This window comes from Aggregatibacter sp. 2125159857 (genome assembly GCF_017798005.1).
Classification (GTDB): domain Bacteria; phylum Pseudomonadota; class Gammaproteobacteria; order Enterobacterales; family Pasteurellaceae; genus Aggregatibacter.
The window spans coordinates 1,727,579-1,785,249 of sequence record NZ_CP072548.1 but is presented as its reverse complement, the minus strand read 5'-3'; the positions used below and the strand labels follow the sequence as shown (position 1 = coordinate 1,785,249).

The following is a 57,671-nucleotide window of genomic DNA, read 5'->3' as shown; positions in this document are numbered from 1 at the left end:
TTCTTGTACGGTTAAAATGCCACTGAGGCTGAACGCCAACATCACCAAAATAGCGACGACGTCCATGCGAATGCGGTTACGAATGAAGAGAATCACGGAAGCAATGAGCAACAACAGCACCCATACCCAAGGTTCCGGACGGAAAGAATCAACTAAGCTGGTGAATTGGTTCATGGCGCCCTCCGTGCTCAAGTGTGCAAATACAGGTTAAATTATAGCGATTCTAATAATTTTTTAACAGGCGCAAAACTACGGCGATACTGTGGTAAAAGGCCAAATTCGGCGATTTTTTCCAAATGCAATTTCGTTGGGTAGCCTTTGTGTTGCGCAAAGGCATATTGCGGATATTGTTGATCCAATTCCAACATTTCCTGATCCCGTGCGACTTTTGCCAAAATAGACGCCGCGCTAATTTCCGCCACTAAAGCATCCCCTTTAACAACGGCTTGGGCCGGTATCGACAAATTCGGCGGAATCCGATTACCATCCACCAACACGAAGTGCGGTTGAATTTTCAAGTGTTTTACCGCCCGTTCCATAGCAAGCATGGAAGCATGCAAAATATTCAACTCGTCAATCTCATGTGGTTCCGCTCGCCCAAGCGCCCACGCCAGTGCTTTTTGCTTAATTTCTTCCGCCAACAATACACGTTTTTTTTCCGACAGTTTTTTAGAATCGGCAAGTCCCTCAATAGGCTTATTCGGATCCAAAATCACTGCTGCCGTCACCACGGCACCGACTAACGGCCCGCGTCCTACTTCATCTACACCGGCAATGAGTTCATAGCCCTGTGGGTACACAAACTTATCCATGAGATGGCTCCAATAAATCAATCACTGCTTGTGCGGCTTGCTGATCGGCATTGCATTGGATCCTTTGGTGTAACTCAGCAAAACGCTGTAATAAAACGTGGCGATTTTGCACCGCACTTTTATCCTCACTTAAATACAGGGACAATTTTTCTGCCAACTTCGTCGGATTGCAGTCTTCTTGAATCAATTCGGGCACTAACATTTCGTCTGCCAGCAAATTAGGTAAAGAAACGTACTTAGTTTTCACCAAGCGTTTGGCTAAGAAATAGGTGAAAGGCTTCATGCGATACCCCACTACCATCGGGGATTTACATAACATGGCCTCTAACGCTGCTGTGCCGGAAGCGAGCAAGGTTGCCTCGGCTGTAATCATTGCGGCACGCGCATTGCCATCCAATAAAATCATGTCCAATTCCGGCGCAACGCGTTGTTTGATTTGTTCAAATTGCTGACGACGTTTTTGATTAATTAACGGCACAAGAAATTTAACGTCCGGATAACGTTGATGTAGCAGTTGCGCAGTTTGTAAGAAAGGTTCACTCAGAAATTCCACCTCTGAACCACGACTCCCCACCAGCATCGCCACATAACGCTGCGCAGGCTCTAAATTCAATAATTGGCAGGCTTCATCACGATTCGGTTTCAACGGAATAGCATCTGCCATGGTGTGACCAATAAAACGACAAGGCACATTGAAACGATCATAAAAGGTTTTTTCAAAAGGCAAAAAGGCAAGCACCAAATTGGTTGCAGCAGCGATTTTATACACACGTTTCTGACGCCACGCCCACACGGATGGACTCACATAATGAATGGTCTTAATGCCCTGCTGTTTGAGTTTCAGTTCTACGTCTAAGTTAAAATCCGGCGCATCAATGCCAATGAAAACATCCGGTTTTAATGCCGATAATTGCTTGATGATGCTACGGCGGATTTTGAGTAAGCGCGGCAGATGTTTCAACACCTCCACCAAACCCATCACGGATAATTCATCCATATCAAACAGGGTTTCAAATCCTTCAGCAATCATGCGTTCGCCACCAATACCGATAAATTTGGCATGCGGATAACGCGCTTTAAGGGCGTGAATTAAACCTGCTCCGAGAATATCACCGGATACCTCGCCGGCGATGATCGCGATAGTGGGAGAATCCTTGATAGAAAGTGAATTTAGCATAGTAAAAACTCTGAAAAAAACGACCGCTCTTTTGGTCATGAAAAAGAGCGGTCGGCAATGGATGAATTGATTAAAAGAGTTAACGGATAATGCCGCGAGTAGAACGTTTAAAGAAATCCAAGAAGAAACTGATCGCCGATTCAGTTGCGGCAATTTGTTCAATTTCCGGCATCACTTCATCTAATGTTTTACCGCTACGATAAATCATTTTGTAAACGTTACGAATCGCATGCATTGTCGGTTTATCAAAACCGCGACGTTTTAACCCTTCGATGTTGACACCAAACGGTTGAGCATGGTTGCCTTGCGCCATGACATAGGGCGGCACATCTTGGCTGACCATGGAACCGCCGCCCAACATTACATGAGCACCTACGACAACGAATTGGTGAATCGCCGACATTCCGCCGACGATAACGAAATCGTCCAATTCCACGTGTCCGGCAAGGGTCGCGTTATTGGCTAAAATACAGCGGTTTTTAATCACGCAGTCATGTGCAATATGGACGTTAATCATGAATAAGTTGTCATCACCGATTTTCGTCACACCGCCACCTTGTACGGTACCACGATGAATGGTAACACTTTCACGAATACGGTTACGGTTACCGATCACAACGCGTGTCGGCTCACCCTGATATTTAAGATCTTGGTTCACCTCACCGATGCTGGCAAATTGATAAATTTCATTATCTTCGCCGATTCGTGTATGCCCATTAATCACAACATGGGAGTGGACGACGGTGCCTTTGCCGATCTCAACATCTTTGCCGATGATGGTAAACGGGCCGATAACCACGTTCTCACCAATTTTTGCACCTTCTTCAACAATGGCCTGCGGATGAACTTTGGCTGTTGGGTGAATCATATTTATCCCCTTGTCTGAATTATGCTGCGCGACGAGCACACATTAGTTTCGCTTCACAGGCCACTTCACCATCAACGGTTGCTGTAGCGGTAAAAGCGGTAATACCACGGCGTTCTTTAATCACTTCAACGTGCAATACCATTTGATCGCCCGGAACAATCGGACGCTTAAAGCGAGCTTCATCAACACCAGCGAAATAGAAAATCTCACCACCGGCTAACTCATGGGTTTTGAAAGCTAAGATGCCCATAGCCTGCGCCATGGCTTCAAGAATTAACACGCCCGGTAAAATGGGATTTCCCGGGAAATGACCGGTAAAACAAGGCTCATTCACACTGATATTTTTAATCGCAGTCAACCATTTGCCTTCTTCAAAATTAAGCACTCGATCCACTAACAAAAAAGGATAGCGGTGTGGCAATAATTGCATGATTTCATGAGATTCGATAATTCTTGAAGTTTGTTCAGTCACGGGATTACCTTTTAATATTAAATAAGAGACAAAAATACACGTTAGATTATACGTGATTTAACGCATCAACACAAAATGAACGAAACGTCACTCATCTGATTTAAGCTTTTTCTCAAGGGCCTTAATGCGTTTATTTAAACCATCAATGCCAAGCGTCAATGCCGCTGTTTTGCGCCATTCTTTATTGGTTTGGAGCGGAATACCGGAAGAATACACACCCGGTTCGGTAATCGGACGCATGACCATTCCCATGCCGGTGACTGTCACTTGATCACAGATTTCCATATGCCCGTTAATCACGCTCGCACCGCCAATTAAACAATAACGTCCCACGGTTAAGCTGCCTGCCATAATCACCCCGCCGGCAACCGCGGTCCCCGTGCCGATATGCACGTTATGGGCAATCTGACAAAGATTATCGATAATCACGTTATCTTCAATCACGGTTGCATCTAATGCGCCACGGTCAATACAGGTACAAGCGCCAATTTCCACGTGATTGCCGATAATCACTTGTCCTACTTGCGGGATCTTAATCCATTTACCGCGTTCATTGGCATAACCAAAGCCATCACTCCCAATGACTGCGCCGGATTGAATTAGGCAGTGTTCACCAATTTCGACCTCATGATATACGGACACATTCGCCCAAAGTTGGGTGTGCGCGCCAATTTTGGTATTTTTTCCAATGAAGCAATTTGCGCCAATTACCACGTTATCACCCAGCACAACGCCGGATTCAATGACACTGTTTGCACCGATAGAGACATTTTCACCTAACAAAACATCGTCAGAAATAACCGCACTTTTTGCGATTCCGCTTGCCGCTTTTGGGGTGGTATCCATATATTGCGCTAATTTTGCATAGGCAACATAAGGATCTTTCACGATCAACAAATTACTTTCCGATGAACAAAATTCCACATCTGCTTCGGATACCACCAAAATACCGGCCTTTGAATGTGCCAGTTTTTCACGGAATTTGGGATTAGAAATGAATGTTAGCTGATGTTCATCCGCTTTATCTAAGGGAGCGATATTACTCACAACAACATCGGCGTTACCATGAATGGTAGCGCCGATTTGTTGTGCTAATTCTGAAAGAGAATAGGATCTCATTATTTAGCCTTCGCAGCTGCTGCGGAAATCGCTTTTAGAACATCATCACTGATATTTTTACCGTCTGCCGCAAAGACAACGGAACGATCATCTAATACGATGGTGTAGTGTTTTTCTTTTGCCACGGTGTTAGTTGCGGCTTGAATGCTTTCAACCAATTTAGAGGTTTCTTGGTTTTCGCGTTTTGCATAGTTATCTTGATAGATACGAACTTGTTGATCGTGTTCTGCCACTAACTTATTGATTGTCGCTTGTTCGGTGCTGGCGAATTTATTAATTTCATCTTCACGTTTTTTGATGTCGGCAGCGCGCAATTTCGGTGCATCTTTTTGTAATGCAGCGACTTTTGCTTCTACTTTTTTCTGTACATCCGCAATTCTTGCATCGACCTTTTTCTTGTTTTCTGTCAATTGTTCCACAGTCGCTTTAAATTCTGTTTCTAATTTTGCTGCGATTGCTTTACGTTCAGGGTGATTTTGGAAGAGATAATCTGCACTCACAAATGCAATATTTTCTTCTGTCATGGCTAAACGAGAAGTGAAAATTAAGATGGCTGAAATAAGAACAAGTTTGATGACTTTTTTCATGAGTAAAATTTCCTTTTTTATAGATTAAAAAAATTAATTTGTGCCAATGCAACATTGGCACAAACAAGTGATTAGAGTTTATTAATTAACTTAAGTTCATTAAATTAGAATGAACCACCGACATTAAATTGGAATTGTTCAATGTCATCATTTTCGTATTTCTTAATCGGTTTAGCATAAGAGAAGATTAGCGGACCGATTGGTGATTGCCATTGGAAGGCAATACCGGCAGAAGAACGAATACGTGACGGATCGCCATAATCAGGTAGTTTGGTACTTAAGTGAGCAAATTGATTTTTCTCAGCTTTCCAATGCGTATCCCATACACTTGCGGCATCAATAAATAATGATGTGCGCACGGAGTTTTGGCTTTTTTCCGAAACAAAAGGTGTTGGCATGATCAATTCTACACTGGCAGATGTCATTGCATTACCTCCAACGATATCGCCGTTAAGTAGGCTATAACACTCGGATTTGGTGGTTACGCTAGCCGGGTTACAAGCGCGTGGATTGATATAAATCGCTTGTGGACCTACTGCACCGTAAGCAAAACCACGTAAACTACCGATACCACCTGCCGTATAGGTTTGATAGAACGGTAAACGTTTACCGCTTAAGCCATTAGCATAGGATGCCCCTAAACGACCGGATAATACCCAAGTTTGATCGCGATTTAGCGGATAGAATCCTTGAACGTCTGCATTGAGTTTATAGTATTTATTGTCAGCACCAGGAATGGTCACTCTTCCGCCAAAGGTGGCTTTGACCCCTTCGGTCGGCAAGAAACCACGATTTAAGCTGTTGTAGTTCCAACCGAAAGAAAAATCATAGTCATGGGAGCGGAATGCCCAGTTATCATAATTCATTGAGGCTAGGTAGAGCGCGCGGCTATATTCCGGCGTAATGTTTTTCAATTTATTATAAACATAGCCTAAACCCACATAATAGGAGTTATTTTCATTCACTGGGAAACCTAAGGTGACATTGCCACCGTAAGTTGTTCTTGTATAAGCAGCGGAATTACTATTTTTTGAGTTGTCATAGTTTTCAAAGAAGACATTTCCACCCAAGCTCACGCCGTCTTTCGTGAAATACGGTTCGGTATAACCTAAGTTAACACTGGTTCCGTAGTCATTGCGGGAACCGGCAAGACTTAAGGATGATCCCATACCAAGGAAGTTCTCTTGTTTAATGCTGGCTTGATAGCTTAAACCGCTTTCCGTACCATAACCAACCCCGAAGTTAATGCTACCGGTGTTACGCTCTTTGACTTTGTACACCACATCCACTTCATCACTGCTGCCTTCAACCGGTTCGGTACGGCTTTCTACGGTTTCAAAAAATCCGGTACGATCTAACCGCACTTTACCGAGTTCGATTAAGTCGGTGGATAACCAACTGCCTTCTTGTTGACGCATTTCTTGGCGTAATGTGCTATCGGCAGTGACAGTATTTCCTTCAAAACGGATTTGGCGCACAGAATAACGTTTGCCGGCATCAACAACGAAACTTAAATTAACGCTTTTATCTTGATCGTCAAAATCCGGCTGTACACTCACTTGGGCACTACCATAGCCTTTTTCACCTAAAATAGATTTAATGCTGTTTTCAACAGCGTGTACATCACTGCCACGGAAATATTGATCAAGGTGAATTTGATTTAATGTTGGTGCCAACTGATCTTTCATACCGCCTAAATCACCGAGAATACGCGCGTTTTTCACCGTGTATTTATCACCTTCAGAAATATTAATGGTGACACGGGCTTCTGTTTTCTTATCATTTAACTGTACGTCGGTGCCGGTGACTTTCGCTTTGGCATAGCCATGGTCAAAATAATAGTTTTGAATGGCTTCGAGATCTTTGTTGAATTGGCTCGGATCAAATTTATTACCGAAAAGCTTCCACCACGCATCCGGTTGTAATTCCATTTGATCTTGCAGTTTGCTTTTACTAAAAACGTGGTTGCCGACAAAATTGAGCTCTTTAAGCAACGCCACATCGTTTTCTTTAATTTGCAATTTAATTTCGGAACGATGATTCGGTAGCGGATTGACAATCGTATTCACTTGCGCATTATAACGACCAACACTGTGATAGTGATCTTCTAATGTTGCACGGAATGTTTCTAATTTTTCACGATTTAATAGCTCCCCTTTTTGGAAGCCGTTAGCATCTAAATTTTGTTTTAGTGCTTCATCCGGAATGGTTTTATTTCCTTCTAAAATTACATCGGAAATAATGGATTTCGGTATGACTGAAATGACAAGCGTATTGCCTTGTTGAGAAGCGCGAACATCATCATATTGACCACTTAAGAAAAGCGTACGTACGACATCGGCAATGTTGGCATCGTTGATTTTTTGCCCAACCTGTACCGGTAAACTGGCGATAATACTGTTTTCAGTAGTGGATTGAACGCCATCAACACGAATATCTTGTACGACAAAGGTGCCGGCTAAAACACTCGTCGAACCAAATAAGAGGCTTGCAATTAAGAGTTTTTTCATCGTAAATTTTATCCTGTATAAAATACGTAATTAGTTATAAACGTAAAAAATCATTAATTAGTCCAAGTCCCATTAACATCAATAACAAGACAGCACCAATTCGATAACTCACATTCTGCACATGCTCGGAAACTGGTTTTCCTTTCAACGCTTCCATCACCAAAAAGACAAGATGCCCCCCATCCAGGACTGGCAATGGAAATAAATTCATAATGCCCAAATTAACACTAATTAATGCCATAAAACTCAGGTAATAAATCAGGCCAATTTCAGAAGAGGCACCTGCCCCTTTGGCAATGGAAATTGGACCGCCTAAGTTATTCAAAGACAAATTGCCGGTGATTAATTTCCCAATGACTTTAATCGTTAACCAAGAGAGTTGAAAGGTCTTTTCTACCCCTTTTTGTAAGGCTTCAAGCATATCATACTTTAATTCAGTACGATATTCATTAGCCAAGGGATAAAAAGTCGGGGAAATTCCCACAAACCAGCGTTTTTTTTCATTGAGTTCTGGTGTAAGTGTTTTATCAAACCACACACCATCACGTTCTACTTTTAGAGTTAATGGCTTTCCTTCTTGAACCTTTTCTAGAAACGTATGCCACTCAATTTTACTGTTATCCGACCAGTAGAGTTTATCGCCTTTTCGCAATCCTTCTTTTTCTGCCGGTGAATTTTCAGTAATCTTAGAGAGTATCATATCCACTTTACTTCTCACCGGTACAATACCGAGGGATCCGAACGCACTTTGTTTCTCAGGATCAAACGTCCAGTTGGATAAATCTAACGTTCTATGCTGTTCAATGTTAGAACCAAATTCCACTAATGTCAGATCAACTTTGCTTTCCCCTAACTTGGTGGCTAACAACATATTAATGGTTTCCCAATCAGGGGTTGAAACGCCATCAATTTCCGTAATTTGAGTGTTCGGCTGTATTTTCGCCATTGCAGCAATCGATTGGGGGCGAACTTCATCGATTACCGGCTTAATACTCGGAATGCCAATGGAATAAACGAGAAAATAAGCAAAAATCGCAAACAAGAAATTCGCAAGCGGACCGGCGGCAATAATAAATGCGCGCTGAGCGACCGTTTTATAATCAAAGGCCTGTGATTTTAAGGTCTCAGGCACCTCCTCATTGCGTCCATCCAGCATTTTGACATAGCCCCCTAGAGGAATGGCCGACACGGCAAATTCTGTCCCTTGTTTATCGGTACGCGACCAAATGACTTTGCCAAAACCAATAGAAAAACGATGGACTTTTACACCGCACTTTCGTGCCGCCCAGAAATGGCCATATTCATGCACCGTCACTAAAACGGCAATCACAATCAAAAATGAAACGGTTGACCACAAAAATGACATATCGCCAATCCTATAAGACAAAGAAATAGAAGTAGGCAAAGAATGGAACGGCAGCGGTTAAGCTGTCAATGCGATCCAAAATGCCGCCATGCCCCGGAATTAAATGACTGCTATCTTTGATACCGCTTTGGCGTTTAAACATACTTTCCGTTAAATCGCCTAAAATAGAAATGGCAACGGTTGCCACTGACAAAGCAATAAAGGCTTCAGATGAGACATTCGCAGTCAAACGTTGTTGTGCTATATTCACAAAAATGGCTGCAACAATGCCTGCCATCACTAAACCGCCAATCGCCCCTTGCCAAGATTTTCCCGGAGAAACTTTTGGTGCCAGTTTGTGTTTACCAAATTTACGACCGACAAAATAAGCACCGGAATCTGCCACCCAAACCAAAACAAACACATACAACAACAGCATAATGCCGTGATAAGGCGCTGCCACATAATGATCTAAACGTAGTAATAATACGCCAATTAAAAATGGAATAAGGGTAAAGAAACAGAAAAAGAATTGTAAAACGGAATGCTTTCCCCAAACGGCACTACTTTTCGGGTAGGTCACTACAAAAAATAAGGCCACCAGCCACCAAATAACTGCGCCTAATAAAATCGGCTGCGCATACAGTTCAAATACCCGGCCGGCATCTAAATAATTGCCTTCCCCATAGATCCAGAGGAATAAAAAGGCAGCACTTAAACCTGTGATGGCATAGCGCCAAAAGGTTGGTTGTTTGAAATTAAAGAACTGGGTCCATTCCCAAACACCTAATACCACAACAACGCCCAAGGCGAGAGCAAAATAATAAGGTGAGAATAAAAATAACGCCGTAAAGACAAGGGCAATTAACACAATTGCCGAAATAACTCGTTGTTTAAGCACAATATATTCCTCAATTATTCGGTTCCGCCAAAACGGCGATGACGTTGTTGATAAGATAAAATCGCCTGATGAAACTCAGCTTCATTAAAATCCGGCCACAGTACATCAGAAAAATATAGCTCTGCGTAGGCTGTTTGCCACAATAAGAAATTGCTAATGCGTTGTTCACCGCTGGTACGAATCAATAAATCCACTTCAGGCTCATCTTTCGTCACCAAATGTTGTTGCAATAAAGCTTCATTAATGTCTGCGACGTTGAGCTGTTGCGCTTGAACCTGTTCTGCCAACTGCTGTGCCGCTTGAACGATATCCCAGCGCCCGCCATAATTCGCGGCAATATTTAACGTAAGTGCGGTGTTATTTTCCGTTAATTTTTCCGCTTTTTTGATTTTTTCCTGCAAGCCAGCACTAAAGCGGGAAATGTCGCCTAAAATTTTCAAACGAATGTCATTTTTATGCAGTTTTTTCACTTCAAAATCAAGCGCTTGCATAAATAAATTCATCAATGCGCTCACTTCCTGCTCGGGGCGGTTCCAGTTTTCGCTACTAAACGCATATAAGGTTAAATATTTCACCCCAATTTTGCGAGCATAAGACACAGCTTCACGTACTGCCGCCACGCCGTTTTTATGTCCAAAAACGCGCATTTTTCCTTGTTGCTTTGCCCAACGCCCGTTGCCGTCCATAATAATGGCAACGTGTTGCGGAATATTATTCCGATCTAATTCTGTCATTATCCCTTCTCAATGCAAAATATCAGTGTGACCAATGTGCCAATTGTTGTCGTGCATATTCACGAGCAGCACGATCCACCTCCAGCACATCATCAATCTGTTTGATTTGTTGCGACGGCATTTGTTCCACGACAGCCTGATTCAGTTTGGCAATATCCGTAAATTTAATTTGGCGATCTAAAAAGGCTTGTACGGCCACTTCATTCGCCGCATTCATGGCAGTAGTCGCATACTGTCCTGCCGCAAAAGCTTCTATCGCCAGTTTCAAACAAGGATAACGTTGGTAATCCGGTGCTAAAAAAGTCAGCCCGTTTAATTGGTAAAAATCTAACGGAGCTACGCCGGAAAAAGTGCGGTGCGGATATGCCATGGTTTCCGCAATCGGTGTGCGCATATCAGGATTCCCCATTTGCGCAATAACGCTACCATCAATGTAGCGTACCATGGAGTGAATAATGGATTGCGGGTGAATAATCACTTCCATTTCATCGGCGGTCGCATTAAACAACCAACGGGCTTCAATATATTCCAACCCCTTGTTCATCATCGTTGCGGAATCCACAGAGATCTTCTTGCCCATAGACCAGTTAGGATGCGCCACTGCCTGTTCCGGTGTAATACCGTCAAATTCGCTTAAATCCGTATAACGGAAAGGCCCGCCGGAACCCGTCAACACAATTTTGCTGATACCCAAGTCTGCCAACGGGCAAAATCCGATGTGTTGTTGGGCCTGCGGAGGCAAAGATTGGAAAATCGCATTATGTTCGCTATCTACCGGCAATAACTGCGCGCCATAGCGTTTCACCGCATCAATAAAAATCTGGCCGCAAGTGACCAACGCTTCCTTATTTGCCAACAGAACTTTTTTGCCAGCTTTCACTGCTGACAACGTTGGCAACAATCCGGCTGCACCAACAATCGCTGCCGTGACCATGTCTGCATCAGGATGTGCGCTTAATTCGCAAATCGCTTGTTGGCCGGCTAACACTTGCGTCGGAAGCTGATGCGCAGCCACTTTCTCACGCAAATGTTTTGCTGCGCTTTCATTTGCCAAAGCAACAAAGTGCGGTCGAAATTTCACGCATTTTTCAAACATCGCATCCACATTGGAACCCCCGACGAAAGCAAACGCCTCATATTTTTCCGGATTGTGTTCAATCACCGAAAGGGTGCTATTACCGATGGAACCTGTCGCGCCAAGAATCACGACCTTTTGTTTTTTTTGCATAAAATTTCGACCGCACTTTGTCAATTTTTCGGGCAACATGAAAACCTCATCCGCCCATATAAGAAAAGACGCAGTAAGGCACTGCGTCTGATGTTAACCTGTTCTTATGATTAGAAATCGAGTAATTCTTTTTCTTTTTCCGCTAACACTTCATCGACTTTTTTGATGAATTTATCGGTAATTTGTTGAATCTCGGTTTCAGCTTTGTGCTGATCGTTTTCACTGATTTCTTTGTCTTTTAGCAAGGCTTTGATTTTATCGTTCGCATCACGGCGAACGTTACGAATCGCGACTTTGCCTTGCTCGCCTTCTGATTTCACAATTTTAATCAAATCACGGCGACGTTCTTCTGTTAACGGTGGAAGTGGCACGCGAATCGTTGTACCTGCAGAAGATGGGTTCAAGCCTAAGTCAGAGGTTAAAATGGCTTTTTCTACCGCTTGAATCAATGAACGATCAAACACAGTTACCGCTAAAGTACGGGCATCTTCTGCCACCACATTGGCTAATTGACGCAATGGTGTCGCAGAACCGTAATAATCCACTTGAATCGCATCCAACAAACTTGGTTGCGCACGGCCGGTACGAATTTTTGCAATATGGCCTTTTAACGCTTCAAGGCTTTTTTCCATGCGGTCTTGCGCATCTTTTTTAATGTCGTTAATCACGATAATTCCTTCTCTATTAAATAAATCAAACCGTTAAACTAGTCTTTTGCACAAATGAGTGTGCCTTCTTGCTCGCCGGTAATCACGCGACGTAGCGCCCCCGGTTTCCCCATATTGAACACGCGGATCGGCATACCGTGATCGCGAGCTAGGGTAAAGGCCGCTAAGTCCATGACTTGTAATTCTTTATCAATCACTTCAGCATAAGTAAGGTGCGGATAAAGCATGGCATTTGCATTTTTTGCCGGATCACAATCATATACACCATCCACTTTCGTTGCTTTTAACACGACATCCGCTTCAATTTCGATGCCACGTAAGCATGCGGCGGAATCCGTGGTAAAAAACGGACTGCCTGTACCACCGGAGAAAATCACAACGCGTTTTTCACGCAACATTTTGATCGCTTCAGACCAGTTGTAAGTGTCACAAATGCCGTTTAATTGAAATGCCGACATTAATTTTGCATTCACATCCGCACGGAAAAGCGAATCACGCATTGCCAAACCGTTCATGACGGTGGCAAGCATCCCCATATGGTCGCCGACCACACGGTTCATCCCTGCTTTGGCCAATTTAGCACCGCGGAATAAGTTGCCCCCGCCTAAGACGACACCCACTTCAACACCCATTTCAACCAGTTCTTTGATTTCTAACGCAACTCTATCAAGAATAGACGCATCAATGCCGAAACCCTCATCGCCTTGTAAGGCTTCTCCGCTGAGTTTTAACAAAATTCTTTTATAAATAGGTAGGCTCATCTTTTTTCCTTTTGTATTAGCAAAAAATCGGCTTATTTTACTGGATCTTACCTGTTCTGTGAAGTGAACGACCCAAAATCACCTAAAAAAACAACCGCACTTTTGCTCCGATAAAATCTTGTGAAACAAAGTGCGGTCATAAAAATGCGCGTTTCTCGTTATGTGAAACTCCACAGTAACAAGGCCAATAACTGCGGAGAAATGATCCGCAAGAACATCGCCAGCGGATACACGGTGGCATAAGATAACGCTGCGGCACCGCTATCTTCTTTAATCGCATTCGCGAATGCTAATGCCGGAGGATCAGTCATGGCGCCGGCAAGCACGCCACACAAAGAAAGGTAGTTCAATTTGCTGTATAAACGAGCGATAACCGCAGTAATGAGTAATGGCGCTAACGTAATAATGATGCCGTAGCCCATCCATTCCAACCCGCTTCCGTTTAATAAGGTGTCCATAAAACTGCCACCGGATTTCAACCCAACCACGGCCAAGAACAAGACAATCCCTAACTCACGTAACGCCAAGTTAGCGCTTGGTGGCATAAACCAATATAGCTTACCAATCGTCCCGATACGCGCCAAAATCAGGGCAATCACTAACGGCCCGCCGGCTAAGCCCAATTTTAACGCCACCGGAAAACCGGGAATATAAAAAGGAATAGAGCCGAAAAGCACACCCAAGCCAATACCGATAAATACCGGTAACATTTGGACTTGTTGTAATTTTTGTGCCGCATTGCCGATCACCGAAATGGCATTGTTCATCACATCGGTGCGTCCGACCATGTGTAATACGTCACCGAACTGCAAAGTCGTATTGGCGGTCGGCACCAATTCCACACCGGCACGGTTTAAACGAGAAATGACGACACCGTATTTTTGATGAATGCCCAGTGATTTGATTTTTTTCCCTAAGACTTTTTCGCTGGTTACTACCACCCGCTCGGAACGAATATCGCCACCGGCGGTCGTCATTTTAACGGAAAGCTCATCGCCAATAATTAATCGCATTTTTTGTAAGGCTTCATTTTCCCCCACCAAATGCAATACGTCATCCAAATGAATTTCCGTATCTGCTTTCGGGACGCACATACTGTCCCCACGTTTTAAACGGGAACAAACCACATCGCCGGCGCCAAATCCCGGCACGGCAATTAAACGCAAGCCATCCAAATTTTTATTTGTGACTTTAATGTCCATCGTGGTCAAGGTTTCTTTGTCTTGTCCGCTTTCACGTTGAAAATGTTGTTCCTCTTCATCAATTTTCACATGGAAACACAAACGCACTAACCACATGGTCAGCAAAATGCCGCAAATACCGAAAGGGTACGCCATGGCATAGGCCATCCCCATAGTTGCCGTGGTGCTGTTGACCCCAAGTTCCGACAAAATTTGCTGTCCAGCACCAAGAGAAGGCGTGTTAGTTACCGCACCGGAGTAAATCCCTAAAATAATGTCTAACGGCACATTGGCGAATTTGTGGATACCAATCACGGTCAGCCCACCCAGCAAGACAATCAAAAATGCAAAACCGTTCAGTTTCAACCCTGAACGGCGCAACGAGGAAAAAAATCCGGGGCCGACTTGAATCCCGATGGTGTAAACAAACAGGATCAAGCCGAATTCTTGCACGAAATGTAATGTATGCGTATCTAATGCCAATCCATATTGATTGGTAAAATGCGCCACAATGATCCCACCAAAGAGCACCCCGCCTACACCAAAACCAACACCTTTGATCTTCCAATGACCGATCCATAAACCGATCACGGCAACCAAGGCGAGTAGGCTAATGGTAATCGCAATATCGCTCATAACGACCTCAATGTAATATTAACTAGAAAGGATTATAGCAAGTCAGTTTTCGGGTTGCTGAGAAAAAGCTAAAAAATGTCGCCTCAATCACATTTTCCCTTGCCTAATAAGAAAATCTTTTTAAAATGAACCGCACTTTCATTTCGATAAATTTAAATACCATGGCCAAAAAATCCCCTCCTCAAGATCCGAATTATGCAAAAGAATTAGCCAAATACGACAACCCTATTCCCAGTCGGGAATTTATTTTGCAGATTATCCGTACGCATAATGCGCCCATGACGAAAGAAGAAATTTTTGTCGCGTTGGGCATCACGGATGAAACACAACAAGAAGCCATGCGCCGTCGTTTACGCGCCATGGAAAATGACGGTCAGTTAGTTTTCACCAAACGTAAATGCTATGCCTTACCGGAAAAACTGGATTTACTTAAAGGCATGGTGATTGGACATCGAGAAGGTTTCGGTTTTTTACAAGTCGAAGGAAAAAAAGACGACTTTTTTATTCCCAACGTGCAAATGCAGAAAGTCATGCACGGCGATTATGTGTTGGCGCAACCTAACGGATTTGACCGCAAAGGTCGTCCGGAAGTGCGCATTGTGCGTGTATTGGAAGCGAATAAAAAGCAAATTGTCGGTCGTTTTTTTATCGAACAAGGCATTGGTTATGTGATGCCGGACGACAGTCGTATTACACGTGATATTTTAATCCCCGATAACGCCCGTCTTGGTGCCCGCATGGGGCAAGTCGTGGTCGTAGAACTCCACCCGCGCACAGCGCCGTTCTTCCAGCCTATCGGCAAAATCACCGAAGTACTGGGTGATAATATGGCGAAGGGCATGGAAGTGGAAATTGCCATTCGTAAACATGATATTCCCCACAGTTTCCCAAGTGCGGTAGAAAAACAACTTAAAAAATGGGCTGAAGACGTGCCTGAAGAGGCTAAACGTGGCCGTGTAGATTTGCGTGACTTGCCGTTAGTGACCATTGACGGCGAAGATGCACGTGATTTTGACGATGCGGTATTTTGCCAAAAACAAGGCAAAGGCTGGAAACTTTGGGTGGCCATTGCTGATGTAAGCTATTACGTTCGACCGAAAAGCGCATTGGACACGGAAGCCTATAATCGAGGCAATTCCGTCTATTTCCCCAATCGCGTCGTGCCGATGCTACCGGAAAAACTCTCCAACGGTCTATGCTCGTTAAATCCACAAGTGGATCGCTTATGCATGGTGTGTGAAATAACGCTCTCTGCTAAAGGCAAAATGACAGATTATCGATTTTACGAAGCGGTGATGAATTCCCACGCCCGTTTAACTTATAACAAAGTGGCAAAAATACTGGAAAAAGATACCGCACTTTGTGAACGTTACGCCTCGTTAGTGCCTCATTTGCAAGATCTGCATGACATGTATCAGGCGTTGGTAAAAGCACGCCAACAGCGTGGTGCCATTGAATTTGAAACCATTGAAAGCAAATTTATTTTCAATGCGTTGGGACGTATTGAACGTATTGAGCCGGTTGTGCGTAACGATGCCCATAAAATCATTGAAGAATGTATGATTTTGGCAAACATTGCGTCTGCCAACTTCATGGAGAAACATCAAGAACCGGCGCTGTATCGTATTCATGCCGTGCCCGGTGAAGAAAAACTCACGGCATTTCGCAGTTTCTTGGCAGAATGCGGCTTGAGTCTATCCGGTGGGAATAAACCGACACCGACCGATTATGCGCAGTTGCTTGAACAGATTAAACCACGCCCAGATCACGAATTAATTCAAACCATGTTGCTACGTTCTATGAGCCAAGCGGTTTACAGCGCCGACAACATCGGTCACTTCGGGTTGGCATTAGAAGAATATGCCCATTTCACCTCGCCGATTCGTCGTTATCCCGATTTGACGTTACATCGTGGCATCAAATATTTATTGGCGAAACAAAAGGGTTCTAAACGTAAAACGACCGACACCGGCGGATATCATTATCAACTTGATGAAATGGATGTCTTTGGCGCGCATTGTTCTTCGACGGAGCGCCGTGCCGATGATGCCACCCGTGAAGTGGCGGATTGGCTAAAATGCGAATATATGCAAGATCATGTGGGCGAAGAATTTGAAGGCGTCATTTCTTCCGTCACCGGTTTCGGCTTCTTTGTTCGTTTGAATGATCTGTTTATCGATGGCTTAGTGCATATTTCCGGTTTGGCAAATGACTACTACTTATTCGATATGCCTAAACAACGTCTGATCGGCGAAAACAGCGGCATGATTTTCCGTCTCGGTGATGCGGTCAAAGTGCGTGTAGAAGCCGTGAGTTTAGAACAAAAACAAATTGATTTTTCCTTAATTTCAAGTGAACGCAAGCCGAAACGTAATGGTAAAACGGCACGAACAAAAGCCAAGAAAGCGGAAGTCAAAGCGCCTAAGAAAACAACAAACCAAAAGGCAAAAATAAACAAAAGTGCGGTCAAAAAAAGTCACGTTTCTAAAATGAAACCGAAAGCCGCCAAAACGAAAAAGGTAAAGAAAAAACATGAGTGAAACAATTTATGGCATCCACGCAGTCAAAGCGTTTGTCTCTAACCATCCGGAACGTTTAATTGAAGTTTTGGCGTTAAAAGGCCGAGACGACCAACGTTTACAGCCTTTGATTAATGAAATTCAACGACTTGGTATTTCCGTTCAATTTTTAAATCGTCAAACCTTGGATAAAAAAGCAGAAGGCGAAGTGCATCAAGGCATTATTGCGCGAGTACACTCATTACCGGAATTAAATGAGCATGATTTGGATCGCTTATTAGAAACTCAAAACGCACCTTTATTGTTAGTTTTGGATGGTGTGACAGATCCACATAACTTAGGCGCTTGTTTGCGTACTGCCGATGCGGCGGGCGTAACTGCGGTGATTGTGCCAAAAGATAAATCTGCGCAACTCAATTCTACTGCACGAAAAGTGGCGTGTGGCGCAGCAGAAAATGTACCGCTTATTCGAGTGACTAACCTTGCCCGCACGTTACGTGATCTACAAGAACGACACAATGTATGGGTTGTAGGCACCGCCGGTGAAGCCACCGAAACCCTCTATCAAACCAAACTCACTGGTGCCTTGGCATTGGTCATGGGGGCAGAAGGCGAAGGCATGCGCCGCTTAACCCGAGAGCATTGCGATCAACTCATCAGCATTCCAATGGCCGGTTCGGTGTCTTCGCTCAATGTCTCCGTGGCGACTGGTGTTTGTTTGTTTGAAATCGTCCGTCAACGGTTAGCAGTGTGAACAAGCGGAAGAGATTAATCGCCTCAATTTTGGGTTAGTCTTCCCAGTATCGAGGCGTTTCATGCCGACTAAGTGCCTGTCAAGGTAAAGCGCGAAAAGTGCGGTCATTTTGACGGGAGTTTTTCAGATTGTCTCAGCAACGTTTCGTAGCGTTCATCTGTTAAGGTTTTTAAAAAGGATTCAAGGTCGTCTAGTTGTTCATCGCTTAACGCTGGCGCCTTAAGATCGTCCTGATTCATTGTCGCAGCATATTCCGGTGCGTCCCAAGGTTGCTGAGTTTCAGGATTCAGTTTACGTGCCGGGTTGTTGAAATGATCGAAATATTCCAACACGGTACGTAAATGTTTAAACACGGCGTTGTGCATATAAGGTGCGGTGACGGCAATGTTGCGCAGGGTTGGCACTTTGAATTTGCCTTTTTGGCGTTGATCTCCGTTGACCATTGGGTTATCCAACAAACCGTTATCGATAAAATCCTGGCTGAGCTGATTATGTGCAATTAAACGCTGATTTTTCGGTACACCCATGTTGTAGTAGCGATAGTTGGTGAAGGTTTCCTCTTTGTGTTCGGCATGCTGCGCTTGGTGGCAGTTGCTGCAGTTGGTTTTGGTGTTATCAAAGAATAACTGCTGACCGCGCTTTTCTTGCGCAGTCATCGCATATTTGCCCTGCAACGATTTATCGTATTTGCTATCAAAAGGGTGTAATAAGCGTTTTTCTTTTTGGAATACGGCAAGAGCATCTTCCATCGCGGCATAAACGCTATCTACGCTGTCCCACGTGGCTTCGCCATAATGTTGGGTTAAGAGCATGAAATACATCGGTGTATTGTAGATCCGTTTAGCCACAGAAAGTTTGTCCGGCATCCCCATTTCTACCGGATTGATTGGGGGGCCTCCGGCTTGTTCGGCGACGTTCTTGGCACGCCCGTCCCAGAATTGACCGCCTACATAATCTTGAATTTTTTCATCATAATGAAATTCGGGCGCGTAGCTGGCATAAAGCATGGTTGGTGCATTGCGTGTGCCGAACAGTTTTGGATCATCGCCTTGGGAGACCATTTTGTCTGCACTGTTTTCCCGTAAGTCAACAAAAGCGGTATCCGGGCTGTGGCAACTGGAGCAGCTTTGATTACCATGAAAAGAAAGGTTATTGTCAAAAAATAAAATTTGTCCCAATAGGGCTTTATCAATTCCGCCTTTCGGCATTTCACGAGCTTCTTTTTCTAAGGCAAGGGTTGAAAGAGGTAGCCAGACGGCAAATAGCGTGGTCAATAAACGGTTCATGGTGTGTCCTTGTAAAGTGATGTTATTTAGGATACCGCTTTTCGACTTTTTCCGTCTTCCCATTTTAAGGTATGACCTTTGACCTGAATCATATAAAACAAATTTTTTTAAAAAAGCCCTTTATCTTTTTAGAGGATAGTTTACTATTTTACTAGGTTTTTTGTTATTAACACATTATGGGGGAAATTAGAATGTCTTTTGCCGATAAAAAATTAAGTGAAATTGCGATTTCAATTCCGGGATCTACCGCACTTTTACGTGAATATGATTTAGATTTTTGTTGTGGTGGTGCGGATACCTTGGGTGCTGCGGTTGCCGAGAAAAATTTAAATTTAGCAGAAATCGAAGCGCGTTTAACCGAACTACAAGAGAGCAAACAGCAAGATGATGAGCAACGTTGGTTGACTGCACCTTATGCCGAGATCATCGATCATATTATTCATCGTTATCATGAGCGTCATCGTGCTCAGCTACAAGAGCTTATTGTACTGGCTGAACGCGTAGAATCTGTACATGGCGATCGTGATGATTGCCCGGTCGGTGTGGCAGCTGAATTACACAATGTTTATGCCGATTTAAGCAGCCATATGATGAAAGAAGAGCAAATTTTATTTCCAATGATCAAAATGGGCAATTACGCCATGGCAAGAATGCCGATTCAGGTAATGGAACATGAACACGCTGAACATGGCGAACATTTAGAGGTGCTAAAAGCCTTGACTAATAACTTAACGCCACCGGCAGATGCTTGCAACACTTGGCGCGCACTCTATAGCGGCATTAAAGAATTTATGGATGACTTAATGATGCATATTCATACAGAAAATAATATTCTATTTCCACGTGTGATTGAAGAAGGCAGCCGATAAGCGCAAACTCAAAAATTCAACATTAATAAGCCATTAATACTGTATTAATGGCTTTTTTATTGTTCCTTGACTTAAAATCTGTCAGAAATCGACCGCACTTTTTCCTTTTCCTTGTTTCCCTTTTCCCAAAAAAGAAAAAACCGCTATCCAATTTCTGAATAGCGGGGAGGTCTTAAATATAAGAAAACGTTAAAAGACGACTGCATTTGCAGCGCACTAGCATTTGTTAAGACTGAACATCTGAAAAATAGTTCAACGAAAAGCGAAAATTTCTTTACTTTTTTCAATAACGACCAAAAAGAAAAACGACAGAGGGTTGAATCCTCTGTCGTTTTTGATTGGGAGTGCTATTTCTCAGCCAGAAAATCCACGATTTGGTGTTCAATGCCTGCAGCATCCAATTTTAAATCAGTGAGCGTTTCTGCTTGTGAACCCTGCGGGATAAAGAAATCCGGTAAGCCTAATTGCAACAATTTCACTTGGCGTTGTTGCTGATTCAATACTTCCGCCACTGCACTTCCTGCGCCGCCTTGAATCGCATTTTCTTCTAATGTCACCATGAGTTCATGGCTGTTGGCAATCTCGTTAATACGGGCGACATCCAACGGTTTGACAAACCGCATATCAATCACGGTGGCATCCAGTTTTTCCGCGGCAACCAAGGCATTTGGTAAAAGCGTACCAAAATTTAAAATGGCGATTTTTTTCCCTTCACGAACAGGCTTTGATTTCCCTAATTCCAAGGGGTGTAACGGTTCTAAGGTAACGCCCATGGCATTTCCGCGTGGATAACGCACGGCAGCAGGTTTGCCACAATGATAGCCGGTATAAAGCATTTGGCGGCATTCATTTTCATCGCTTGGGGCCATGATGATAAGGTTTGGAATACAGCGCATGAAACTGATATCAAATGCACCTTGGTGGGTTTGCCCATCAGCGCCGACAATGCCTGCACGGTCAATGGCGAAGAGAACCGGCAGATCTTGAATGGCGACATCATGAATGAGTTGGTCATAAGCGCGTTGCAAGAAAGTTGAATAAATAGCAACTACAGGCTTGTATCCACCAATTGCCAAACCGGCTGCAAAGGTTACCGCGTGTTGTTCAGCAATCGCCACATCAAAATACTGTTGTGGGAAACGTTGAGAAAATTCCACCATGCCGGAACCTTCGCGCATTGCCGGGGTGATGCCGATAAGTTTTGGATCTCGTTCTGCCATTTCACACAACCAATCGCCGAAAATTTTGGAATAGGTTGGGGTTGCATTGGATTTAGGTAACTGACCGCTTAAATGGTCGAATTTTGGCACGCCATGGAAACCGATAGGATCGTTTTCTGCCGGTGTATAGCCTTTGCCTTTCTTGGTTTTTATGTGGAGTAATTGAGGGCCTTTTAGATCGCGCATATTGCTCAATGTCGCGATTAATTCATCAATATTGTGTCCGTCGATAGGGCCAATATAGTTGAAACCCAATTCTTCGAATAAGGTACTTTCCGGTGAGAACATCACGCCTTTCATATGTTCTTCGGTTTTTTTCATAAAGTTTTTCACTGTTGGCACTTTATCGAGAATTTTTTTGCTACCGTCGCGCACGGTAGAGTAGAACGAACCGGAGAAAATTCGGGCAAGATGGTTGTTTAATGCGCCGACATTTTCCGAAATAGACATTTCGTTATCATTCAAAATCACCAACATATTGGTGTGTAATGCACCGGCGTGGTTTAATGCCTCAAATGCCATACCTGCCGTAATGGCGCCGTCACCGATGACACAAACCGTTTGTCTTCCGGCATTTTCTCGTTCTGCGGCAATGGCAATGCCTAACCCTGCACTGATCGAGGTGGAAGAGTGTCCTACGCTTAACACGTCAAATTCGCTTTCACCACGCCAAGGGAAGGGATGTAACCCGCCTTTTTGTCGAATAGTCGACATTTGGTCACGACGACCGGTTAAGATTTTATGAGGGTAGGCTTGATGACCAACGTCCCAGATTAACTGATCGAAAGGCGTTTTAAAGACATAATGCAGTGCAACGGTAAGTTCCACCGTGCCTAAACCGGACGCTAAATGTCCGCTACTTTGACTCACCGATTCCAGCAAATATTCGCGTAGCTCTTGACACACTTGAGGGAGTTGTTCTCTGTTTAATAAGCGTAAATCTTCAGGCGAATTAATCAATGATAAAAGGGGGTAGTTTTGCATAAGGGTCAATCAATTCCAACGTTAAAATTTATATATCACTACGTTTAAAACAGCGCTAATTTCCACCGCACTTTGGGGGCGCATTAGCTTTTTCGTTTAATGATAAATTCCGCCAACGCATAAAGTGCGGTGGTATCAAAAGGTAAATCTTTGAGTTCGGCTAATGCCATTTCGTAAAGTTCTTGTGCTTTTTGTTTGGCACCTTCCAGCCCCAATAATTTCGGATAAGTGCTTTTATCTGCCGTCAAGTCGGAGCCGACCGTTTTGCCGATGGTTTCGCTGTCGCCCTCAATGTCTAAAATATCATCTTGCACTTGGAAGGCGAGACCAATTGCCGTGGCGTAGCGTTCCAGCTGTTGTGCTAAAGCCTTGTCTGCAAAATGAGGCGAGCAAATAAAGCCCATCGTGAGCGCTGCAGTGAGCAAGGCACCGGTTTTATTTAAATGGATGTGTTCTAATTCTTGCAGGCTGATGACTTTTTGTTCTGCCATTAAGTCCAAACTTTGTCCCAAGCACATGCCTTTGACTCCGGAGGCGGTACTTAAGGTTTTAATGAGTGCTAGCTTTTGTTCCGCCGATAGCGTTGGAATATCCGTTAAGATTTCAAAGGCAAAGGCTTGCAACGCATCACCGGCTAAAATCGCGGTGGCTTCGTCAAACGCAATGTGACAAGTTTTGTGGCCACGACGTAATTCGTCGTTGTCCATGGCAGGCAAATCATCATGAATCAATGAATAAGCATGAATGGCTTCAATGGCGGCTGCCGCATAATCAAGCTGTGCTAAATCGGCACCGAGCATTCTGCCGGTGGCATAAACTAAAAAGGGGCGAATGCGTTTTCCACCCAACAATAAGCCATATTTCATGGCGTCAGCTAAAGGCGCCGGCGAGCTATCAAGGTGGGCAAATTGCTCTGCTAAAAAATGATTAATTCGCTGCTGAACTTGCTGTAAATCTTCTGAGAACTGATACATTGCCGCCCCGTTATTCTTCCGCTTGATAATCGCTAAGTTTGGCACTTTCGTTTTTTTGTAACAAAATTTGGATGTGCTGTTCCGCTTGCTGTAAGCGTTCTTGACCTAACTGAGCCAGCTTGATGCCTTGTTCAAAATCTTTTAATGCCTCTTCAAGAGAAAGGTCGTTATTTTCCAAACGGGAGACGATTTCTTCCAGTTGTTTTAAGGTATTTTCAAAATCCGGTTCGTTTTTTTCAGCCGGTTTGCGCGCCATGGTCTTATCCTTTTTTGCAGCAACATAGAATTGCCGTATTGTACTTGATTTTTCGTGCTTTTGTTAGGAAGAATTGCGTGCTGCTGGCAGAAAAATGCGGTCGAAATATACGGTGTTTTTTGACCGCACTTTCGTGCTGTAAGAAAACTTTTCCGCGCAAATGGCGCAATTCAGGTACAATGCGCATTATTTGAGGGAACGGGATCTTATGAAAAAAATCAAACATTTTGGTAGTTTTGCCCATCGCTATGTGGAGTGGGTCGTTCGTTTAGGGAAAATCCGTTTCTCGCTGTTAGGCGTGATGATTTTGGCAATTTTGGCGTTGTGTACCCAAATGGTGCTCAGCCTGATTTTTGTGGGAAAAATCTACTGGCAGGATTTGCTCCGCTCGATCGTATTCGGAATGATTTCAGCGCCCTTTGTAATTTATTTTTTCACGTTATTGGTGGAAAAACTGGAATATTCCCGGCAGGCACTTTCCCATTCTGTTGCAGAACTGAAAAGCGAAGTAAAAGAGCGACTTTTAGTCGAAAGTCGTTTGTCGGCAGCGTTAGACAAAGTGGAAAAAATTAGCCGCGACAAAACCACCTTGATGACGACGATCAGTCACGAATTACGCACCCCGTTAAACGGCATTATTGGGTTAAGCCGCATTTTGTTGGAAGAGCATCCTACCGAACGCCAACGCAATTATTTAAAAACCATCAATAGCAGTGCGATTTCTTTGTCGCATATTTTCAGCGATATTATTGATTTGGAAAAAATTGACGCTCGCCGAATCGAATTGCATCGCAAAGAAACGGATTTTTATGCCTTGCTCAATGACATTAGCAATTTCGCTGTATTAATGGCGGAAGAAAAACGTCTTGAATTTCACTTAGATTGCCCACCAACTTTGCCAAACTGGTTGATGTTGGACGGTGTGCGGTTAAATCAAATTTTATGGAACTTGATTACCAATGCGGTGAAATTTACCCAACAAGGCAGCGTAACCTTATCGGTTGAACAAATTGCCAATAATGAATTTGCGATTCGCGTGACGGATACGGGCATTGGCATTGGTGAAGCCGATTTAGAAAAAATCTTTGAGCTATATTATCAAGTGAGTTCTAACCGTAATAAATCCTTGGGGAGCGGCATTGGGTTATCGGTGTCCAAAGCCATAGCTCAATTAATGGGAGGTGATTTAACCGTTACCAGCAAAATGGGTCAGGGTTCCACCTTTTTGTTAACGTTTAAGGCAGAAGAGGCTTTTCGTCCGTCAGAAAACGACAGCAAGTTGCCATTAAAGCTTAATATCTTGTTGGTGGAAGATATTGAAGTGAATGTGGTGGTCGCGAAATCCTTGCTGGAAAAATTGGGTTACCAAATTGATGTCGCGATGACCGGTGCGCAGGCGATCTCAAAATTTGAGCAAAATTATTATGATTTGGTGTTTTTGGATATTCAGTTGCCGGATATGTCAGGCTTTGATATTGCCCATCACTTACGCCAAAACTATGAAAATGGCACTTATGATTTCCTGCCACCGCTCATTGCCTTGACGGCAAATGTCGTGCAGAAAAAAGAAGAATATGTCGCGCAAGGCATGGATGATGTGATTCACAAACCGCTGTCGTTGGATGAGTTGAATCAGTGTCTGTTCGATTATTTCGGCGAAGAAATCACGCAATTTGAACTCACCGACACCAAGCAACCCCAAGCCTCTGCCGATTTTGACACGAAAATGTTGGGCGAATTGGTGGAAATGCTGGGGGTGAAATTTGTGCAAGATAATCTCACCCTATTTGAACAAACCATGGCAGGATACGCCATTGAATTACAGCAGGCCTATCAAGCCTATTTACAGGATCCGGCACGGCAAGCCAATGTGCTTTCCTCGGCGCATAAAATTAAAGGTGCGTTGGCTTCTGTTGGGTTAAAACGCTTGCAGGAAATTGCATCACTCTCACAAAATGCTGAGACAGCACAATGGCAGGAGAATATTGCCCTTTGGTGCCAACAACTGAGCGAAGAATGGCAAGAGGATGTGGAAAAACTGAGGGCGTGGCTAAAACAGTATGCATAATATTATCGTTATGTGATCTTGCCCATAGAAATATAAAAACGTTCAAGCTATGATAATAGCGGTTTTTTTCTATTCAATGATAAAGGAGTGATGTATGCAATCTTGGACACCGGAGATGTGGCGAGCCGCGTTACTTGGTTTGGTTGTGGGATTCGCGATAGGGTATTTTTTATTGCGTTTTACCAAAGGTTCTGTGAAAAAACAGGTGAAAACCGAAACGGAATTACGCCAATTAAAAGCACAATTAGAGAATCAAAAGCAGCAACTTGAAAAACATTTTGCGGAAAGCGCAAATCTCTTAAAAACGTTAGCGCAGGATTATCAACATTTATATCAGCATTTTGCCGGCGCTTCTGTTCAATTATTGCCTGAATTAGATGAGAAGGCGTTGTTCCAAGCGCAGAATGTGGGTGGCGCAGATGAGACTTCGACAGCCGTATCGGATGATCAGCCGAAAGATTATTCGGAAGGTTCTTCCGGATTATTAAAGGCAGAAAGATAAAGACTTCTCCCTTAAAGTGCGGTGAATTTTTGGGCTGTTTTAAAACAGAATGAAAAACTACCGCACTTTTCAAATCATCACATTACATATGGTGTACAACCAGCCTTTTCCCCTGATGGCTTAACACTTCCGCTTCCAAATTAAATACCGTTTTTAAATTTTCTTGGGTAATGATTTCTTCCGGTGTGCCGATCATGGCAATTTCACCGTTTTTCATGGCGACAATGGTGTCGGCGTAGGCGGCAGCCATATTAATATCATGTACCACCATAACGGTTGTTAGCGCGAGTTCATCAGTGAGTTGACGTAATAGACGCATGAGTTCGCGTGCATGGAACATATCCAGATTATTGAGCGGCTCATCAAGTAGCACATGATCGGTTTTTTGACAGAACGTCATGGCAATTAAGGCGCGTTGACGTTGACCGCCGGAAAGTTCGCTAAGAAAACGATTAGCTAAGGGGGCTAATTCAAAACGTTGTAAGGCATCGCGGATGATGGCATTGTCTTCTTCCGTTGGACGCCCTTGATGGTGTGGGTAACGGCCGAAAATCAACAGATCTTTTACCGTAATGCGACTATGAATCACGTTATCTTGGGTCAGAATTGCCAGGTTTTGCGCAATTGTGCGTGATGGCGTGGTGCCAATATCCATATCATTTAGCCAAATTTGCCCTTGTTGAATCGGATTTAAGCGCGCAACCAAAGAGAGTAGCGTGGATTTACCGGCACCATTAGCGCCGATCAATGCGGTAATGCCACCGTTTGGGATGGTGAGATTAATGTTATTTAAAATCGTCGCCTGATTAATTTTATAGGTTATATTTTCAATTTTTATCACAAGAAATTCCCTTATTTTGCCCGTCTTAACATCAGGTAGATAAAGACTAACCCACCGACAAACTCGATAACCACGCTAAGCACACCCTGCATCTTCATTACCTGTTCGAACACGGCTTGACCGCTTACTAATGTGATGGCCGACACCATAAACGTCATTGGGATGCGAATGCTGTGGTGCATGGTCGGGCTGATGGCATTGACGATGGCACACACCAATAAGCCTAAAAACAGAATCGGTCCCACAAGTGCGGTGGAAATTGACACTAAAAATGCGCAGCAAATGAGTAATTGGCGGCTGAATTGATGATATTCCAAGCCTAATCCGATAGCGCGTTCACGCCCCAGTAGGAGTACATCTAATTTAAAACGTTGTTGCCAAATCCACAGGGCGCTGACCAACGTAATGACAGTACCAATCCATAATAAGGTTGGGTTCACCGTGTTAAAACTGGCAAAGGAAGATCCTTGTGCAACGGCGAATTCATTAGGATCGATCATGCGCTGTAGCAGGTTATTTACACTGCGGAAAAGCACCCCGAAAATAATCCCCACCAAAATCATGCGGGCGAGATCGCTATTGTTTTTGCTGAGTGTACGGAATAACAGGAGTGCGCCAAGCAACATAAGCAAAGTTTCAAAAGCAAATTTGCCGGCCACATTGAGTTGTGTAAATCCAATCCCGCCGAAGAGAAACACTAAAATGCTTTGTACCAATAAATATAAGGAATCAAAGCCTAAAATGCTGGGGGTTAGAATCGGGTTATTGGTTAGGGTTTGGAACAGTAGTGTAGATATGCCAATGGTGTAAGCCATTATCAGCAATAACAACAGTTTCTTTCCACGAAACGGCAAAATGAAATCCCAGTTACCATTGGCGTGATAGGTCATAAAAAAGGCGCAGGCAAGCGTGAGTAAGGCACCGAGTAATAACATGACACGATTATTTTGCATTGGGTTTCCCCTTAAATAACAAATAGAGGAAAATCAATGTGCCGACAATGCCGAAAATGGTCGAAATTGGTACTTCATAAGGTGCGTTAATGACTCGACCTATAATGTCACAAATCAAGACCAAATTGGCGCCGAGCAATACAACCGAAGGCAGATTTTGGCGTAATCGGTCACCGGCTAAGCGGGAAATAATATTTGGTACAACCAGGCCGATAAAGGGAATTTGCCCGACGGTGACTACGACTACTGCAGTAATCATCGCCACCACAATTAACGCAAACCACGTCATTTGACGATAATTAATCCCTAAGCCGGTACTGATATTTTTCCCCAGTCCGGTAATGCTCAGACGATCGGCCATAATATAAACCACCACAGCAAGGGCGGCGGTAAGCCATAATAATTCATAACGTCCTGCCAAGATGCCGGAAAAATCGCCGGAAAACCAAATGGACAAGGTTTGTAAGCTGTCTGTTTCGTAGGCAAGAAAGGTGGTCATCGCCTCAATAATATTGCCGAACACAATCCCCACCAACGGCACCATGAGACGTTGATGTGGCGGCAATTGCTGTAACAATAAGGTGAAAATGCCCATGCCAATGAGTGCGGAGACGGTGGCGAAGGACATTTTGATAAGCAAGGCGGCGCTTGGAAATAACAGGCTGGTTAATAAAATCCCCAATGCTGCGCTTTGACTGGCGCCGATCATGCCCGGCTCAATAAAGCGATTTTTTAAGACAATTTGTAATACCATGCCTGCTACACCAAGGGTCGCTCCCACTAAAATCACGGCGAAGGTACGAGGTAATCGACTGACTAGCAGGACTTGCATTTGTTCCGGCTGAGAAAAAAATTGAGACCAATGGAAATCGGCTACGCCCACGGTAATGCTTAATGCGGCGAGTAATACAAGAATGAAAAAATTTATCCGATTTAGGGTAAAAATATTCGACATGGCGTTTTTTTAGGCAATAAAAAGTTCTCTTCATTATTGCCTTAGTTTGACACAATGAAGAGAACGATAAGCGTGATTATTTTTTCTCGAAAGCGGTTTTAATCGCGTTTAAGTCCGTTTTTAATTGTTCCGCACCGCCCGGGGCTAGGTAGGAAGCGCTACTGAGATAAACGACGTGCCCGTTTTTCCAGGCTTTAGTGCGACGAACCAATTCATTATCCAACACGTCTTTGGCGGTTTTACCTTCTTCGCCAATAGCAGAAATGCGATCTAACACAAACAACCAGTCAGGATTAGTTTTTTCAATAAACTCAAAGCTCGCCGGCTGGCCATGGCCGGTACCTTTAATGCTCGGATCTGCCATTGGTACGCCAAGTTCATCATGAATAAAACTTAAACGATAACCGCTACCGAATGCGGAAATTTTGCTACCGTTGACTAAAATAATTAAACCGTTGCCTTTGTCTTTCACGGCGGCTTTAGTGTCTTTTAATAAGGTTTCCAATTCACCTTTTAACTTGTCTGCTGCCGCTTGTTTATCAAATAAACGACCGAAACTGTCAATGCGTTGAATGCCGCTTTCCACTAATTTATCGCCGTTATCGGTTAAATCGATCGTTTTTGCAATAGCGCTGACATCATCAAATTTTTTCGCCGTGCGGGTGCCGACAATAATTAAGTCTGGTTTTAATTCATTTAAAGCCTCTAAATTGGGCTCAAAAATAGTACCGACATTTTTTGCCGAATCTAAGGTTGGTTTCAGATACGGAAGGAGTTTTGCCACATCTGCTGCGCCATCCACTTTCACACCTAAGGCTTGCAATGTATCCAAACTGCCGGTATCAAACACTGCTATTTTGGCGGGCGGCGCACTTAACGTGACATCACCGCGTGCCGTGGGAATCGTAACCTCTTTTGCCAATGCGGACGTTGCCATCGCAATACAGGTGAGTGTTAACAATGCTTTTTTTAACATCATAAGCCTCCTTGGTATATGTGATTGAAAACAATTCTCAACTATTTTAACGGAAGTGAGACAAAAAATGAATGGGGTTTTATAGCGAAATGACATAATAGAATGTGATTACAGAATATGATTTTAGAAAGTGCGAATAGGGGCAACTTATCATACTTGCCCCCAGATTATGACCGCACTTTTGTTTACTTCAAAATAAACATGGGTGTTTGGCTAATTGGATCGCGGTGAATCACTACTTCTAAATCAAACACCTCTTTTAACAGCCCCTCTGTCATCACTTCGTCAGGCGTCCCTTGGGCCATAAGGTTGCCGTCTTTGAGAACGATTAAATAATCACAATAACGACAAGCCTGATTTAAATCGTGGAGTACCGTAATGACGGTTTTGCCGTTTTGTTGCATTTGACGCATCATGCCCATGAGTTCTGCCTGGCGGTTGAGATCCAAATAAGTGGTGGGTTCATCCAACAGAACAAGCTCTGCATCTTGCGCTAATGTCATGGCTAAGAAAACCCGTTGTTGTTGCCCGCCGGATAAATCCGATACCAAATGTTCCGCCAATTCTGTAGTGTGGGTTTGCTCCATAGCCCAAGCCACTAATTGCTCATCTTTATCACTCAATTTGCCCCATAAATTCAAATAAGGCGAACGGCCGTAAGCAATTAATTCACGTACTTTAATGCCTTCCGGCACCAAATGTTGTTGTGGCAAGAACGCTAATTGTTTGGCATATTCTTTCGGTGTGCTTTGCCAAATATCTTTGCCTTTGTGAGTAATTGTGCCTAGACGTGGCTTGAGTAAACGGGCCACCGCTTTTAGTGTTGTGGATTTGCCGCACCCGTTCGGGCCAATTAAGGCAATGATTTGGTTGCTAGGAAAGGTGAGAGATAAATCTCGTACGATAGTTTTATCTTGATAGCCTAATTGTAACTTATTGATCTCAATGCTCATTATTTCGTTCTCATCAATAAATAGAAGAAGTAAGGGGCGCCGATAATAGCGGTGAGAATACCGGCGGGCAGTTCTGTCGGTGGATCGATAACCCGCGCTAAAATATCGGAAATTTGTAACAACAACGTGCCGATTAGCATGGCCGCCGGCAATAATGTGCGGTGACGTCCACCGACCAATTTGCGTGCTAAGTGCGGTGCAACTAAGCCGAGAAATGCGATGGGGCCGCAAATGGCGACGGCTGTGGTGGAAAGTGCAACAGCCAGCACTAATACCAAGATTTGCGTTTTATTTACGCTTACTCCCAAGGTGGCCGCTTTGTTTTCACCTAAACCTAAAGTGTCCAAATCTCGGCAGAAAATAAACGGTAACGGCAATAACACCAACAACCAAGGCAAAACGACATTGACATAAGCCCAGCTTCTGCCCCACAAACTTCCGGTTAGCCAAAGCATAGCCGTGTTGATTTCTACCGGATTGGTTAGCATTAAATAATGGCTGATTGCCGCCCATAGGGCAGAAAGCGCTACGCCGATAATGGCCATTTTGATCGGGCGGAAGTTAAAAGCACATATCATCCATAACAAAATGAAAGACAGGACACCGCCGATAAAGGCAAAAATCGGTAGCCAGTAAAAGGCCAAATTCGGTAGGAAGATTAATACGGTGACGGCGACTAAACCGGCGGCGTTATTGATTCCTAAAATATCAGGAGAGGCTAACGGATTACGCACGACACTTTGCACCAATACCCCGGAAATAGCCAATGCACCGCCGATAATAATGGCGAGTAGTGCGCGTGGCAGACGGTATTCCATTAACGTGAAATAGTTTTTATCGTCAGGGTGAAAGGCCTGGCTAATTTCATCAAAGGATAGCGTGTAAGTGCCATAGCGAATGCTTAATACAAATAATAGCGCGACCGTACAGAGTGCCGATAAGTAAAAGCCGATTGCACGGAATCCTGAATGAGAACGGCGCATTAGTGTTTTCCTCTGGCAAATAATACAAAGATTGGCGCACCGATTAAGGCCAAAATGGCACCGGCAGGCACTTCACTTGGGAAATCAACAGCACGGGCAACGGTATCCGCCGCCAACATTAAAATAGCGCCTAATAACATGGACATGGGTAATGATTTTCGTAGATCATAGCCTATCCAATAACGCGCTAAGTGTGGAATTAACAAACCGATAAAGGCGACAGGGCCTGCTACGCTAACGGCTGAACCCACAATTAATAATGCTATGATATTGGCATACCAACGCAGACGGAACAGGTTAATTCCCAAGGATTGAGCGGATTCGTCGCTCAAATTGAGTAAATTTAAGCGGCTGGCAAAAAAGAGGCAAAAGAGAGCGCTCGATAGCAGAAACGGCCAAATAGCGTGCCATTCGTTCCAACGGGCGTGAGAAATGCCGCCGGCAAGCCAACTCATTACGCCAAAGGCATGATCTTCCGACATAATTAACACTAATTTGGTGAGGGCAGTACATAATAACGACACGGCAATCCCTGCCAAAATCACGCGACTGCGATCGCCACTACTGTCTTTCCACGCGTTGCTGATCAACATTACAACCAACCAGCTGATTCCACCGCCGATACTTGCCACCAAGGCAATGCTATAGCCTGATAATAAGGCAGGGCTAATGGCACTCGCCGTTACCATGGCCAAACTTGCGCCGGAGTTGACGCTTAATAGCGTTGGTGAGGCTAGTGGGTTGCGGGTGATGGTTTGTAATAATGCCCCGGCTACCGCCAAATTGGCTCCTAATGCGATCGCCACTAACGCCCGAGGGAAACGTAAATCGACCACGGTGATCTTGGCCAATTCATCGCCATTGGGGAAAAAGGCGTTTAGCGCATCTAATGGTGAAATTTCAATAGGGTAGTATAAAAACAGGCTTCCCCATAACAGGAAAGCCAGTCCTAGCAGGGGAAAGCCCCAACGAAAAGCCGTACCAAACATTATTTTTGATTAACGAATTGTTCAACTTGTTTTGCCATGATCTCACTGGCTGTAATGCCGCGTCCGCGCGCCCACATATCGGCATTGACGCTAAATACATGTTTGGCTTTTACGGCAGGAATGGCTTGCCATAATGGTTCTGCTTCCCATTTGCGGGCGATACTTTCTTGGCGATAGTGGGCGATAAACATATAGTCCGGTTTTTCCATCACTAATTGCTCAAGATTGATTTCAGCAAAGGCTTGAGTGGCGTTTGGTAATTTTGGCGAGTTAAAACCTAGAACACCAAGGAAGCTGGCGACATAACCACTGTCATTTTGTAAATTGAATTTGTCTTCGCGTGAGGTGCCGAAAATTGCTTTTTTGCCTTTCACATTGATATTTTGCGCAATGCTTTCGATAATTTTATTGTGTTTATCAATTTGCAATTTCATTTCACCGCCTTTGCCGACAACATCGCCGATTTTTTGTGCCGTATCAAGATTCTCCTGATAGCTCTCATGACGGGAATCAAACATCATGGTCGGGGCGATTTTTTTCAATTCTTCATACACTGCGGTGTGACGGGAAGGATCGGCGATAATTAAATCAGGTTTTAATGCGGCAATGGCTTCAAGACTTGGTTGCGAACGGGTACCGACAGATTGCCAAGGTTGAATCTTATCGCGCACTTCCTGCAAAATGCGGGTTTTATCGTTGTCATCGGCAACGCCGACCGGGCTAACACCGACTTGAGCAAGGGCATCAACGAAAGAATATTCTAACGCGACAATGCGACTTGGGGTTTTATCTATAGTGAATTCACCTTTAGCATCGGTGACGGTCACAGCACTTGCCGTCACAGATGCCATAAGGAAAAGAGAAGTAAGGGTTGCGTTGACGAATTTTTTCATTTTCGAGTCCTCTGTCATCATAAAAACATAAGTATAATGGGTTAAATTATACACATTGTTCGGTATTGAGAATAGTTCTTTTTTAATGTCCGACCAGGTCGATAATCATCACTTCTGATTGCGACCCTAATCGCATCGGTACGCCCCAAAAGCCATAACCTGACGTGACAAAAAAGTGTCCTTGATTGATTTTTTCATAGCCGTAACTTAAGCGATAAATCAGTTTTACAATAAAATTTGCCGGGAAAATTTGTCCATTATGGGCGTGGCCGGAAAGCTGAATATCAATTGGCAAATTGGCGTGTTGTTCAATCTCTGTTGGACGATGATCCATTAAAATCACCGGTAATGCCGTATTGACATCTTTTAGTAATTGCGCCGCTGTTGGTCTGTTTTTAACGAGGTCGTCATTGCGCCCAATGAGGGTAAAACGTCCATCAATCACGATACTTTCATCCATCACGGGAGTGATCCCCGCTTTGCGCATTTCTGCTTCAATGCGTTGTTGATCGCCAAAGAAATCATGGTTTCCCAGGGTGGCATACACGCCAAGTGGGGCTTGCAGGTTGGCTAAGTGCGGTTGCATTTTTTCTGCTAAATAGGCGTTGACGTTATCATCCATAATGTCGCCGGGGAGCAAAATAATATCTACTTTTTCCTGCCGCATGATGTCAGCCAAGGTATCTAACTGCGTTGAACCGAACAAACGCCCTAAATGTAAATCGCTTGCCATACCAATGCGTAAAGGTTGCATGGGTTTATCCAGCTTGACTTGATAATGACGTATCACCGGTGTGTAAGCGTTATATAAACCCAGTCCAATAAACCCTAAAAAGAGTATCGGATAGAGTAATTTTAGCGCGTTATCCCACGGTTTAAAAAAGCGATGCAGTATGCCCACGATGGCACTGCTAAACGTGGAAAAGAGCAACAAGGTGAGAAGCAAGGCACTGACGCGAAAACTTTCGGCATACAGACGCAAGGGGGCGGTTGCAATCAGAGCATTAAAGAGCAAAAAGAGGATGATAGTCAGCTTGGTGCGTGTTTTTGGGTTGAGATTAAACAGCCAGCCGAGGGTACGGCTAAAACCGAACAGCATGAATTGTAAGACCAGTATGGCGACAGCCGTGGTGATGTAGTGTCGGATTTCCATAATTTTCCTTATGTTCCTTGAGAGTGGAAAGTGCGGTTGTTTTTTCGTGTATTTTTAAGGCAACGGATAATAATATGAATCACCGTGGGGCGCAATTTAATCCGAAATTGATCGTTTTCAAGTCAGAAATTTTTCGCTAAAATGCGACCACTTTTTTGTGTAAATAAGGGAAGAAAATTTATGTTCGGAAAAGGCGGTTTGGGCGGTTTAATGAAACAAGCTCAACAAATGCAAGAAAAAATGCAAAAAATGCAAGAAGAAATTGCACAATTAGAAGTGACCGGCGAGTCAGGCGCAGGGCTGGTGAAAATCACGATTAACGGTGCGCATAACTGCCGTCGTATTGACATTGATCCTTCTTTAATGGAAGACGACAAAGAAATGTTGGAAGATTTAATCGCTGCGGCATTTAATGATGCAGTACGCCGTGCGGAAGAGTTACAAAAAGAAAAAATGGCGTCTGTTACCGCCGGTATGCCATTGCCACCGGGCTTCAAAATGCCATTCTAAAAACACTTCTAAAATTGACCGCACTTTGGGTTTATTGATCCTAAAAGTGCGGTTTCTTTTTTTATCAAATCGATTGAGAACGCAATGCAAACCAGTCCATTATTAGAAAATTTGATCGAAAGCTTACGTGTATTACCGGGCGTCGGCCCGAAATCCGCACAACGTATGGCGTATCATTTATTGCAACGTAATCGTAGTGGCGGTATGCGTTTGGCACAAGGACTAACTGAAGCTATGTCAAAAATCGGGCATTGTGAGCATTGTCGTACTTTCACGGAAGAAGAGGTTTGCCATATTTGCAACAACCCTCGTCGTCAAAATTCGGGGTTGCTTTGTGTGGTGGAAATGCCGGCAGATATTCTTGCCATTGAGCAAACCGGGCAATTTTCCGGGCGTTATTTTGTGCTTATGGGGCATTTATCGCCATTGGACGGCATTGGCCCACGAGAGATCGGCTTGGATTTATTGCAAAAACGTTTACAAACAGAGTCCTTCAAGGAAGTGATTTTGGCGACAAATCCTACAGTTGAAGGCGATGCCACGGCGAATTACATTGCAGAATTGTGTTTGCAACAAAACGTCAAAGTCAGCCGCATTGCCCACGGCATTCCGGTAGGCGGTGAATTGGAAATGGTGGATGGCACCACATTGACCCATTCTTTCTTAGGTCGCCGTGAAATCGGCTAATCTTTTCTCTCCTCTGCGTTTTCTTGTTTATGCGACTTTTTATAGCAGAAAAACCGAGCCTTGGACGCGCGATTGCGGATGTTTTGCCGAAACCGCATCAACGCGGTGACGGCTTTATCAAATGTGGTGATAACGACTGTGTGACCTGGTGTGTAGGGCATTTGCTGGAACAGGCAGAACCCGATGCCTATGATGCGCATTTCAAACAATGGCGCTTAGAGGATTTGCCGATTGTGCCTCAAAAGTGGCAGTTAATTCCGAAAAAAGAAACCTATAAGCAGCTAAAGACTGTTGAAAAGTTGGTGCAGCAAGCAGACATCCTCGTCAACGCAGGCGACCCGGATCGTGAAGGGCAGTTGCTGGTGGACGAAGTATTCAGTTATCTCAATTTACCGCCTGAAAAACGCAATGCCATTCAGCGTTGTTTAATCAGCGACTTGAACCCAAGTGCGGTAGAAAAAGCCATTAAAAAATTACAACCGAATCGTGATTTTGTGCCCCTTGCCACCTCCGCGTTGGCACGTGCGCGCGCCGATTGGCTCTATGGCATTAACATGACACGGGCTTATACCATTCGAGGCAGACAGGCAGGTTATAATGGAGTGCTTTCCGTTGGGCGAGTGCAAACGCCTGTACTTGGCCTTATCGTACGCCGTGATTTGGAAATTGAACATTTTCAACCAAAAGATTTTTTTGAAGTGTTGGCTTGGTTGCGTGACCCAAAAGAGGAAGAAACACCGAAGAAAGCTACCGCACTTTTTTCTGCGTTGTGGCAGCCGAGCAAAGCCTGTGAAGATTATCAGGATGAGGATGGGCGCGTGTTATCTCATGCGTTGGCAGAAAATGTGGTGAAACGCATTACCGAGCAACCAGCGGAAGTAACGGATTATTCGGATAAACGGGAAAAAGAAACGGCACCGTTGCCATACTCCTTATCCGCGTTGCAAATTGATGCCGCCAAGCGTTTTGGCATGTCCGCACAGGAAGTGCTGGACACCTGTCAACGTTTGTATGAAACCCATAAATTAATTACGTACCCGCGTTCCGATTGTCGTTATTTGCCAAAAGAACATTTTGCGGATCGCATGACGGTGATGAATGCTATTTCTACCCATTTAACCCCATTTCAGCCCTTGCCTGAAATTATCGATCCTGAGCAAAAAAATCGTTGTTGGAATGATAAAAAAGTCGAAGCGCACCATGCCATCATCCCGACGGCAAAGAACCGCCCGGTGAGTTTGAGTCCGGCGGAACAACATATTTATTTTCTGATTGCTCGACAATACCTCATGCAGTTCTGCCCGGATGCAGAATACCGTAAATGTAAAATTACTTTGAATATTGCCGGTGGGACTTTTGTGGCGCATGCTCGCAATTTGCAAATTGCCGGTTGGAAACAGCTTTGGGGCAAAGAAGACAGCGACGATGAACAGCAAGATACGCTGCTGCCGGTCGTCAAAAAAGGGCAAATGTTGCATTGTGAAAAGGGTGAAATTATCAGTAAAAAAACGCAACCGCCGAAACCCTTTACCGATGCCACCTTGCTTTCCGCCATGACAGGCATTGCCCGCTTCGTGCAAGACAAAGTGTTGAAAAAAATCTTGCGGGAAACCGATGGTTTAGGCACGGAAGCGACGCGTGCGGGCATTATTGAATTGTTGTTTAAGCGTGGTTTTCTCTATAAAAAAGGGCGTAATATTCACAGCACCGAGGCGGGACGAATCTTAATTAATGCGTTGCCGGATGTGGCAACACAGCCTGACATGACGGCACATTGGGAGTCACAGCTTGATGGTATTAGCCGTAAACAGGCGAGTTATCAGCAATTTATGCAAAACCTCACACAGCTTTTGCCGGAATTATTGCATTATATTAATTTTTCTGCGTTACGCGAGTTAAGCCGGCATAATCAAGATATGAAAAAGCGAGCGCCGAGATCCCAGAAAAGTTAACGAAGTTAAAAGTGCGGTCGTTTTTCAAAATGTTTTTACTGAGTGAATTTGCACCAAATAGCGTAAAAATACATAAAACAGCTTGCGAAGTGCTAAGATATTCGCTAATATCTGCGCCGTTATTTTTCATTAGAATTTGCTAAATTAGAGAAGATAAAATGTATTCAGCGTTGTTAATCCTTTATTTGGTTGTTTCCATTGCCCTTATTGCGTTTATCTTGTTACAACAAGGTAAAGGCGCAGATGCCGGTGCATCTTTTGGTGGTGGCGCATCCGGTACCGTGTTCGGTGCAGCCGGTGCAGGTAACTTCCTTTCTAGAACAACGGCAGTTTTAGCAACAATTTTCTTTATTATTAGTATCGTTATCGGCAACATCAATTCACACAAAAACAATGTAAAGCAAGGTGCATTTGATGATTTATCCGGTACAGCTGAACAAATTCAGCAACAACAGCAAAAAGCACCGGCTGTGTTAGATACAAAAAATAGCGATATTCCTCAGTAATAAAATTTATCGAATTAAGCTCTGGTGGTGGAATTGGTAGACACGCTATCTTGAGGGGGTAGTGACCGTAGGTCGTGCGAGTTCAAGTCTCGCCCAGAGCACCAACTTAGAAAGACCGCAAAATTGCGGTCTTTTTTATTAACTTCGATCCGTAACGATTTCGTACGTAGAGTGCATCTTAATGCACAACCAACCACGCACGGAACATTATTTAACCCTTTCGGACATTCACGATTTCGTGTGTAGCGTGCATCTTGATGCACGACCAAACCACCCACAAAATGTTATTTAACCTTTTGAGTATTCATGATTTCGTGCAACAAGTTGCACGCTACGATTCACTAAAATAGAAATATGAAAATAGATATTTCCGGGCGGAAGGATTTTTTTGCCAACACAGTGGGTTATATTGTTACGCATAGAGAATAGATAAAAAAATCTGCGCATTAAGACGAGTGAATTAATGCGCAGATTTATTTTATTTATTAAATGGGGACGTTACTTCACCAATCCACCACTGGCTTGCAAGTCGGCATGGTAGGAAGAACGGACGAACGGGCCGCAAGCAGCGTGTTCAAAGCCCATGGCTTGTGCTTTTTCGCGGAACATATCAAATTCTGCTGGAGGCACATAACGGGCAACCGGTAAATGGTGTCGGCTTGGTTGTAAATATTGACCGATCGTGAGCATAGTAACGCCATGATCACGTAAATCCTGCATGACTTCTAAAATTTCTTCGTTGGTTTCGCCTAAGCCCACCATTAATCCTGATTTGGTCGGAATATTCGGGAACATGGCTTTAAATTCTTTCAGCAAACGTAACGACCATTGATAATCCGCACCCGGACGAATTTCACGATATAAACGTGGCACATTTTCCAAATTGTGGTTAAACACATCCGGCGGATTGTCTTTTAATTTTTCTAATGCCAATTCAATGCGTCCACGGAAATCCGGCACCAAAATCTCAATTTTAATGTTTGGATTTAAAGCGCGAATTTCGCGTACGCAATCGGCAAAGTGACCGGCACCGCGATCAGGTAAGTCGTCACGGTCAACGGAAGTGATCACCACATAACGTAACTTCATATCCTGAATAGTTTCCGCTAATTGACGCGGCTCATCGGGATTCGGGGCTAGCGGTTTGCCGTGTGCCACATCACAGAACGGACAGCGACGAGTACAAATCGCGCCAAGAATCATAAAGGTTGCCGTACCATGATTAAAACATTCATGCAGGTTCGGGCAAGAGGCCTCTTCACAGACGGAATGCAATCCGTGACGGCGCATACCGGATTTAATACTTTGAATTCGCGCGCCATTGGCGGGAATTTTGATTTTCATCCATTCCGGTTTTTTCAGTAATTCCTGATTAGGATCGATATTTTTTACCGGAATAATAGAGGTTTTGGCGGCATCACGATATTTAACGCCGCGCTCCATCTTAAAAGGTGTTCCCATTGAAATTCCTTATATTGCGAGTAAATGGCAAGGGTAACGAGATTAAACGGTAATTCACTAAGACTGTTAATGATTTGTTACATTATACCCTAACAGCGTGGAAAAATGCTTAACTAATTGGAGGGAAACTTGGTGGCAATCTGCCCGCTCACTGCCAATGAAATCCGCCAGTTGACACATTTCTAATCCGGCATAACCACAAGGATTAATTTGATGGAAAGGCGTTAAATCCATATTGATATTAAACGCTAAGCCGTGAAAAGAACGACCATGGCGAATGCGCAAACCGAGAGAACAAATTTTCTTACCATCAATATACACACCGGGTGCATCCGGTTTCGGATAGCCTTCAATGCCATAATCTGCCAATGTTTTCACCACCGATTGTTCAAGTGCGGTCACTAATTGACGCACATTTAAATTCTCATGGCGCTTAATATCAATCAGCACATACATAATTTGTTGCCCTAAGCCGTGATAAGTGATTTGCCCGCCGCGATCTGATTGTACCACCGGAATTTCCGTACGTTGCAATAAATGCTCCGGTTTGCCGGCTTGACCTTGAGTGAATACCGACGGATGTTGCACTAACCAAATTTCGTCAGGCGTATCTGCCGTGCGATTATCGGTAAACGCCTGCATGTTATGCCATACATGTTGATAATCTTGGATACCGAGATTTCTTACAATTAAAGTAGGTTGCATAATTTTTCCTTTGCGTGAGGAATGAAGGTAAATAAAAATCCGATTTATTCATTTTTAAACGTGCTTTATGCCTCTCTGTGGTGTTGGCAAGCGGACAAGTCAAAATATCATTCTTTTTCTTCTAATCGGATGACTTGGCTGATGATATCGCCATCGGGCAGTCGGGTTTTGATTTGTTCACCGACATTCACGTCTTTCATCGAACGAATCGTGAAATTTTGTTGATTTTGTGTAATAGAGTAGCCACGCGCCAATACTTTTAACGGACTTAAACTATCCAGCTTGCCACACAAATGTGCTAACTGTTTTTGCTGAAGACTGAGTGTTAAATTCATGTGAGAATTTAACCGCACTTTTAGTTGCGCAAGCTGCTGTTCATATTGTTGTAGGCGTAATGGAAGCGGGTTTTTATACAATCGTATCGAAAGTGCGGTCAGATTTTCCGCCTTTTTTTGCCAACGATGACGTAAGCTTTGTTGCAATCGATGGCTTAACTGCGTGATGAGCTGTTGTTGAATACGCAGTTGCGTCTGAGGATGTTGATTATGTAATCGCAAAGACAGATGTTTTAGCTTTTGTTGCTTTTCTGCAAAGAGGCGATCTAGGGCAATTTCAAGACGCTGCCGGCGATATTGAAGTTGTTGTAATAATTCCGTTTGATTTCGACTGACCAATTCTGCGGCGGCAGAAGGCGTTGGTGCGCGGACATCAGCGACAAAATCCGCAATAGTGACATCGGTTTCATGCCCTACCGCACTAATCACCGGAAGATGAGAATGAAAAATGGCACGCGCCACAATTTCTTCGTTAAAACACCATAAATCTTCTAAGGAACCGCCACCACGGCCGACAATTAGGACATCCACTTCTTGCCGTCGATTCGCCAGTTCAATCATTTGTGCAATGTCAGTGGCGGCATCTTTGCCTTGAACGGCGGTCGGATAAATGATGATTTTTAAGCTGGGATCGCGGCGTTGCAAAATGTGTAATATATCCTGCAATGCCGCGCCGGTTTTTGACGTGATAATCCCTACCGCCTTGCTAAAGTGCGGTAGGTTTTTTTTGAGATGTTGGGCAAATAACCCTTCTGCCGCTAACTTCAGTTTTAATGCTTCAAATTGCTGCATTAATAACCCTTCACCGGCTAAATGCATGCTTTCAATAATGAGTTGATAATCGCCACGAGGCTCATACAAACTCACATTAGCACGCACCAACACTTGCATTCCATTGGTCGGACGAAAGCTTACACGCAGATTTTTCATGCGGAACATCGCGCAACGCACCTGAGCGTTTTCGTCTTTCAAACTTAAATACCAGTGACCGGAAACCGGTTGGCTAAAGTTAGAAATTTCACCGGTAAGCCAAACGGTACCCAGCTGATTTTCCAACATCAATCGCACAGATTGATTGAGTTGGCTGACAGAATAAATGTTATCGGCCATAAGTGATTATTCGTATAACAACGCCCAGCCGTCATCCAACCAGTTGCAGATGCTGTCAAATAATACGTCAAGCGACACAGCATTATCGGCGTCGGTTAATTGACACAAGAAAGCATAATCAACGGCTTTACCATCGGCGAGATGTTTTAAAATTGCCGCTTCGGCAGGGCTTAATTCATCTAACCATTCGCCATTGGCATAAAGACGAAGAGGGCTTGTGGTATAAACTAACTTACAGTTATTGTCTTGCAGCAATTTTCCGCCTTGCTCAAAGGTTTCTCGAACATCATCAAGATCGGCAATGTCTTCCGTGGCAAGCAATTCATAACGTCTGCGGCTGACGGTGGTCGCCAAGGCGTGTTGGAATAAGTGATCGAATTGTGTTGACTGTGCAAGTTGTTGCAAGAATTGCTGTTTTAATTCTTTTACGGAATCAGCGGTTAATTCGCCGGTGTTTTGCACAGGTGGCGCAAGTCGGAACGGAATGGCTAATTCGCTGACATCCAAATCTGTATGGCAAAGGCTTTGTTCAAGGTTGTCAAATAAATCGGCACTATTCGGATAGCGTAAACCAAAAGAAACGGTTAAGCAGTCATCTTGTGCAACGCCATAATGAGATAAGCGAGAAGGCACATAAAGCACATCACCCGGTGCTAAAACTTCATCAAAAATGATATCGCCCATATCATCGAAAATACGGATCGGTTGATCGGCTTTGAATTCGGTAGTTGGGTCACACCATTTACCTAACTGCCAGCGTCGGTGACCATAGGCCTGAACGAGGAAAACATCATATTCGTCATAGTGTTTTCCAACAGAACCGCCTTGTGGCGCGAAAGACACCATAATATCATCACGTTGCCATTGTGGAATAAAGCTAAATTTATTCCAAAGACCACCTAAAGTTGGCGACCATTGTTCTAAATTTTGCACTAAAACAGACCATTTCTCAGGCAAATTTTCAAAATCTTGTGCGGATAATGGGGCTTTATGCAGTTCCCAGTGATCTTCAGCGTGTTGTTTTACTAAACGCGCAACAACTTCATCTGTTTGGGCAAGTTCCAAAATATCATCGGGCAGAAGTTGACCGATAATTTCCGGTAGTCCGTTACGAATTAAGAGCGGTTTTTTTTGCCAGTAATCACGTAAAAAGATTTCTGGCGTAATATCGAATGGAAGGCAGTTCTTGTTCATTTTGAATCCCTTATTAAGCTGTGAAATAACAGGTTTGATTCACTGGCTCATCGGCTAATCATCGGCGAATCGTTGACAAGCGTGGATAAGCAAGAATTGAATCAAGGTTGCGGTCAAATCGTTTGCCCGAATAATTATGGGTTGGGCTTGCGACTTGAACCTTATAGGATGGCACCCAAATAACTCGCTTAAAATTGGGGGAGATTTGCGATCTTTCCCAATCAGGATGATTTATTTTTCTTTCCTTGTTCTTCAGCGCGTTTACGCCGAATTTCTTTCGGATCGGCAAGGAGTGGGCGATAAATCTCAATACGATCGCCTTCTTTGAGCAAATCCGTCAATTTCACGGGGCGACTAAAAATACCCACCTTATTGTTGCGTAAATCAATGTCGGTGAATTGTGTTAGGATTCCCGATTGCAAAATTGCTGTTTGAACCATTGTGCCGTCATCTACCGTAAAGGCTTTTAAATAATAATGATTTGGCAGGGCATAAGCAATTTGAATTTTAATTTTGTGATTCATGAATCCGTTTATCCGTGGTGAATACGGCGTGATCAATTCCTGTTTACATCACAAGAAAGGATCAATGCCGTACAACATTGTGTGATAAAATGCCTAGGCTATAGGTTAAAAGCCTGGTTAAAAAGGCGGGCACATTATACTGGAAAATAGGCAGAAACTTTAGAGGAAAAACATGAATTGGGTAGGGTTTGCGATCGGTTCCGCATTTTTTGCCGGTTTAACGGCAATTTTAGGCAAGTTAGGCGTAGAAGGGTTAAACAGTAATCTTGCAACATTTATCCGCACTATCGTCATTTTATTTGTTGTGATAGCGATTATTACAATGCGAAATGAATGGCAACTGCCGCAGCATATTGCCGCCAAACCGGTCGTTTTTTTGGTTCTGTCCGGTGTGGCAACAGGGCTTTCATGGTTATGTTACTACCGCGCCTTACAATTAGCACCTGCTTCTTGGGTGGCGCCGATTGATAAGCTCAGTGTGGTGATTGCGATTATTCTTGGGGTGGTTGTTTTAGGCGAACCTATCAGTATGAAATTAATTCTAGGCGCAGGGTTAATTTTATCGGGAGTCCTTGTTTTAGCCCTATAATATTGCCATAGGCTGCGTTTTGCGCAACCTACCCATTACGAATGTTGAATATCATGCGGTTTCTTTTCCGGCTTCTTTTCTGGTTTCTCGGGATCTTCATCAAACTTCACCACAGGCACACAGCCACGGCAAGTGCCTTGATCGATACCGGCTTCTTTACAGAAATCAGAATAGGCTTCCCATGCGCGTTTCACCCAACTTTTTTTGCCTTCTTCGCTCATTTTTGTCTCCTTCGTTTTTTATTTTTTTTAAATTGTTAAGGGATTGTTATCATAAAAGGACAGCATTTTTTTGCAACCATTTCTTCACTTCCAAACGACAATTTTCTAACCATATTTTCTTATTCGGTCTTTTTTCCGGCTGTTTGCAATAATCTGCCAACAAGGGGAAAGGCGCTTCACCTGCCGATGTGATTAAACGCCGAATGGACGGCAAGGCAGAAGATAACGGCAGGAAAAAATTGGCAAAATCGGTTAACGATTGCCAATCTGAGCTATCCAGCGTCCAAGCTATTTCTGTTCGAGTAAACTGTGTCGCCAGCGGATGGAAAGAAAGGGGCAAATTACGTTGAAATTGTTTTTCTGCCCGTTGCACGAATACCCGCCCTTCCTCACTCAAAGGACACAACGCCACCACAGAATAACAACCGCTGCTGGCTTCTTTGCTTTCGCTAAAATGCACCAAAATAAAACCGCACTTTTGCCAGAATGCCAATAGTTCCGGCGTGTAACCAAAACTGACGGAAAGAAAATCCACTGTGCCCTGTTGTTTTATCTGCGCAATTAAACGCTGTCCAAGCCCCTGTTGTTGCCAGTTGGGTTGCACGGCGATACGGGAAATGCGCAAAGAACGCAATTCACACGCCTCCTCCAATCCTGCTTGGAAACACAACATTTGCGCCACCAAATTGCCATGCGGGCGACGTTCTCCACGGCGAATTTGGCGAATTAACGTTTTGTCCGTCAACCCGCCTTCCGACACCGCCCATGCGCAACCAAGCAAGGAATCCTGTGCTTGAGCAAGGTAAAATTGCTGCTGTGGTGCATCCAATAAACGGCGTAAATCCAAAGGCGAGGTTCGATAATGCGCCAAGGTCAGTAAGCCGTAAACAGATTCAATTTGATCATGAGGAATTCGTTCACAATGAGAAATTTGGATCTGCTCCGCAAGCACAGAATCATAAGGCGGCTGTGGCAGACGATCTTCGCAATCGCACAGCAACAGGTCGTCAATAAACGCTTCCAGTTTGTCATCCGCCTGCCAACGTAACGGCGTAAACAGTTCAACATGGCGCAAAGTGCGGTCGGTTTTCGCCATGAATTTTAATAAGAAGCCTCTGCCCGTGCCTTCGTAGCTATGAATGGTGGTCGTCAACACAACGCGTTTAAAAGCCTTAGTTAGACGAAATAAGATGTCTAGCGGAATCATCGCCGCTTCGTCCACAAACAACCAATGATTGGCAAAGTGTTGTGGTACGTCGCTGAGGTTTTGGCTGAGTTCATCAGGCGGCATAAAGGTGATATCCGCCCCGGCAAATGCATTGAAAATATTGACCGCACTTTTATTCGGTGCAGTGAGAATCACTGGCTGGTTTTGTACCACTTGCTGTTTGGCAAAGAGCCCCGCCAACGCCGATTTTCCGCGCCCACGTTTTGCCGTGATGATCAGAATCTCCTCCTCAGCTTCTGCCATTTGTTGCAATAAATGAGCTTGCTCTAAAGTAGGTTGGCAATGGGTTGAACGGTCTTTTTGAGGCTTCGGCGAGGCAAGATTTAACAGCGTATTTTGATAAACAGGAAAACCGTATTTGGCGATTTTTTCCTGTAAAAAGGCGATAAAGTGCGGTGTGTTTATGGCGTATTTTTCGCCCGACCAACGCAGGCTGTCGCAGTCCGGTTGGTTGGCTAAATCTGCCCAATAATTCAACAACAATAATAGCTTACCACCATCCTGCAACGTGCCCGCCGCAATGGCGAGGGCATCCAAGTGAATGCCTTGTCGTGCGTCATAAATGATGGCAGGAAATTCACTGCCAAGCAGATTTTTCGTTTTGCTAAAAGGAAAATAGGATGGAGTGGCAAAGTGTGGCGAAACATCGCCAATCCAGACCGCACTTTTAAGTGAAAGGTTGTGGTTTAATTGGTGGGCAAGGAAGTCATCCTCGCCCACTAAAACGAGGAGTTCTCGGCTCATTTCTCGCTCAAATACGGATCTGCAAAGCCCAGCCCTGTCATGATTTGGGTTTCTAGGCTTTCCATTTCTTCCGCTTCGTCATCTTCAATGTGATCATAACCAAGCAAATGCAAGCTGCCGTGCACCACCATGTGCGCCCAATGCGCCATGAGAGGTTTGTCTTGTTCCTGCGCTTCACGCTCTACCACTTGGCGGCAAATCACCAAATCGCCGAGTAACGGCAGCTCCACTTCATCAGGGCATTCAAAAGGGAAAGACAACACATTGGTCGGGCGATCTTTGCCGCGATAATTCAAATTTAAGGCATGGCTTTCCGCTTCATCCACAATGCGCACGGTCATTTCCACTTCATCACTCTGCGGTTGTACTGCGGCTGTTGCCCATTGTTCGATTTGTTCTGCGGTTGGCAAGCCGCTTTCTTGTTCGCAAGCAATTTGTAAATCAATGATCATCTTACCCATTCTACTCTCCTAAATTCATTGTGATTTCTGACCGCACTTTTCTTTCTGCGTTTTGGCGCAATATGGATTGTTCAGCTTGATTCAAGCATAGCATGCCGCCTAAAGCGGCGCCAATATAGCATGAACGCGAACAAAACTCAGTGAGTTTTTATGTTTAAGTTGCTGGTTTTTTATGCACAAAAGCATCATTTTTTATCTATGAACGTAATGAAATATTAGAATTGTAAATTTTATGTAAAAAATGGCAAATGTTATGTTTTGATGTGTATAAAATACTATTTAACCATCTGATTTTATTATGTATTGTAGCGATTTTACGGTTTGGCGATAACGTTTGCATTTTATTTTTGAATCACTATAATAGGCCTCGTTCAGTTAATTAGGTAGGCTGGTTAAGTGAACTGGAATTGATTAATAATTCAAACAGACTTGTTCATTTTAAATCTAAAATCTCACATTAGGAGTATTAAAAATGTTAAACGCATTAACTACTAAAGCATACGTTAAAGTTACCGAAGCAATCCGTTCTTTCAAAGAAAGCGAGCATGGTGTTACTGCAATTGAATATGGTCTAATCGCTGTGGCTGTAGCGGCAATGATCGTAGTTGTGTTCTACAACCAAGGTGGTTTCATTGATGCATTGAAAACTAAATTCGCTTCATTAACAACTAAAATTAAAGCTACTGGTGTTAACTAATAATTTAAGTTGGTTTTATATCTGAATTTAAGAGGCCTCCCGAGTAGAGGCCTTTTTAACAACTTAATTTAAGTAACGGGGTATTTTAGCGTGAATCTTTTTTTCTTAAGACTAAAAAATATATTTGGTGAATTTAAATCCTCAGAAAAAGGTGTAACCGCCATTGAATACGGCCTTATTTCGATTGCTATTGCAGTGATGATTATTGCAGTGTTTTATGCGTTTCCCAATATAGTGTCAACAATTAGAAATGACCTTATAGCCGTTGCTACTATCGTGATGGGACAGACGTTCCAATAAATTTCTTAAATTAGAATATGTTGAATATTTTCAACGAAGTAATTGTTAATATTTATTAACTTAAAATAAGTGTTTGACACAATGAATTATATAATTATCGCCTTACACATTGTTTTAGTTTGCCTCCTCCTCAGGTTATGTTACACGGACGTTCGAGACCGGGTTATCAGTAATCGTGTCGTTGCATTATTATTTTTTATTGTTGTTCCTCTTAGTTTGTTACAATACCAATCTATTTTTCTCGTTCCGGCTCTCTTGGCGCTTGTGGTCGGTTTTGTCCTTTTTATGTTGCATGTAATGGGCGCAGGTGATATAAAGCTTATAGCAGTGTTGATGCTCATGATTCCCTATGAACAGATAATTTTCTTCTTCTTCTTTACAGCCTTTGCCGGATTACTTCTAATTATCATCGGTTGGCTTTTTTACCGTAAATCAATAAAAGAGCGCGGATTGCCTTATGGGGTAGCGATTAGTCTTGGATTTCTAACGAATTTGGCATTATCGAGCGTGCCTAGTGCTTGATAATGCTTTTTATTAAAACAAAAAGGGTAAAAAAATGAACTATAGAACTCTCTTAATTATTTCATTGCTCATACTGTTTGTGGGTATAGCAGGTATTATGTTTTTGCCTAGTGGCGATGAAACACCGGCTCAGCAAGTTGCAGAGCAAGTAGAACCAGAAAAGAAAGAAGAGAAGCTAATTTTAGTTGCTCAGCTGAAACGCGATGTGAACAAAGGTCGCTTATTACAAGCAGAAGATTATGCACTCAACGAAATGACAGTTACTGTTGATAGCCCGTTAGTCAGTAATGATTTACGTGATTTGTCAGTCAATAACAGTTTGCAGGGCTTCCTGGTATCTGAGAATTTATCTTCAGGTTCTTTCCTATCACCTAAGGCCCTTCTTTCACCAAACGATCCTGGTTTTTATACGGCAAGTTTAAACCCGAATCAGGAAGTGGCCTATCGCGTTTATATTCGACCTGAAGATGCTTATATTCTTACTACGGTAAGTGGTGGGGATTATGTGTCTGTGTTTAACCAGCAGATTGCAAGTGATTCTCGAAATTCAAACGAACGAAAAAATCTTATTAAGGTGGCACCAAGAGTTTTAGTGTTACAGTCAAAAACATTCCCATTACCAAAAGACGATGAAGGGAATATGAGAAAGCCGGATGATGGTTTTTCTTCCGAACAGGAGTATGTTGGATTTATTGCATTAAAGGTAACAGGTGCACAAGCAAAGAATTTTTATTCACTAGACAAAGACTCTAAACTAGTGGTATTACCTGCCGAGAATAGCTCTCAGTACATCGATTCCCGTGGCACATTCATTAGAAAATTAAGAGGTCTATAAAATGCCAACTTTGAACCATATTTTTAGAAAAAAACACATTATCTCCGGTCTAATTTTATGTGCTTTTGCTTCTTTTCAGGTTTCTGCGCAAACGTTTCCTATGGAGAAGGGGGCAACGCGTCTTGTTCAAACAAAAGAAAAAATAGACACAATTTTTGTTTCTTCTCCTAATGTGGCAGATTATGAAATTTTAGACGATAACACTTTTATTATTTATGCCAAAGATGAAGGACGCGCTGAAGTGACGTCTTTTGGTGAAGATGGTCGTCCTTTGACATCAGACACTGTGAATGTGGATTCGGTTGTAAGTAGTATCACTGATACAAATAACCAACTTAAGGCCCGTTTCCCGAACTCTAATCTTTCTGTTAAGAAGGTTGGTAAGGCCTATGTGATTGAAGGTAAAGCAAAAACACAGGAAGAAAGTGATGAGGTTCACCGTATTGTTGGTGAGGCTATGGGAGGAAAAAGAAAAGTCACCGAGACTACGTTAGGTAATGAAACGTTCCCATTTTTAGATAAATACAGCTATGACAATGTGGTTGATAATTCTAATGTTGGTGATGCCACACAAGTTAATGTGAAATTAACGGTTGTGGAAGTGAATAAAAAAATATCTGAAGCAATGGGGATTAATTGGAGCCATGCTCAAGGACGTGGACCTTTAAGTGGTAACGGAAGTGCGGTTTTTGGCGGAAGTTTCGGTTTTGGCGGTGGATATAATGGCGCGCAAGGCGGATTGACTATTACTGCACCAGGGCTTGCGGCTTTCATTAACGCCTTAGATGACCAATCAAACGGTAAAATTTTGGCTGAGCCAAATATTTCTATGCTTTCAGGTGAGACTGCGGATATTTTGATTGGTGGTGAAGTGCCATTTGTACAGCGTGATAATAACGGCCATGCAACAGTCATATACAAAGAATTTGGCGTTAAATTATTAGTGGCGGCTAAGGTACAGAAAAATAATCGAATTCGGTTGGTCCTCAATCAAAGCGTAAGCGCTATTGCCGGCAATTACAATTTTGGTAACGATGGTAGTATTCCTTACTTCAATACGAGAAGGTCAAAATCTTTGTTTGAGGTAGCTGATGGAGAAAGTTTCATCATTGGAGGACTGTTTAGCGCTACAGACATTGAGGGGATTAATAAAATCCCTGTATTAGGTGATATTCCAATTCTTGGTTCGTTCTTCCGCAGCGCAACAACAAGTCGAGATAAGAAAGAATTGATTATTGTGGCGACAGTGAACACTGTCAGACCGGTTGATGAGAAAGATGTGGTATATCCAACATTCGAACAAACCGGCACAATGGAGCGCTATTTCCATACAACGCCATTAAAAGATGGCTACCATAATACGTTAACAACCAATTTCTTAAAGAATAGTGGGTTTATCCAATGAGTAAGTTAGCTTTTAATACATTTTTAGCATTGATTGGTGTTTCTGTATCGCTACATACTTTTGCATCAAGCGAATTAGTTCAAGATGCTTCCGTTGCACAAGCAACGCAAAATAGTGAGTTTAATCGGGTTGAGTTGATTAATCGATATCCTTTAGCAACGATTACCGAACGTGATTATACGATTCTCTTAGATACCATTATTCGTGATATTGGTAGTAATAAAAAGAAGAAGGTAAAAATTATTTGGCATACTTCCCCTGCTAAAACGAAAGCGGAAGCACTACATACTGATTTAGTTAAAGCCGGTATTTCTAAGAATGCTATTCAGATTGTGGGTGGAAAGTATAAAAATACAACTTATCCTCTTTATGTTGAAGTGAGCCAGTATGCTGCGAAGAAAGCAACTTGTCGCGCTCGCTATGGAGAGTCTGTATTTTGGAATCCGAATGAAACGTCTTGTGCATTAAAAAGCAATGAACGTATTCAATTAAAGTATTAAAGTAGGTATTTATATGTTATTACTGGATCAAGAAACAGTTTCGTTTGATAACGCAAGAATTATTGCTGTCGTTTCTCAACGCGAAAATATCTTAAGCGAAGTCGCTCAAGTTTTACGTACAAGAGGCTTGGAAAATATTGAAATTGTTAAACGGAATGTTTTTGTTTCTTCTGAAGGCTTGTCTTTTGCTGCGGAAAATTATGTAGGCGTAATTATTGATGCTGGCAATGAATCAAATAATAAAACAATTATTGATCATGTCTTTAGTGTTGTTCCCCAAAATGTTTGGTGTTGTGTTGTTGGTGATAGTGATTCTATTTCGTTATCTCAAAAATTATTAGGGGAAGGTGTCTTATACTTTAACTCTCACACGCAATTAATCCAGATGGCTGATAAAATTGTCTCTGGCGTCAATATTCCGAGAGTAAGAGATACTGTAAAAATTGCTATTTTAGGTTGTAAAGGCGGAATCGGTACAAGCTTAATTAGTGCGCATATTGCAAGTGAAATCGCACGAAATAAAGCGGTTCCAACCTTATTAGCTCAAGGGCTAAATGGATCTCACGATCTTGACCTTTTATTTGATAAACGTTTGTCTAATAGTATTACTGAGGGCGTTCCTCATCTTGATTTATTTGATGGTAATCTAGAGCAACTCTCTAAAGCGGTGTTAGATAAATATAACTTTATTATTTACGATCAGGCACTTTATAACGTGCATAAGGATGATTTTTCTCATTTTTTAAATGAGTACAGCAATGTTGTATTAGTTGTAGAACGAAAAATTAGTTCTTTGAGAGTAGCCAAACAGTTTTTAGATGAGTGCGAGCGTATCCGTAGTTCACAAGGAAAACCTATTAGAACATTTGTCTGTATATCAGATAGCCGCCTTGAAACCTCTAAGTTAATGGCGAAAAGTGATATTCAAGTGTTATTAGGAACGCAAATTGATGGTGTAATACCGTTTATTAAAAATACCAATACAAAAACAGTATTAGATATTAATCTTGGTAAAGAGGGGAAAAAAGAAATGAACTCTTTAGCCATGAAAATTATAGGTGCCGTTTCACGTAATAGTAAATTAGGTGAGAAAGAAAAGAAAAGTCTATTTTCTCAAATCCTTGAAAAACTCATTAACAAGTAGAATAGTCAAAAATGTTAACTAAAGAGCAACAGATATTTTTTAGAAGTGAAGTTTTAAGTAATCTTGATATTGAAAAGATTGATCAGCTTCAAACTGACAGAAACTTATTAGTAAATGAGTTAATTCAAATTGTTAACCGGGTTGCTAATAAAAGTTCCGTGTATATTTCGTCTGCTGATGCACTTGCCATGGCAGAAATGGTGGCGGATGAAATCGGTGGCTATGGTCCACTACGAGAATTAATGTCAGATGATACGGTAAATGATATTTTAGTTAACGGTCCTAATGATATCTGGGTGGAACGTGCAGGTATTCTTGAAAAAACAGATAAAACATTTATCAATAATGAGCAGTTGACAGATATTGCAAAACGTTTGGTTGCGCGAGTAGGTCGTCGTATTGATGATAGTAGCCCTCTGGTAGACTCTCGCTTACCGGACGGTAGCCGTTTAAATGTCGTTATTGCACCTATTGCATTAGATGGTACATCTATTTCTATTCGTAAATTCAGTAAGAATAAAAAGAGTTTACAGGAGTTGGTAAGCTTTGGTTCCATGACGCGTGATATGGCGAACTTTTTAATTATAGCAGCAAGATCTCGTGTCAATATCATTGTATCGGGGGGGACAGGTTCAGGTAAAACAACGTTATTAAATGCGTTATCTAACTATATTTCGCATACGGAGCGCGTTATTACCCTTGAGGATACAGCGGAGTTACGTTTAGAGCAACCTCATGTTGTACGTCTAGAAACACGTTTAGCCGGGGTGGAGCATACCGGTGAGGTGAGTATGCAGGATTTGGTGATTAATGCTTTGCGTATGCGGCCTGAACGTATCATTGTAGGGGAATGTCGTGGTGGAGAAGCGTTCCAAATGTTGCAAGCAATGAATACCGGTCATGATGGCTCAATGTCTACTCTGCATGCGAATAGCCCGAGAGACGCAATATCACGTCTAGAAAGTATGGTAATGATGTCGAGTGCGGCATTACCTTTAGAGGCTATTCGGAGAAATATTTCATCTGCGGTAAATGTTATTGTGCAAGCTTCCCGACTCAATGATGGTTCAAGAAAAATTATGAACATCACAGAAGTGATGGGAATGGAAAATGGACAGGTTGTTCTACAGGATATTTTTAGTTATAAGGCAAGTAGATACCGTGATGCGAATGGGAAAATTATGGGTGAGTTTATTAATCATGGATTATTAAGTCGCTCTGTTGTTTTCCAAAATGCACAGGTGTTTAATCTTAGCAATGAATTGCAAAGTATTTTTGGAGATGTGAATTAATGTCTTTACTTTATTATATTCTTTTAGCCTTCGGTGGATTGTTAGTCATTTATGTATTGACCAGTTGGTTTGTGACTAAGAAAAAAATTAATGAATATAATAGTACAGAGAACAAATTAGAAACCTTTGCTCAAGGTATTAAGTCTAAGTTGTCGCTATGGGTATTCTATTTTTCAGGTGGGCAACGAAAGAATATTCTGCGGAATAGTGTAATTAGCGTCTTATTATTCTTAGCTTTTTTTGCAATTAATGTGAGTTATATTCATATTGATAGACTAACCTTTAGTATTATTTTTGTTTTTGCTTTTGTTATGTTTATATGGAAGTTAGGCCAACGACGTAATAGAAAAGTATTTAATAATGTATTCCCAGAGGTTATTCAGATTTTGATAGCAGCATCTTCTTCCGGTGCAGGGTTATTACAAGGGCTGGAACGTTGTGGACAAGAATTGACAGGGCAGTTAGGTGCTGAGTTCAGAAATATTCATAGACGTTTGGCTATCGGTGAGGATCCAATTACTGTGTTTGATGAGAGCTATACACGTTATCCATATAAAGAATTCTACTTTTTTATTACGATTATCCGGACCAATCTGAGTAAAGGGGGACAGATAAAAGAGGTTATATCAAGATTAGGACGCGTTATTGCAGATAGTACTAAGATGGAAAAAAAGAAAAAAGCAATGACATCGGAAGCAAGAATGTCAGCAATGATTGTGGCTTGTTTCCCTATTGGGTTCTTTATTTTCATGAAATTTACAATGCCGGAGAATTTTGAGTTTATTACCACCGATCCTACAGGGCGATATATATTATATTATGTGTTTGGTAGTGTTGCGTTTGGTATGTTGATTATTTGGGGATTAATGAGGAAGTCAACATGACAGTAAAATTACTTCTAATTTACCTATTAGTTATTGCGTTTTCTCTTGTTCTACTATTTATATCAATTTCGGGTGGTAAGAACCTTCGTCGTAATGAAGATATTCTGGCCGGTAGATTCTCTGAAGCTAATGAGTCTGATGCAGCGAATAAAAATAAGACAAAACAGCAAATTGAACTTGAATTGTTATTAATTAATAATAATCCTTTATTAAAGGCTTTGGGAATTATTGATAAGAATATTAAGCTAAAATTAGCGATTATGACTTTAGTATTCTTTGTATATTACTTGTTTTTGGGTCGAGATGCTGAGGGTTTTTCCCTAATTATTAGTTGTTTATTGATTTTTATTGGCATTATCATTGTTCCTGGATTTCTTACCGGTTTTGTCTTAAAATCCAAAACTAAAAAAATAATGAATGATTTAACCAGTTTTATTGATCTTGTTGCAGTTAATGTGCAAACAGGGGTGAGTATTGAAGCGGCATTAAAACAGGTTGCAACAGATTTTAAAAAGCTAAATCCGGATTTATCTTATGTTATGTTGAGAGTCATTCGAAAATCTGAGCTGACAGGTATGTCGCAGGCACTACAAGATTTGGCAATTTCATTACCGACTACTGAAATCAGAATGTTTTGTACAGTAATGCAACAAAGTTTAAATTTTGGTTCGTCTATCTATGATCAGCTCATCCAGCTTTCTAGTGATATTCGAGAGTTACAGTTATTAACGATAGAAGAAAAACTAGGGACTCTTTCTGCTAAAATGAGCGTTCCGTTGATTCTTTTTATCATGTTCCCGATTATTATATTAATTTTAGCTCCTGGCGTATTGAGGGTATTTCCAAATGTCTTTTAAACTTATCAAAAAAACTTTATTTTGTAGCGTTTTATTGTCTATTAGTGCTTGTTCATCTATGTTTGAGGGTGGCTCCACCGATGATGCTGGAGTTTATGCAGATGATGAAAGCATTACAACTAAAGAAAGCTTGTATCAAAATACGCGAAATTATGATGCGTTGATTTCAATGTATCGTAGTATTCTCAAAAATGAAGACGATTTATTAACACGTTATAAGTTATCTGAAGCTTACTACAAGAAAGGAGATAGTAGTTCATCTTTACTATATTTGCAGCCTATCTTAAGTTCCGGCGGTTCTTTGGCTGAAAAGGCAAAGATTTTGCAGGCCAAGAATCTCAATATGCTAAAACGATATAGAGAAGCATTGGATGTTGAAAATGCGGTGTTATCATCCTCTCCAACGAATGGTGAAGTTTATAACTTACGTGGTGTAACTTATGCGCATTTAAATGATTTAAATAGCGCAAGAGAGAATTTTGATAAAGCTCGCGAGTATTTTCTGAATGATGTTATTGCAATTAATAATCTAGCAATGTTAAGCATTATTAATGGTGATTATCGTAATGCAATTTCTTTATTATTGCCGCAATATTTGAATGGTATTAGAGAGCAACGTTTGGTTCACAATTTAGTTTTTGCTTTAGTGAAGAACAATGAACTTGATTATGCGAAAGATATTATCCTAAAAGAAAATTTGAATACCTCACCAGATTCATTAATTGATGCACTTAGAAAAACAGAACGCATTTCAGATTATATTGCTAAATAATTTTTAGGAACATTGATATGAAACTAAAGAAGTTTGTATTAGGTAATAGAGGTGCAGCCCCTGTTGAGTTCGTGTTGACAATTGTTTTTTATTTCCTTGTCGTATGTTTGATTCTAGAGTTTTGTCGGATTGCTATTACAACAAGCTATTGGGATTTAGCGGTGACTGAAAGTGTCAGAATTTCAAAAAATGAGTATGATGGTAAAGGCAGTTATCTGAATGTCTTTAAAAATAATCTTCAGAAGCAACTTAACGCACAAGAGAAGTCAACATTAGGAAATTTCCTTCAGTTAGATAAAAATAACGGTTATGATGTTGATGTCAAATATGTTAATTGTTCTCAAGGGAAATCTTGTATTAATGCGTTGCTAAATAAAGACTTCAAAAAAATTCCATCATCGAGTGGAGCAACACAATATGATACAGATGGGAAAGGTTCGACATTAGCTTATTATACGGTCGTGTATAAGTATAAGTTTTTGGTTCCGGTGCCCTTTGTCCCAAATTCTTTAGTTGAACATGTTTTAACCAGAGAATTTGTTATGGTGCAGGAATGGCAACGTTCTCAATTTCCTGTTACGCCTTAATCATCCAGAGAGTTGGCTAGGTTTGTTTGCGATAAAATTATGGTAGACGGTATGAATAATAATTTTTTAAATCTAGTGAGTTTTTTTAGACAAAGTAAAAAAGGCTCAGTGACGATTGAATTTGCGCTTACGCTGATGATTTTAGTTATTGTTTTTGCGTTCCTAGCCGATTTAGTCGTTCAGCGTTCGACCCAAGCAAAGTTAGATAATACTTCTCTATCTTTAGTGAGTATATTGCGTGAAAGGGTCCAGTTATATGATGATAACGGTAATGCAACATTAACAGATGGTACAACAGGAGCCGCTGGCGGTTTTAGTGTTGTTGGTAGTAGTGATGGTGATTTGAACCAATATATTCAGTTGGCGAACTTGATGTTGTTTGGTGATCGAAATGTGAATAAAGCAAAAGTGACTTTGGAACGTTTCTCTCCCGATTCAAATCAATATGATAAGGTGAGTAATTCGTCTGCTTGTGAGCCATATAAACCATTGAATACCCTAGGCCATCTTTCTCCTCGTTCA

At 42.6% G+C, this 57,671-nt stretch carries 59 protein-coding genes and 1 tRNA gene (2 of these 60 running past the window's edge); 24 read left to right on the top strand and 36 right to left on the bottom strand.

All coding sequences use genetic code 11. The features are described from left to right. From J5X96_RS08695 to J5X96_RS08625, 15 genes are all read right to left on the bottom strand, one after another. Positions 1–174 carry the beginning of an SLC13 family permease gene (locus J5X96_RS08695; protein WP_209363128.1) on the bottom strand. Its footprint begins 1,689 nt before the window's first position, so the window shows 174 of its 1,863 coding nt (coding positions 1–174); the start codon lies at positions 172–174; the stop codon falls past the left edge of the window. A gap of 38 nt (positions 175–212) precedes the next feature. After that, on the bottom strand, positions 213–812 hold the full coding sequence (rnhB, locus tag J5X96_RS08690) for a ribonuclease HII (RefSeq protein ID WP_209363126.1): 600 nt from the start codon (positions 810–812) through the stop codon (positions 213–215). Beyond that, entirely contained in the window at positions 805–1,989 is a 1,185-nt protein-coding gene (lpxB, locus tag J5X96_RS08685) for a lipid-A-disaccharide synthase (protein ID WP_209363124.1), read from the bottom strand. The genes rnhB and lpxB overlap by 8 nt, the downstream gene beginning before the upstream one ends. Positions 1,990–2,068: 79 nt before the next feature. Next, positions 2,069–2,857 (bottom strand): acyl-ACP--UDP-N-acetylglucosamine O-acyltransferase, encoded by a 789-nt coding sequence (lpxA, locus tag J5X96_RS08680; protein ID WP_006716881.1) that lies wholly within the window; start codon positions 2,855–2,857, stop codon positions 2,069–2,071. 19 nt (positions 2,858–2,876) lie between these two features. Then, positions 2,877–3,287, bottom strand: coding sequence for a 3-hydroxyacyl-ACP dehydratase FabZ (gene fabZ / locus J5X96_RS08675; RefSeq protein WP_209364803.1), 411 nt, complete (start codon positions 3,285–3,287; stop codon positions 2,877–2,879). A gap of 129 nt (positions 3,288–3,416) precedes the next feature. Continuing rightward, the gene (gene lpxD, locus J5X96_RS08670; RefSeq protein ID WP_209363116.1) at positions 3,417–4,448 is read right to left on the bottom strand and encodes a UDP-3-O-(3-hydroxymyristoyl)glucosamine N-acyltransferase; all 1,032 of its coding nucleotides are present in this window, start codon (positions 4,446–4,448) and stop codon (positions 3,417–3,419) included. Then, entirely contained in the window at positions 4,448–5,035 is a 588-nt protein-coding gene (locus J5X96_RS08665) for an OmpH family outer membrane protein (protein ID WP_209363114.1), read from the bottom strand. The genes lpxD and J5X96_RS08665 overlap by 1 nt, the downstream gene beginning before the upstream one ends. Before the next feature lie 104 nt (positions 5,036–5,139). Continuing rightward, the gene (gene bamA, locus J5X96_RS08660) at positions 5,140–7,545 is read right to left on the bottom strand and encodes an outer membrane protein assembly factor BamA (protein ID WP_209363113.1); all 2,406 of its coding nucleotides are present in this window, start codon (positions 7,543–7,545) and stop codon (positions 5,140–5,142) included. Positions 7,546–7,579: 34 nt separating this feature from the next. Further along, positions 7,580–8,911: a sigma E protease regulator RseP gene (gene rseP, locus J5X96_RS08655; protein ID WP_209363111.1), complete on the bottom strand. Its 1,332-nt coding sequence runs from the start codon at positions 8,909–8,911 to the stop codon at positions 7,580–7,582. A gap of 10 nt (positions 8,912–8,921) precedes the next feature. Then, on the bottom strand, positions 8,922–9,791 hold the full coding sequence (locus tag J5X96_RS08650) for a phosphatidate cytidylyltransferase (protein WP_021615689.1): 870 nt from the start codon (positions 9,789–9,791) through the stop codon (positions 8,922–8,924). A 14-nt stretch (positions 9,792–9,805) separates the two neighbouring features. Further along, positions 9,806–10,525, bottom strand: a complete 720-nt coding sequence (gene uppS, locus J5X96_RS08645) for a polyprenyl diphosphate synthase (protein ID WP_209363109.1) — start codon at positions 10,523–10,525, stop codon at positions 9,806–9,808. Between the two features lie 22 nt (positions 10,526–10,547). After that, a complete protein-coding gene (gene ispC, locus J5X96_RS08640; protein WP_245193462.1) occupies positions 10,548–11,753 on the bottom strand; it encodes a 1-deoxy-D-xylulose-5-phosphate reductoisomerase in 1,206 nt (401 codons plus the stop codon). Between the two features lie 110 nt (positions 11,754–11,863). Further along, positions 11,864–12,421: a ribosome recycling factor gene (gene frr / locus J5X96_RS08635; protein WP_006716863.1), complete on the bottom strand. Its 558-nt coding sequence runs from the start codon at positions 12,419–12,421 to the stop codon at positions 11,864–11,866. A 38-nt stretch (positions 12,422–12,459) separates the two neighbouring features. Next, on the bottom strand, positions 12,460–13,182 hold the full coding sequence (gene pyrH / locus J5X96_RS08630; RefSeq protein ID WP_209363101.1) for a UMP kinase: 723 nt from the start codon (positions 13,180–13,182) through the stop codon (positions 12,460–12,462). A 158-nt stretch (positions 13,183–13,340) separates the two neighbouring features. Continuing rightward, positions 13,341–14,999, bottom strand: a complete 1,659-nt coding sequence (locus J5X96_RS08625) for a putative transporter (RefSeq protein WP_209363099.1) — start codon at positions 14,997–14,999, stop codon at positions 13,341–13,343. A gap of 161 nt (positions 15,000–15,160) precedes the next feature. On the opposite strand from J5X96_RS08625, the gene rnr reads away from it, so the two are divergent. Then, positions 15,161–17,539 (top strand): ribonuclease R, encoded by a 2,379-nt coding sequence (gene rnr / locus J5X96_RS08620; RefSeq protein WP_209363098.1) that lies wholly within the window; start codon positions 15,161–15,163, stop codon positions 17,537–17,539. Further along, positions 17,532–18,272 (top strand): 23S rRNA (guanosine(2251)-2'-O)-methyltransferase RlmB, encoded by a 741-nt coding sequence (gene rlmB / locus J5X96_RS08615; RefSeq protein ID WP_209363096.1) that lies wholly within the window; start codon positions 17,532–17,534, stop codon positions 18,270–18,272. The genes rnr and rlmB overlap by 8 nt, the downstream gene beginning before the upstream one ends. Positions 18,273–18,376: 104 nt before the next feature. Here rlmB and J5X96_RS08610 read toward each other — a convergent pair whose 3' ends face one another. Next, complete coding sequence (locus J5X96_RS08610; RefSeq protein ID WP_209363094.1) at positions 18,377–19,558, bottom strand: cytochrome-c peroxidase; 1,182 nt, start codon at positions 19,556–19,558, stop codon at positions 18,377–18,379. A 191-nt stretch (positions 19,559–19,749) separates the two neighbouring features. Between J5X96_RS08610 and ytfE the strand changes: the two genes are divergently transcribed. After that, a complete protein-coding gene (gene ytfE, locus J5X96_RS08605; RefSeq protein ID WP_209363092.1) occupies positions 19,750–20,427 on the top strand; it encodes an iron-sulfur cluster repair protein YtfE in 678 nt (225 codons plus the stop codon). Between the two features lie 347 nt (positions 20,428–20,774). Here the strand turns inward: ytfE and dxs are convergent, their stop codons facing one another. From dxs to xseB, 3 genes are all read right to left on the bottom strand, one after another. Further along, a complete protein-coding gene (gene dxs, locus J5X96_RS08600; protein WP_209363090.1) occupies positions 20,775–22,631 on the bottom strand; it encodes a 1-deoxy-D-xylulose-5-phosphate synthase in 1,857 nt (618 codons plus the stop codon). Between the two features lie 83 nt (positions 22,632–22,714). Beyond that, complete coding sequence (gene ispA, locus J5X96_RS08595) at positions 22,715–23,605, bottom strand: (2E,6E)-farnesyl diphosphate synthase (RefSeq protein ID WP_209363088.1); 891 nt, start codon at positions 23,603–23,605, stop codon at positions 22,715–22,717. A gap of 10 nt (positions 23,606–23,615) precedes the next feature. Further along, the gene (gene xseB / locus J5X96_RS08590) at positions 23,616–23,861 is read right to left on the bottom strand and encodes an exodeoxyribonuclease VII small subunit (RefSeq protein WP_021615675.1); all 246 of its coding nucleotides are present in this window, start codon (positions 23,859–23,861) and stop codon (positions 23,616–23,618) included. Between the two features lie 208 nt (positions 23,862–24,069). Here xseB and J5X96_RS08585 point away from each other — a divergent pair, with 208 nt between their 5' ends. After that, entirely contained in the window at positions 24,070–25,929 is a 1,860-nt protein-coding gene (locus J5X96_RS08585) for an ATP-binding protein (protein WP_209363086.1), read from the top strand. A 94-nt stretch (positions 25,930–26,023) separates the two neighbouring features. Next, the gene (locus tag J5X96_RS08580; RefSeq protein WP_021615673.1) at positions 26,024–26,431 is read left to right on the top strand and encodes a YhcB family protein; all 408 of its coding nucleotides are present in this window, start codon (positions 26,024–26,026) and stop codon (positions 26,429–26,431) included. Between the two features lie 82 nt (positions 26,432–26,513). Here the strand turns inward: J5X96_RS08580 and J5X96_RS08575 are convergent, their stop codons facing one another. The 9 genes from J5X96_RS08575 to J5X96_RS08535 all read right to left on the bottom strand — a co-directional run bounded on the left by J5X96_RS08575 (position 26,514) and on the right by J5X96_RS08535 (position 35,127). Next, positions 26,514–27,272: an ABC transporter ATP-binding protein gene (locus tag J5X96_RS08575; protein ID WP_209363084.1), complete on the bottom strand. Its 759-nt coding sequence runs from the start codon at positions 27,270–27,272 to the stop codon at positions 26,514–26,516. Positions 27,273–27,283: 11 nt separating this feature from the next. Beyond that, the gene (locus J5X96_RS08570) at positions 27,284–28,225 is read right to left on the bottom strand and encodes an iron chelate uptake ABC transporter family permease subunit (protein WP_209363077.1); all 942 of its coding nucleotides are present in this window, start codon (positions 28,223–28,225) and stop codon (positions 27,284–27,286) included. Continuing rightward, entirely contained in the window at positions 28,215–29,180 is a 966-nt protein-coding gene (locus tag J5X96_RS08565; protein WP_021615670.1) for an ABC transporter permease, read from the bottom strand. The genes J5X96_RS08570 and J5X96_RS08565 overlap by 11 nt, the downstream gene beginning before the upstream one ends. Positions 29,181–29,256: 76 nt before the next feature. Next, on the bottom strand, positions 29,257–30,156 hold the full coding sequence (locus J5X96_RS08560) for a siderophore ABC transporter substrate-binding protein (RefSeq protein ID WP_209364802.1): 900 nt from the start codon (positions 30,154–30,156) through the stop codon (positions 29,257–29,259). Between the two features lie 185 nt (positions 30,157–30,341). Next, positions 30,342–31,109: a Fe(3+) dicitrate ABC transporter ATP-binding protein FecE gene (gene fecE / locus J5X96_RS08555; RefSeq protein WP_065295342.1), complete on the bottom strand. Its 768-nt coding sequence runs from the start codon at positions 31,107–31,109 to the stop codon at positions 30,342–30,344. Further along, positions 31,109–32,092 carry a Fe(3+) dicitrate ABC transporter permease subunit FecD gene (gene fecD / locus J5X96_RS08550; RefSeq protein WP_209363075.1) on the bottom strand — a complete coding sequence of 328 codons (984 nt, stop codon included), beginning with the start codon at positions 32,090–32,092 and terminating at the stop codon, positions 31,109–31,111. The genes fecE and fecD overlap by 1 nt, the downstream gene beginning before the upstream one ends. Further along, entirely contained in the window at positions 32,092–33,081 is a 990-nt protein-coding gene (gene fecC, locus J5X96_RS08545) for an iron-dicitrate ABC transporter permease FecC (RefSeq protein ID WP_209363073.1), read from the bottom strand. Before fecC ends, fecD begins: the two co-directional genes overlap by 1 nt. Beyond that, entirely contained in the window at positions 33,081–33,974 is an 894-nt protein-coding gene (locus J5X96_RS08540) for a Fe(3+) dicitrate ABC transporter substrate-binding protein FecB (RefSeq protein ID WP_209363071.1), read from the bottom strand. Before J5X96_RS08540 ends, fecC begins: the two co-directional genes overlap by 1 nt. An 82-nt stretch (positions 33,975–34,056) precedes the next feature. Beyond that, positions 34,057–35,127, bottom strand: a complete 1,071-nt coding sequence (locus tag J5X96_RS08535; protein ID WP_209363069.1) for a metallophosphoesterase — start codon at positions 35,125–35,127, stop codon at positions 34,057–34,059. Positions 35,128–35,307: 180 nt separating this feature from the next. Between J5X96_RS08535 and J5X96_RS08530 the strand changes: the two genes are divergently transcribed. The 5 genes from J5X96_RS08530 (at position 35,308) to J5X96_RS08510 (ending at position 38,886) form a co-directional block, all read left to right on the top strand. Next, on the top strand, positions 35,308–35,637 hold the full coding sequence (locus tag J5X96_RS08530) for a YbaB/EbfC family nucleoid-associated protein (RefSeq protein WP_021615663.1): 330 nt from the start codon (positions 35,308–35,310) through the stop codon (positions 35,635–35,637). A gap of 84 nt (positions 35,638–35,721) precedes the next feature. Then, positions 35,722–36,324, top strand: a complete 603-nt coding sequence (recR, locus tag J5X96_RS08525; protein WP_021615662.1) for a recombination mediator RecR — start codon at positions 35,722–35,724, stop codon at positions 36,322–36,324. A gap of 29 nt (positions 36,325–36,353) precedes the next feature. Then, positions 36,354–38,276, top strand: coding sequence for a DNA topoisomerase III (locus J5X96_RS08520; RefSeq protein ID WP_209363067.1), 1,923 nt, complete (start codon positions 36,354–36,356; stop codon positions 38,274–38,276). Between the two features lie 158 nt (positions 38,277–38,434). Next, positions 38,435–38,782 carry a preprotein translocase subunit SecG gene (secG, locus tag J5X96_RS08515; protein ID WP_209363065.1) on the top strand — a complete coding sequence of 116 codons (348 nt, stop codon included), beginning with the start codon at positions 38,435–38,437 and terminating at the stop codon, positions 38,780–38,782. 18 nt (positions 38,783–38,800) lie between these two features. After that, a tRNA-Leu gene (locus tag J5X96_RS08510) sits at positions 38,801–38,886 on the top strand. A gap of 394 nt (positions 38,887–39,280) precedes the next feature. Here J5X96_RS08510 and lipA read toward each other — a convergent pair. The 5 genes from lipA to J5X96_RS08485 all read right to left on the bottom strand — a co-directional run bounded on the left by lipA (position 39,281) and on the right by J5X96_RS08485 (position 44,111). After that, the gene (lipA, locus tag J5X96_RS08505) at positions 39,281–40,243 is read right to left on the bottom strand and encodes a lipoyl synthase (RefSeq protein WP_209363064.1); all 963 of its coding nucleotides are present in this window, start codon (positions 40,241–40,243) and stop codon (positions 39,281–39,283) included. 66 nt (positions 40,244–40,309) lie between these two features. After that, positions 40,310–40,948: a lipoyl(octanoyl) transferase LipB gene (gene lipB / locus J5X96_RS08500; protein WP_209363062.1), complete on the bottom strand. Its 639-nt coding sequence runs from the start codon at positions 40,946–40,948 to the stop codon at positions 40,310–40,312. A gap of 107 nt (positions 40,949–41,055) precedes the next feature. After that, a complete protein-coding gene (gene xseA / locus J5X96_RS08495) occupies positions 41,056–42,393 on the bottom strand; it encodes an exodeoxyribonuclease VII large subunit (RefSeq protein WP_209363060.1) in 1,338 nt (445 codons plus the stop codon). Between the two features lie 6 nt (positions 42,394–42,399). After that, the gene (locus J5X96_RS08490; protein WP_021615655.1) at positions 42,400–43,587 is read right to left on the bottom strand and encodes a cupin domain-containing protein; all 1,188 of its coding nucleotides are present in this window, start codon (positions 43,585–43,587) and stop codon (positions 42,400–42,402) included. A gap of 221 nt (positions 43,588–43,808) precedes the next feature. Further along, positions 43,809–44,111: an RnfH family protein gene (locus J5X96_RS08485; RefSeq protein ID WP_021615654.1), complete on the bottom strand. Its 303-nt coding sequence runs from the start codon at positions 44,109–44,111 to the stop codon at positions 43,809–43,811. A 172-nt stretch (positions 44,112–44,283) separates the two neighbouring features. Here J5X96_RS08485 and J5X96_RS08480 point away from each other — a divergent pair, with 172 nt between their 5' ends. Next, complete coding sequence (locus J5X96_RS08480) at positions 44,284–44,700, top strand: EamA family transporter (protein ID WP_021615653.1); 417 nt, start codon at positions 44,284–44,286, stop codon at positions 44,698–44,700. Positions 44,701–44,735: 35 nt separating this feature from the next. Here J5X96_RS08480 and J5X96_RS08475 read toward each other — a convergent pair whose 3' ends face one another. The 3 genes from J5X96_RS08475 to ybeY are packed head-to-tail and all read right to left on the bottom strand — an operon-like array spanning position 44,736 to position 47,354. Beyond that, a complete protein-coding gene (locus tag J5X96_RS08475) occupies positions 44,736–44,921 on the bottom strand; it encodes a DUF5363 domain-containing protein (RefSeq protein ID WP_021615652.1) in 186 nt (61 codons plus the stop codon). Positions 44,922–44,970: 49 nt separating this feature from the next. Beyond that, positions 44,971–46,893: a tRNA(Met) cytidine acetyltransferase TmcA gene (locus J5X96_RS08470; protein WP_209363058.1), complete on the bottom strand. Its 1,923-nt coding sequence runs from the start codon at positions 46,891–46,893 to the stop codon at positions 44,971–44,973. Then, positions 46,890–47,354, bottom strand: coding sequence for an rRNA maturation RNase YbeY (ybeY, locus tag J5X96_RS08465; protein WP_209363056.1), 465 nt, complete (start codon positions 47,352–47,354; stop codon positions 46,890–46,892). Before ybeY ends, J5X96_RS08470 begins: the two co-directional genes overlap by 4 nt. A gap of 472 nt (positions 47,355–47,826) precedes the next feature. Between ybeY and J5X96_RS08460 the strand changes: the two genes are divergently transcribed. From J5X96_RS08460 to tadF, 13 genes are all read left to right on the top strand, one after another. Next, positions 47,827–48,051 (top strand): Flp family type IVb pilin, encoded by a 225-nt coding sequence (locus J5X96_RS08460; RefSeq protein ID WP_209363054.1) that lies wholly within the window; start codon positions 47,827–47,829, stop codon positions 48,049–48,051. Positions 48,052–48,141: 90 nt separating this feature from the next. Continuing rightward, positions 48,142–48,351 carry a Flp family type IVb pilin gene (locus J5X96_RS08455; RefSeq protein WP_209363053.1) on the top strand — a complete coding sequence of 70 codons (210 nt, stop codon included), beginning with the start codon at positions 48,142–48,144 and terminating at the stop codon, positions 48,349–48,351. Positions 48,352–48,432: 81 nt separating this feature from the next. Continuing rightward, the gene (locus J5X96_RS08450) at positions 48,433–48,873 is read left to right on the top strand and encodes a prepilin peptidase (protein WP_209363051.1); all 441 of its coding nucleotides are present in this window, start codon (positions 48,433–48,435) and stop codon (positions 48,871–48,873) included. A 34-nt stretch (positions 48,874–48,907) separates the two neighbouring features. Beyond that, positions 48,908–49,708, top strand: coding sequence for a flp operon protein C (locus J5X96_RS08445; protein WP_209363050.1), 801 nt, complete (start codon positions 48,908–48,910; stop codon positions 49,706–49,708). A gap of 1 nt (position 49,709) precedes the next feature. Then, positions 49,710–51,113 carry a type II and III secretion system protein family protein gene (locus tag J5X96_RS08440; RefSeq protein ID WP_209363048.1) on the top strand — a complete coding sequence of 468 codons (1,404 nt, stop codon included), beginning with the start codon at positions 49,710–49,712 and terminating at the stop codon, positions 51,111–51,113. Next, a complete protein-coding gene (locus J5X96_RS08435) occupies positions 51,110–51,613 on the top strand; it encodes a hypothetical protein (protein ID WP_021615644.1) in 504 nt (167 codons plus the stop codon). The genes J5X96_RS08440 and J5X96_RS08435 overlap by 4 nt, the downstream gene beginning before the upstream one ends. Before the next feature lie 13 nt (positions 51,614–51,626). Then, positions 51,627–52,757, top strand: a complete 1,131-nt coding sequence (locus tag J5X96_RS08430; RefSeq protein WP_209363046.1) for a pilus assembly protein — start codon at positions 51,627–51,629, stop codon at positions 52,755–52,757. Between the two features lie 11 nt (positions 52,758–52,768). Further along, on the top strand, positions 52,769–54,049 hold the full coding sequence (locus J5X96_RS08425; RefSeq protein WP_021615642.1) for a CpaF family protein: 1,281 nt from the start codon (positions 52,769–52,771) through the stop codon (positions 54,047–54,049). Next, a complete protein-coding gene (locus tag J5X96_RS08420) occupies positions 54,049–54,933 on the top strand; it encodes a type II secretion system F family protein (protein ID WP_209363044.1) in 885 nt (294 codons plus the stop codon). Before J5X96_RS08425 ends, J5X96_RS08420 begins: the two co-directional genes overlap by 1 nt. Next, positions 54,930–55,790: a type II secretion system F family protein gene (locus J5X96_RS08415; protein ID WP_209363043.1), complete on the top strand. Its 861-nt coding sequence runs from the start codon at positions 54,930–54,932 to the stop codon at positions 55,788–55,790. The genes J5X96_RS08420 and J5X96_RS08415 overlap by 4 nt, the downstream gene beginning before the upstream one ends. Further along, positions 55,780–56,562 carry a lipopolysaccharide assembly protein LapB gene (locus tag J5X96_RS08410; RefSeq protein ID WP_209363041.1) on the top strand — a complete coding sequence of 261 codons (783 nt, stop codon included), beginning with the start codon at positions 55,780–55,782 and terminating at the stop codon, positions 56,560–56,562. Before J5X96_RS08415 ends, J5X96_RS08410 begins: the two co-directional genes overlap by 11 nt. A 17-nt stretch (positions 56,563–56,579) precedes the next feature. Then, positions 56,580–57,149, top strand: coding sequence for a TadE family protein (locus J5X96_RS08405; protein WP_209363039.1), 570 nt, complete (start codon positions 56,580–56,582; stop codon positions 57,147–57,149). Between the two features lie 51 nt (positions 57,150–57,200). Further along, positions 57,201–57,671 carry the 5' portion of a tight adherence pilus pseudopilin TadF gene (tadF, locus tag J5X96_RS08400; RefSeq protein ID WP_209363037.1) on the top strand. Its footprint extends 150 nt past the window's final position, so the window shows 471 of its 621 coding nt (coding positions 1–471); it begins with the start codon at positions 57,201–57,203; its stop codon lies off the right edge, out of view.

Bases quoted from the DNA above. Each gene is read 5' to 3' on its own strand.
- J5X96_RS08610 (WP_209363094.1), bottom strand. From the start codon at position 19,558: ATGAACCGTTTATTGACCACGCTATTTGCCGTCTGGCTACCTCTTTCA.
- fecE (WP_065295342.1), bottom strand. From the start codon at position 31,109: ATGAGCATTGAGATCAATAAGTTACAATTAGGCTATCAAGATAAAACT.
- xseA (WP_209363060.1), bottom strand. From the start codon at position 42,393: ATGGCCGATAACATTTATTCTGTCAGCCAACTCAATCAATCTGTGCGA.
- ispA (WP_209363088.1), bottom strand. From the start codon at position 23,605: ATGTATCAGTTCTCAGAAGATTTACAGCAAGTTCAGCAGCGAATTAAT.
- J5X96_RS08450 (WP_209363051.1), top strand. From the start codon at position 48,433: ATGAATTATATAATTATCGCCTTACACATTGTTTTAGTTTGCCTCCTC.
- fecD (WP_209363075.1), bottom strand. From the start codon at position 32,092: ATGCGCCGTTCTCATTCAGGATTCCGTGCAATCGGCTTTTACTTATCG.
- J5X96_RS08530 (WP_021615663.1), top strand. From the start codon at position 35,308: ATGTTCGGAAAAGGCGGTTTGGGCGGTTTAATGAAACAAGCTCAACAA.
- rnr (WP_209363098.1), top strand. From the start codon at position 15,161: ATGGCCAAAAAATCCCCTCCTCAAGATCCGAATTATGCAAAAGAATTA.
- J5X96_RS08480 (WP_021615653.1), top strand. From the start codon at position 44,284: ATGAATTGGGTAGGGTTTGCGATCGGTTCCGCATTTTTTGCCGGTTTA.
- J5X96_RS08440 (WP_209363048.1), top strand. From the start codon at position 49,710: ATGCCAACTTTGAACCATATTTTTAGAAAAAAACACATTATCTCCGGT.
- J5X96_RS08475 (WP_021615652.1), bottom strand. From the start codon at position 44,921: ATGAGCGAAGAAGGCAAAAAAAGTTGGGTGAAACGCGCATGGGAAGCC.
- J5X96_RS08420 (WP_209363044.1), top strand. From the start codon at position 54,049: ATGTCTTTACTTTATTATATTCTTTTAGCCTTCGGTGGATTGTTAGTC.
- J5X96_RS08405 (WP_209363039.1), top strand. From the start codon at position 56,580: ATGAAACTAAAGAAGTTTGTATTAGGTAATAGAGGTGCAGCCCCTGTT.
- secG (WP_209363065.1), top strand. From the start codon at position 38,435: ATGTATTCAGCGTTGTTAATCCTTTATTTGGTTGTTTCCATTGCCCTT.
- ytfE (WP_209363092.1), top strand. From the start codon at position 19,750: ATGTCTTTTGCCGATAAAAAATTAAGTGAAATTGCGATTTCAATTCCG.
- fabZ (WP_209364803.1), bottom strand. From the start codon at position 3,287: ATGCAATTATTGCCACACCGCTATCCTTTTTTGTTAGTGGATCGAGTG.
- J5X96_RS08580 (WP_021615673.1), top strand. From the start codon at position 26,024: ATGCAATCTTGGACACCGGAGATGTGGCGAGCCGCGTTACTTGGTTTG.
- J5X96_RS08570 (WP_209363077.1), bottom strand. From the start codon at position 28,225: ATGCAAAATAATCGTGTCATGTTATTACTCGGTGCCTTACTCACGCTT.
- J5X96_RS08470 (WP_209363058.1), bottom strand. From the start codon at position 46,893: ATGAGCCGAGAACTCCTCGTTTTAGTGGGCGAGGATGACTTCCTTGCC.
- rnhB (WP_209363126.1), bottom strand. From the start codon at position 812: ATGGATAAGTTTGTGTACCCACAGGGCTATGAACTCATTGCCGGTGTA.
- J5X96_RS08485 (WP_021615654.1), bottom strand. From the start codon at position 44,111: ATGAATCACAAAATTAAAATTCAAATTGCTTATGCCCTGCCAAATCAT.
- J5X96_RS08665 (WP_209363114.1), bottom strand. From the start codon at position 5,035: ATGAAAAAAGTCATCAAACTTGTTCTTATTTCAGCCATCTTAATTTTC.
- J5X96_RS08565 (WP_021615670.1), bottom strand. From the start codon at position 29,180: ATGTCGAATATTTTTACCCTAAATCGGATAAATTTTTTCATTCTTGTA.
- ispC (WP_245193462.1), bottom strand. From the start codon at position 11,753: ATGCAAAAAAAACAAAAGGTCGTGATTCTTGGCGCGACAGGTTCCATC.
- rseP (WP_209363111.1), bottom strand. From the start codon at position 8,911: ATGTCATTTTTGTGGTCAACCGTTTCATTTTTGATTGTGATTGCCGTT.
- ybeY (WP_209363056.1), bottom strand. From the start codon at position 47,354: ATGGGTAAGATGATCATTGATTTACAAATTGCTTGCGAACAAGAAAGC.
- pyrH (WP_209363101.1), bottom strand. From the start codon at position 13,182: ATGAGCCTACCTATTTATAAAAGAATTTTGTTAAAACTCAGCGGAGAA.
- J5X96_RS08415 (WP_209363043.1), top strand. From the start codon at position 54,930: ATGACAGTAAAATTACTTCTAATTTACCTATTAGTTATTGCGTTTTCT.
- xseB (WP_021615675.1), bottom strand. From the start codon at position 23,861: ATGGCGCGCAAACCGGCTGAAAAAAACGAACCGGATTTTGAAAATACC.
- lpxB (WP_209363124.1), bottom strand. From the start codon at position 1,989: ATGCTAAATTCACTTTCTATCAAGGATTCTCCCACTATCGCGATCATC.
- uppS (WP_209363109.1), bottom strand. From the start codon at position 10,525: ATGACAGAATTAGATCGGAATAATATTCCGCAACACGTTGCCATTATT.
- J5X96_RS08520 (WP_209363067.1), top strand. From the start codon at position 36,354: ATGCGACTTTTTATAGCAGAAAAACCGAGCCTTGGACGCGCGATTGCG.
- lpxD (WP_209363116.1), bottom strand. From the start codon at position 4,448: ATGAGATCCTATTCTCTTTCAGAATTAGCACAACAAATCGGCGCTACC.
- lipB (WP_209363062.1), bottom strand. From the start codon at position 40,948: ATGCAACCTACTTTAATTGTAAGAAATCTCGGTATCCAAGATTATCAA.
- bamA (WP_209363113.1), bottom strand. From the start codon at position 7,545: ATGAAAAAACTCTTAATTGCAAGCCTCTTATTTGGTTCGACGAGTGTT.
- J5X96_RS08445 (WP_209363050.1), top strand. From the start codon at position 48,908: ATGAACTATAGAACTCTCTTAATTATTTCATTGCTCATACTGTTTGTG.
- recR (WP_021615662.1), top strand. From the start codon at position 35,722: ATGCAAACCAGTCCATTATTAGAAAATTTGATCGAAAGCTTACGTGTA.
- J5X96_RS08460 (WP_209363054.1), top strand. From the start codon at position 47,827: ATGTTAAACGCATTAACTACTAAAGCATACGTTAAAGTTACCGAAGCA.
- J5X96_RS08560 (WP_209364802.1), bottom strand. From the start codon at position 30,156: ATGTTAAAAAAAGCATTGTTAACACTCACCTGTATTGCGATGGCAACG.
- dxs (WP_209363090.1), bottom strand. From the start codon at position 22,631: ATGCAAAACTACCCCCTTTTATCATTGATTAATTCGCCTGAAGATTTA.
- J5X96_RS08540 (WP_209363071.1), bottom strand. From the start codon at position 33,974: ATGAAAAAATTCGTCAACGCAACCCTTACTTCTCTTTTCCTTATGGCA.
- J5X96_RS08425 (WP_021615642.1), top strand. From the start codon at position 52,769: ATGTTAACTAAAGAGCAACAGATATTTTTTAGAAGTGAAGTTTTAAGT.
- rlmB (WP_209363096.1), top strand. From the start codon at position 17,532: ATGAGTGAAACAATTTATGGCATCCACGCAGTCAAAGCGTTTGTCTCT.
- lpxA (WP_006716881.1), bottom strand. From the start codon at position 2,857: ATGATTCACCCAACAGCCAAAGTTCATCCGCAGGCCATTGTTGAAGAA.
- J5X96_RS08430 (WP_209363046.1), top strand. From the start codon at position 51,627: ATGTTATTACTGGATCAAGAAACAGTTTCGTTTGATAACGCAAGAATT.
- J5X96_RS08625 (WP_209363099.1), bottom strand. From the start codon at position 14,999: ATGAGCGATATTGCGATTACCATTAGCCTACTCGCCTTGGTTGCCGTG.
- J5X96_RS08435 (WP_021615644.1), top strand. From the start codon at position 51,110: ATGAGTAAGTTAGCTTTTAATACATTTTTAGCATTGATTGGTGTTTCT.
- J5X96_RS08535 (WP_209363069.1), bottom strand. From the start codon at position 35,127: ATGGAAATCCGACACTACATCACCACGGCTGTCGCCATACTGGTCTTA.
- J5X96_RS08410 (WP_209363041.1), top strand. From the start codon at position 55,780: ATGTCTTTTAAACTTATCAAAAAAACTTTATTTTGTAGCGTTTTATTG.
- J5X96_RS08585 (WP_209363086.1), top strand. From the start codon at position 24,070: ATGAAAAAAATCAAACATTTTGGTAGTTTTGCCCATCGCTATGTGGAG.
- lipA (WP_209363064.1), bottom strand. From the start codon at position 40,243: ATGGGAACACCTTTTAAGATGGAGCGCGGCGTTAAATATCGTGATGCC.
- fecC (WP_209363073.1), bottom strand. From the start codon at position 33,081: ATGTTTGGTACGGCTTTTCGTTGGGGCTTTCCCCTGCTAGGACTGGCT.
- J5X96_RS08490 (WP_021615655.1), bottom strand. From the start codon at position 43,587: ATGAACAAGAACTGCCTTCCATTCGATATTACGCCAGAAATCTTTTTA.